Source organism: Eikenella sp. Marseille-P7795, assembly GCF_916618725.1.
Taxonomy (GTDB): Bacteria; Pseudomonadota; Gammaproteobacteria; order Burkholderiales; family Neisseriaceae; genus Eikenella; species Eikenella longinqua.
Genome location: NZ_CAKAJZ010000006.1, coordinates 57,672 through 110,251, shown reverse-complemented (window position 1 = coordinate 110,251; position 52,580 = coordinate 57,672). Strand labels below are relative to the sequence as shown.

The following is a 52,580-nucleotide window of genomic DNA, read 5'->3' as shown; positions in this document are numbered from 1 at the left end:
GCACATGGCCGACGGCCTGCAATTTGCCGCCCGCCGCCTGCCTGCGCCGCTGCACCTGCTCGCCGGCGTGCTGCGCGCGCGCGGCATCGGCTGGGGCGAAAAAACCGCGCTGCTGCGCCAAATGCGCGCTTTGCAGGGCTTGCGGCTGGAAACAGACGTGCCCGTGGCAGGCTGGCTGCGGCAGCGGCGGGTGTCGCACCGTTTGCAGCAGCAGTTTTGGCAGCCGCTGGTGTGGGGCGCGATGAACACGGATTTGGAGCAGGCCTCGCTGCAACGCCTGCAAAACGTGCTGCGCGACGGCGTGTGGGCAGAGCGGGCAGCCAGTGATTTTCTGCTGCCCAAGCAGGATTTGGGGCGGCTGTTTGCCGAGCCGGTGTGCCGCCGTTTGCACAAGCATGGCGCGGAAATCCGCTTGGCAACGCGCGTGCCGCGGCTGGCGCAGGCGCTTTCGGGCAGTCTGTTGATCAACGGCGAGGCGTTCGACGCCGCCGTGCTGGCCGTGGCGCCCTACCATGTGCCCGCGCTGCTGCCCGAGGCCGCGCCGCCCGAGATTGCCGCCGCGCTGGATGCATTGGCCTACCACGCCATCACCACCGTGTATCTGCGCTATGCCAACCCGCCCGCGCTGCCCGCGCCGATTACCGGCTTCGCCGAAGGCACGGCGCAATGGCTGATCAACCGTGACGCGTTGGGCTTCGGGCGCGGCGAGGTGTCGGCCGTGATTTCGCTGTCGGAACGCCTGGGCCGGCTCGGCAGCGAAGAATGGGTGGCACGCGTGCACCAAGATTTGCTGCGCCTCTGCCCGCACCAGCCGCGCCCCATATCCGCGCAGGTGATCACCGAAAAACGCGCCACCGCCGCCAGCTGCACGAGCCGCCCCGCCATCCCCACCGCCTGGCTGCGCCACCAGCGCATTTATCTCGCCGGCGACTACCTGCACCCGCGCTACCCCGCCACGCTGGAAGCGGCGGTGCAGAGCGGGCGGCAGGCGGCGGCATTGCTGCTGAAAGATGCGGGCTGGGAACAGGCTCCCTGAAAAGGCTGGTGTGGATTTCAGGTAGCCTTGGGAAGAATGCCAAAAGGCTACCTGAAAAATGTTTGGATTGAATTTCAAGTAGTTCTGGAAGGCAATCGGCGGTAGGTCGGCATGGGCGTGATATGGATTGTCGGGCATGAATGCCCGACCTACCCGAAACATTAAAGGCTACCTGAAAAACCAATTTGATTTTTCAGGTAGCCTCCAATCAGCCACTCGGCAGGCCGCTATTTGCCCGAGCCGATTTTGCTTTCTTTGCCGCTGAGCAGGTTTTGGATATTGCTGCGGTGGCGCAGCAGCACCATCGCGGCAATCACCGCGATGGCCGCCTGCCAGGAAGGCTGCGGCACCAGAAACGCCGCCGCCAGCGGGCTGAGCACCGTGGCCGTGAGCGCCGCCAGCGAAGAGATTTTCAGCCCGAAGGCCATCAGCAGCCACACCGCCGCGCAAATCAGCGCCACCGGCCAAGACAGCGCCAGCAGCACGCCCAGCGCGGTGGCCACGCCCTTGCCTCCCTTGAAGCCGAAAAACAGCGGCCACATGTGCCCCACGAGCACCGCCACCGCCACCGCCGCCACCGTTTCGTCGGCCAGGCCGAAACGCGCTTGCAGCCAGCGGGCAAGCAGCACGGCAAGCAGGCCTTTGAGCGCGTCGCCCAAGAGCGTGAGCGCGGCGGCTTTCTTGCGGCCGGTGCGCAAAACATTGGTGGCGCCCGGGTTGCCCGAGCCGTAGCTGCGCGGGTCGTCAAGCCCGTAACATTTCGACACGATCACGGCAAACGAGAGCGAGCCGATTAGATAAGACGCAGCCACGGCGGCCAGCCCCCAAACAGACAAGATGTCAGCCATAACATTGCTTCACATTCAAACAAACGAGCCGGATTTTATCACGAGGACAAGCGCAACATGGATACTGTTTTTCTGCACGGGCTCAAAGCCCAAACCCTGATCGGCGTTTTCGACTGGGAGCGCCGCCGAGCGCAAACCGTGCTGCTGGATATTGATATTAGAGCGGATTTGCGCGCGGCCGAAGCGAGCGACGATGTGGCGGACACCATCAGCTATGCCGAGGTGGCGGAGCGGGTGGTGTCTTCGCTGGCGGGGCAGCAGTTTTTCCTGCTGGAGGCGCTGGCGGGGCATGTGGCGCAGCTGCTGCTCAGGCAGTTTGCCTGCGAGAGCGTGCGGGTGAAGGCGGTGAAGCCGGGGATTTTGCCGGGCGTGGTCGAGGTGGGCGTGGTGGTGGAGCGGGGCAGGGAGGCTACCTGAAAATATTTGCGCCGGGCGCGGGAGGGTTTCAGGTAGCCCCTGCGCCCGTTGAGCCGTGGTGGAAAAGGCCGTTTGCGGGGGCAAACGGCCTTTGGTTATTTCATGAAGTTGCGCAGCAGCAGGGAGGCAATGTCGTCTAAGCCGAAGCCGTCGGCATCTTGGGCGCTGCCGTTGGGGGTGGCTTTGTCTACCAGGTCGGGCAGGATTTTGGCCAGCATGTCGCTTGCCTGCGAGGCATCAACGCCGAATTTTTGGGCGAGCTGGTTTACGGTGTCGCTGCCGAGGGCTTGTTGCAGCTGGCTGCCGGACACGGGCAGGTTGCCGGCTTGGTTGGATACCCAGCTGCTCAGGGCGTCGCCCAGGCCGCCTTGCTGTAATTGGTTGATGAGGTTGCCCACACCGCCTTGCTGTTTGACCAAGTCCATCGCCATGTCGCTCAGCGAGCCGGCGCCGTTGCTGTCTTTGCCGCCGAGCATTTGGGTGGCGGCGTTCATCAGGTTGTCCATGAGTGCCATGATGTTTCCTTGTGTGGTGTGAAAAAAGGGGCGCAGTGTAGCGGAGTTTGGCAGGGCTGCCAAATGTTTTGGGTTGGGCGGGGTGTTTTTCAGGTAGCCTTTACTGCGCTTAAACGGTTTGCGGGCTGCCTGCTTTTTTCAGGTAGCCTCTGCTTGGAAAGGCTACCTGAAAAATATTGGGGCTTGGTTTGGCTGTTTCGTGAAAGCCGGTATGTTTGCTGCGTTGCAGTTCACGTTTTAGCTTTGCAGAAACTCGCTTCGCTCGTTTTCAGGTAGCCTGAATGCGCAGGGCTACCTGAAAACCGGTTTGTCGTCCGCCCCAAACAAACAGCCGCTTCAGGCTGGCTGAAACGGCTGCTGTTTGCTTTATCCGCGCGGATTATTTGGCGGCGGAAGCGGCAGAGGCGGCTGAAGCTGCGGCGGCGCCTTCGCCCCAAACGGCGGGGTATTTGTAGCCGACGAAGCGTTTGTGGGCGTAGTCTTTAAACTCTTGGGAGTTGTAGGCGGCGGTTACGTCTTGCACCCATTGCGCGTCTTTATCGGCGGTGCGCACGGCAGACCAGTTGATGTAGGCGAAGCTGGGCTCTTGGAACAGGGCTTCGGCCAGTTTCATGCCGGAAGACATGGCGTAGTTGCCGTTTACGATGGCGAAGTCCACGTCTTGGCGGCTGCGCGGCAGGTTGGCGGCTTCCATTTCCACGAATTCGATGTTTTTGGTGTTTTCGGCGATGTCGGTGCGGGCGGCGCGCAGCGGGTCAACGCCTTCTTTCAGCTTGATCCAGCCCAGGTTGTCGAGCATCACCAGGGCGCGGGCCAGGTTGGAAGGATCATTGGGGATGGAAACGGTGCTGCCGTCTTTCACTTGGTCCAGCGCGGTGAGTTTGCCCGGGTAGATGCCCAGCGGGGCGGTGGGCACTTGGAATACTTCGGTCAGATCGAGGTTGTGCTCGGCTTTGAAGGAATCCAGATAGGGCTTGTGCTGGAAGATGTTGATGTCGATGGCGCCTTCGGCCAGCGCTTGGTTGGGGGTAACGTAGTCGGGGAATTCGGTGAGGGTTACGGTGTAGCCCTGTTTTTCCAGAATCGGCTGGATTTGGTCTTTAATCATGTCGGCAAAGTCGCCCGGGGTGGTGCCGAAGCGGATTTCGCGTTTGGCTTCGGCAGCGGGCTGGCTGCCGGAAGAAGCGGCCGATGCCTGGCCGGCGCCGCTGTCTTGTCCGCCGCAGGCGGCCAGGGTCATGCCCAGCACGGCGGCGAGGGTGAGTTTCCATAAAGCTTTCATTGTGTGTCTCCTTATTAATGGATAAACAGGTTGGGAAGAAATCATAAACTAGCGTTTGTCCAAACGGGCGGCCAGATAGTTGCCAACCGATTGAATGCAGACCACCAAGGCCGAAAGCAGGGCAACTACTGTCCACAGCACGTCGGCCATATAGCGCTGGTGGCCGTAGCGGATGCCGAGGTCGCCCACGCCTCCGCCGCCGATTAAGCCGGCCGCAGCGCTGGTGCCCAGCGTGGCGATAATCAGGATGGCGATGCTGCGCACCAAGCCGGCACGCGCTTCGTTCAGCAGCACTTTGGTGATAATCGTGGAAGGCTTGGCGCCCATCGCCAGCGCGGCTTCCACCACGCCTTTGGGCACTTCGACCAAATTCTGCTCCACCAGCCGCGCAAAGTAAAACATGGCGGCCACGCTGAGCGAAATGGAGGCGGCCACCGGGCCGAAGGTGGTGCCCATAATCATGCGGGTGGGCTTCATCATCACAATCATCAGGATAACGAAGGGGAAGGCGCGGATGAAGTCGATGGTGAAACCGAGAAAGTGGTTCACGCGGCGGTTGGCGAAAATCTGGTTGCGGTTGGTGGTAAACAGCCACACGCCCAGCAGCCCGCCAATCAGTACGCTCACGGGCACGGAAATGCCGAGCATCACCGCCGTTTGCCAGAAGGATTTGTAAAACTCCGGCCGCAGGCGCATCAGGTTTTCCCAAATATCGTATTGCTGCCCCATGCTTAATCCTCCTGTACCAATTCGCGCCCGATGTCGGTGTGCGCCAGAATCTGCTTATCGCGCACGTCGGCCACTTCCAGCAGGTGCCCCTGGTGCAGCAGGGCGGTACGGCTACACAGGCGGCGGATCACGCTCATTTCGTGGGTTACGATCACGATGGTTACGTTGAAGCGGCGGTTGATGTCTTGCAGGCAGTCGAGCACGCTGCGGGTGGTGGCCGGGTCGAGCGCGGAAGTGGGCTCGTCGGCCAGAATCACGCTCGGATTGGGCGCCAGCGCGCGGGCAATGCCCACCCGCTGCTTCTGCCCGCCGGAAAGCTGGGCGGGGTAGTGCTGCGCGCGGTCGGAAAGGCCGACAATCTGCAAGCATTCGCCCACGCGCTCGTTGATTTTGTCTTTGCTCCAGCCGGCGATTTCCAGAGGGAAGGCCACATTGCCGGCCACGGTGCGGTTGGCCAGCAGGTTGAACTGCTGGAACACCATGCCGATGCTCTGCCGCGCGGCGCGCAGCTGGACGGGGTTCATGGCAGTAAGGTCTTGGCCGTCCACCAGCACTTTGCCGCTGTCTGGGCGTTCCAACAGGTTAATCAGGCGCAGCAGGGTGGATTTACCCGCACCGGAATAGCCCATCAGCCCGAACACCTCGCCTTGCTCGATGCTCAGGCTCAAGGGGTGCACGGCCATGAATTGGTTGCTTTTGCCGTGGTGGTAGCTTTTGCAAACGGAATCCAGAATAATCATAATTTATTGAAAACATAAAAGCCCATTGAATCGGCAATGGGCTTAAAACAGATGGTGCGTGTCGCTAGGGGTACGCTTTAGCTGTTTTAACGCCCGCAAGCTGTATCAAATCGGCGTAAAGAAGTGGGGCGTATTTAATGCCCAAACGCGGGTTTTGTCAAGTGCGGGCAGATGCGTTGCCGCGTGTTGCGGCATTGCCGGCGGCGGCTGGCCATGCCCGACTGCCGTTGCGTTTCTAAGGCCATCCGTTTCAGGGTATAATCCCGCCGTTTTGGCGGGTAAGCCGCCGTTTCTTCAGCCAACTAACTTTTGGAGCAGAATGCATGAGCGCCATTATTGATGTTTTCGCCCGCGAGATTCTCGATTCGCGCGGCAATCCCACCGTAGAATGCGATGTGTTGCTGGAAAGCGGCGTGATGGGGCGCGCGGCCGTGCCCAGCGGCGCTTCCACCGGTCAGAAAGAAGCCTTGGAACTGCGCGACGGCGATGCCGGGCGCTATTTGGGCAAAGGCGTGCTCAAGGCGGTGGAGAATGTGAACAACGAAATCGCTCAAGCCATAATCGGCATTGATGCTTCCGAGCAGAGCTATATCGACAGCGTGCTGGTGGAGCTCGACGGCACGGACAACAAAGGCCGCCTCGGCGCTAATGCCACTTTGGCCGTATCCATGGCCGTGGCGCGTGCGGCCGCCGAAGATGCCGGCCTGCCGCTCTACCGCTATTTGGGTGGCGCCGGGCCGATGGCGATGCCGGTGCCGATGATGAATGTGATCAACGGCGGCGAACATGCCAACAACAGCCTGGATATTCAGGAATTCATGATTATGCCGGTGGGCGCGGAGAGCTTCCGCGATGCGTTGCGTTGCGGCGCGGAAGTGTTCCACCACTTGAAGAAAATCTGCCACGACAAGGGCTTCCCCACCACCGTGGGCGACGAAGGCGGCTTCGCCCCCAATTTGGGCAGCCACGCCGAAGCGCTGGATTTGATTCTGGAAGCCGTGAAAGCCGCGGGCTACGAAGCCGGCAAAGACGTGCTGCTGGCGCTCGACTGCGCCTCCAGTGAGTTTTACCGCGAAGGCAAGTACCACCTCTCCGCCGAAGGCAAAGCGCTCACCAATGCCGAATTTGCCGATTACTTGGCCGACCTGGTTTCCCGCTATCCGATTATCTCCATCGAAGACGGCATGGACGAAAACGACCGCGAAGGCTGGAAGCTGCTCACCCAAAAGTTGGGCGGCAAAGTGCAGCTGGTGGGCGACGATTTGTTTGTGACCAATCCGCAGATTCTGGCCGAAGGCATTAAAGACGGTATTGCCAACGCCCTGCTGGTGAAAGTGAACCAAATCGGCACCTTGAGCGAAACCCTGAAAGCCGTGGATTTGGCCAAGCGCAACCGCTACGCCAGCGTGATGAGCCACCGCTCCGGCGAAACCGAAGACAGCACCATCGCCGACCTGGCCGTGGCCACCAACTGCATGCAGATCAAAACCGGCTCGCTCTCCCGCTCCGACCGCATGGCCAAATACAACCAGCTTTTGCGCATCGAAGAAGAGCTGGGCAGCGCCGCCTATTACCCCGGCCAAGCCGCTTTCTACCACCTGGCGCGCTAAAGGCTACCTGAAAAATGAAATGGGTAACCGTGGTGCTGGCCTTGGCGCTGGTGTGGCTGCAACAGGATTTGTGGCTGGCCAAAGGCGGCTGGCGCGATATGTGGCGGCTGGAATCCCAAGCCGAGCGCCGGCGCGAGGCCAACCAAGCCCTGGTGTGGCGCAATCAGGCTTTGAAGGCCGAAGTGGAAAACCTGCGCAACGGCCAAGACGCGATTGCCGAAATCGCCCGCACCGAGCTGGGCTACGTGGGCCCGGGCGAAGTGTATTACCGCATCTTGCCCGCCTCCGAAGCCGCCGCGGCCGAAGGCGAAACGGCTGCCGAATAATATGTTTCAATAGTTTTTCAGGTAGCCTGCTTGCCGCAAGAGGCTACCTGAAAATATTTCCGCAACCCGATTGAAGCCATCATGAGCCACTCCTCCCCGCCTGCCGACCGCCTGGGCTCCGGCTGGATGGTGATTTCCGCCGCCCTGTTTGCCCTGATGGGCGCATTTGCCAAAGCCGCCGGCAGCCGTTTCGGCTTCAGTTTCAACGAGCTGGTGTTTTGGCGCATGCTGTTTGGGCTCGCCGCCATCGGGCTGCCCATCTGGTGGCGCGGGCAGGCCTTCCGCACGCCGCACCTGAAATCCCACTTCAACCGCAGCATTACCGGCACGGTGGCGCTGCTGCTCTCGTTCTACGCGCTCACCCGCCTGCCGCTGGCCACCGCCATCACGCTAAACTACACCTCCTCGCTGTTTTTGGCGCTGCTCTCTTTCTTATTTCTCAAAGAAAAAATCGCGCCGCTGATGTTGGCCGCGCTGCTGATGGGCTTTGGTGGCATCATCATCCTGCTGCAGCCCACTTTTGCTTCCGAGCAGCGAGCCGCCGGCTTGGTCGGGCTGGTTTCCGGCGTGTGCTCCGGCTGGGCGTATTTGCAGGTGCGCGAACTTTCCAAGCTGGGTGAGCCGAGCTGGCGCGTGGTGTTTTACTTCTGCTGCGTGGGCACGGCCATGGCCGGCACTTTGGCTTGCATTCAAGGCTGGCAGCCGCCCAGCGCCCAATCGCTGCCCTATCTGCTCGGCCTGGGCGCCGCCGGCACGCTCGGCCAGCTGGCGATGACCCGCGCCTACCAGGTGGGGCGCAAGCTCACCGTGGCTTCGCTCTCCTACCTCACCGTGGTGTTTTCCACCCTGCTGGGCATTTTCTGGCTCGGCGACAGCATCAGCTGGCACGAAATCGCCGGCATGCTGGTGATTGTGGGCGCCGGCGTGCTCGGCAGTTTCGCCAAAGGCAGGTAAACCAAGCTTGAGGCTACCTGAAAGCGCAAGCTTCAACGAAGTTAAAACGCCAGTTTCAACGCAGCTAAAAATTTATCCACTGTATTTAAAGGGAAAAACATGATCAACAGCATGACCGGCTTTGCCAACGGCAGCGCCGAACACGGCAGCAAACGCCTCTATCTCGAATTGCGCGCGGTCAACCACCGCTACCTCGACATCCAATTCAAAATGCCCGAAGACCTGCGCCACCTCGAAGGTGCGCTGCGCGAAGCCGTGTCCGCCCGCGCCGCACGCGGCAAAATCGAATGCCGCATCCAGCTCCAGCACGGCACGCAGCCGGCCGCCCGCAGCTTGCAGCTGAACAAAAAGCTGGTGTCGCAGTTGGCGAAGATCAACAACAAAATCTACCGCAAACACCCCGACATCAACCGCCTGGGTGTGGCCGACATCCTCGCCTTCCCTGGCGTGCTGGCCGCGCCGGCGGAAGAGGCGGGCGATTTGGACGAAAGCGTGCTGCGCCTGATCAACGAAGTGCTGGAGAGCTTCAATCAGGCGCGCAGCCGCGAAGGCGCCCAGCTTCAGCAGCACTTGTTGCAGCGCTTGCAGCAGATGGAGCAGATTCTGGATGCGCTTTCCGGCCAGTTTCCGCAGCTTTTGCAACAGCATATGGATAAGGTGAGCCAGCGGCTGCGCGAGGCGGTGGGCAATATGGACAACGACCGTTTGCAGCAGGAATTTGCGCTGTTTATGCAGAAGGCGGATGTGGACGAGGAGTTCAGCCGCTTGCGCACGCACATCGCCGAAGTGCGCCGCATTGTGAACACCCAGCCCAAAGGCAGCGTGGGCAAGCGGCTGGACTTCCTGATGCAGGAACTGAACCGCGAGGCGAACACGCTGGGCAGCAAAGCCATCGCGGCGGAATGCACGCAGGCTTCAGTGGAATTGAAGGTGTTGATTGAGCAGATGCGCGAGCAGGTGCAGAACATCGAGTGATGTGTTGAGCAATAGGAAAGGCTACCTGAAAAAATGGTTTCAGGTAGCCTTATATATTTCGCGCCGTCGGGGGCTAGTCCTGACGGTATCTTTGCCAGACAGGCATTATTCACATCATAAGGCTGGACTAGCTCTCTTTGATCAAGCTAACTCAAAGGAGCTTTTTTATGTCTTATCAATTACCTACCTATCCAAATATCACCGCCTACCTAGGCCAGCAATCAGGCGATCTCTTTTGTGAACTCGCCATCAAACTGAACATCGCATCAGATCGCAGTTTCATCCTCTTTGAACACATCATCGAATCAGATCATCTTTCAGCCGACAGCGTTCGCAAATTGCTCGATATCTACGGCAGATTCGTCATTGACGCCATCGAATTACAAATTCCCTTTTTTCGCAACGTATCAGAAACCGAGTTCGAGCAAGTCGTTCCCGGATTCGAAATGGTGGCGTAAATGGCTAAGAAGCATAAAAAACGCGTACCGGATTACTCCGAAATTCGGCAGTTCGAAGAAGCGGCGAAGATGAAGCCGGCTGCGGCGGCGGATGGCCGCCCTGCGGCCGCCGCCGGAGCGGCCGGCGACAATCGCCCCCCTAGGCTAACAGGGGGGGAGCAAAAAACCCAAAGACCATTAGCGGGGGAGCAAAAAATTGACTGGGCGGCCTATCAGGAAAGCGAATACTTTAAAACCTTCGTGACCAACCAGCGCGGCAAGCTCATAGAAAGCCAAAATATCCAAGATGGGCGATAAGAAAGTGAGAAAAGCGCTTTACTATCCGGCTCGGGTGGCTTGTCTAAGATCCAAGCTGTGGCGGCCTTGGTTTGAACAAAAGATAAAACAGGGCAAACATCCAAAGCAAATCTATATCCTGATGATGTGCAAAATCGTCAAATACGCCTATGCCGTGATTAAAACAGGCCAGCCGTTTGACGAGAATCGGCACAAACCAGCGTAAAACAGCAGTCTAAAGTGTTGCAAAAAAGCGGCAGCCGATGGCTACCGCAGCCTTACTGTTGCTTGCGTTTTTAAAAAGTTCTTGACTTTCGATTACGGTATCTTTTGTTGTGCGGGCTATTTTTCAGGTAGCCTGTTTGAAAACAGCTTATTGGGCTTGGCTGGCGGCTTCGGTGCCGGCCGGGGTTTCGGCGGCGGCGGCGGGGGCTTTGAGCCAGGCGGCGATGTCTTGGGAGAGGGTGCCGGTTACGCGGTCGAGCACGGAGCAGGAGCTTTTGAACATGCCGCCCATGCCGCCGAGGGAGCGGCGGCTGAGTTTGGTGCTGGCGGTGGGCTGGCCGTTTTGGTAGCGGGTGAGCTGGAGGTTGATGGATTTGTAGTGGCCGGTGAAGGCGCTGCCGTAGCTGCGGATGTCGGTGATTTGGATGTCGATGCGGTCGGGCTGTTCGGCGAGGCTGCCGGCGGGGGGGGCTTGCAGCTCAATGCCTTGGGCTTTGGCTTGGCTGATGATTTCTTGGCTGAAGGTTTTGCCTAAATCGGTGCATTCGGTGCTGATGCGGTCGGCCACTTTGGCGTCGGGGGCGTAGGGGATGCTGTCGGCGATGAAGGTGGCGGCGTAGGCTTGGCCGGCGAGGCTGAGGGCGAGGAGGGCGGTGAGGCGGCGGAGCATGGCTTGTCCTTTCTGTGTTGGGAGGGAATGGGAAAACGGATGGATTTTAACGTTTGGGCGGTGGCTTTGGAATGGGCGCGGGCAAAAAAGGCTACCTGAAAATTTTCAGGTAGCCTTTGATAATGGCCGGATGATGGTTTGCCGGGCGTTTTATAGCAAGCCGCCTTGGCCGAGCGCGGGGTCGATTTCGCGGGCTTTCACCGCGTCGGCCACGGTCAGCCCCAAGGCTTTTGCCACGCCTTCGCCGTAGGCGGGGTCGCAACGGTGGCAGTTGCGGATGTGGCGGTATTTAATGAAGTTTGGCGCGTCGCCCATGGCGGCGGCAGTGTTGCTAAACAAAGCCTGTTTCTGCGCGTCGTTCATCAGGTTAAACAAGGCGCGCGGTTGGCTGAAGTAGTCGTCATCGTCTTGGCGGTAGTCCCAGTGCGCTGCGTCGCCGTTGATTTTCAGGGGCGGTTCGGCGAAGTTGGGCTGCTGCTGCCATTGGCCGAAGCTGTTGGGTTCGTAGTGCGGCAGGCTGCCATAGTTGCCGTCGGCGCGGCCTTGCCCGTCGCGCTGGTTGCTGTGGACGGGGCAACGCGGGCGGTTTACCGGGATTTGGCGGAAGTTCACCCCCAAGCGGTAGCGTTACGCGTCGGCGTAGTTGAACAAACGGGCTTGCAGCATTTTGTCGGGGCTGGCGCCTATGCCGGGAACGAGGTTGCTCGGTGCGAAGGCGGATTGTTCCACATCGGCGAAGAAGTTTTCGGGATTGCGGTTCAGCTCGAATTCGCCCACTTCAATCAGCGGATAGTCTTTTTTCGGCCAAACTTTGGTCAGGTCGAAAGGATGATACGGCACTTTTTCCGCGTCCGCCTCGGGCATGATTTGGACGTACATCGTCCATTTCGGAAACTCGCCGCGTTCGATGGCTTCGTACAAATCGCGCTGGTGGCTTTCGCGGTCGTTGGCGATGATGTCTGCCGCTTCTTTGTCGGTCAGGTTTTTAATGCCTTGTTGGGTACGGAAGTGGAATTTCACCCAAAAACGCTCGCCCGCTTCGTTCCAGAAGCTGTACGTATGCGAACCGAAGCCGTGCATATGGCGGTAGCTGGCGGGGATGCCGCGGTCGCTCATGACGATGGTAACTTGGTGCAGGGCTTCGGGCAGCAGCGTCCAGAAGTCCCAGTTGTTGGTGGCGGAGCGCATATTGGTGCGCGGGTCGCGTTTGACGGCTTTGTTCAGGTCGGGGAATTTGCGCGGGTCGCGCAGGAAGAACACGGGCGTGTTGTTGCCGACCATATCCCAGTTGCCTTCTTCGGTGTAGAACTTCAACGCAAAGCCGCGGATGTCGCGTTCTGCATCGGCTGCGCCGCGCTCGCCTGCCACGGTGGTGAAGCGGGCGAACATCTCGGTTTTCTTGCCGACTGCGCTGAAGATTTTGGCTCGGGTGTATTTCGTGATGTCGTGCGTTACGGTGAACGTGCCGAACGCGCCCGAACCTTTGGCGTGCATACGGCGTTCGGGGATGACTTCGCGCACGAAGTCGGCGAGTTTTTCATTCAGCCACAAATCCTGCGCCAGCAACGGGCCGCGCGGGCCGGCGGTCAGGCTGTTTTGGTTGTCGGCAACGGGCGCGCCGTTGTTCATGGTGAGGTGGGTAACGGGGCATTTTTGGGTCATGGTTTGCATTCCTTTTGCGATGGTTGGGAGGAAATTCCTCATGTCTTGCTATGGGCTGCACTATATCCAAAAATTTTAACTATCAAAACTATGTTTGCGATTTGTTATATAAATATTCAGGTCAAGTTGATGAATAGGTAGGGAAAGAGAAGGCTACCTGAAAAATGTGCGGCTGGTTACGCGTCGATATTCTGCGCAATCAGGGCGTTGGTTTCGATAAACTCGCGGCGCGGCTCCACTTCGTCGCCCATGAGGGTGACGAATACTTCGTCGGCGGCGATGGCGTCTTCGATGCGCACTTTCAAGAGGCGGCGCACTTCGGGATCCATGGTGGTTTCCCACAGCTGCTCGGCGTTCATTTCGCCCAGCCCTTTGTAGCGCTGGATGGTCATGCCTTTTTGCGCGCCGGCGAGCAGGATGTCGATGGCCTGCTCGAAGCTGTTTACGGGCTGCGGCTCGGCTTCGCCTTTGTAGAGCAGGGCGCCGGGCTGCACCAGGCCTTTGAGCTGCTCGGCGGTGCGGCTGATGGTTTGGTAGGCCTTGCTGTCGATAAACTTCTGATCAAGGTAGGAAACCATCACGTTGCCGTGCAGCTGACGGGTGATTTTCACGAAATGGCCGCCTTCGTGGCCGTCGAGGCGTTCGAGCGCCACTTGCTCGCTGTGCAGCAGGGGGTTGAGCGCGGCGATGGCGGCGTCGGTGCTTTCGGCGCTGGTGAGGTCGATGGGGTCGGTGTCGAGCAGGGTGCGCAGCACGAGGCCGTCGATGATGCGGCTTTCTTGCTCGATGGTGCTGCGGGCGCGCAGGAACTGCTTGGCGGCGCGCTCCAGCTCTTGGCCTTCCAGCGTGCGGCTGCCGGATACGATTTTGGCTTTGTCCACAGCGAGCCCGAGCAGGAATTCGTCTTTTTCCATGTCATCTTTCAGGTAGCGTTCCTGCTTGCCGTATTTGGCTTTATACAGTGGGGGCTGGGCGATGTAGATGTAGCCGCGTTCCACCAGTTCGGGCATTTGGCGGTAGAAGAAGGTGAGCAGCAGGGTGCGGATGTGGGCGCCGTCCACGTCGGCATCGGTCATGATGATGATGCGGTGGTAGCGCAGTTTTTCCAAGTTGAATTCTTCTTTGCCGATGCTGGTGCCCAGCGCGGTAATCAGGGTGGCCACTTCCTGGCTGGCGAGCATTTTCTCAAAGCGGGCTTTTTCCACGTTGAGGATTTTGCCTTTCAGCGGCAGGATGGCTTGGAATTTGCGGTCGCGGCCCTGCTTGGCGGAGCCGCCGGCAGAATCGCCCTCCACCAGATAAAGCTCGGATAACGCAGGGTCTTTTTCTTGGCAGTCGGCCAGTTTACCGGGCAGGCCTAAGCCGTCCATCACGCCTTTGCGGCGGGTGATTTCGCGGGCTTTGCGGGCGGCTTCGCGGGCGCGGGCGGCATCCACGATTTTGCCGCAGATGATTTTGGCGTCTGCCGGGTTTTCTTCCAGAAATTCGTGCAGCGCCTGGCTGAGCACTTCGTTCACCACGGGCGCGATTTCGCTGGAAACGAGCTTATCTTTGGTTTGGGAGGAGAATTTCGGGTCGGGCAGCTTCACGGAAAGCACGCACACCAAGCCTTCGCGCATATCGTCGCCGCTGGTGTCCACCTTGGCTTTTTTGGCGATTTCGTTGGCTTCGATGTATTGGTTAATCGTGCGCGTCATCGCGGCGCGCAGGGCGGTGAGGTGCGTGCCGCCGTCGCGCTGCGGGATGTTGTTGGTGAAGCACTGCACGGATTCCTGATAGCTGTCGTTCCACTGCATGGCGCATTCCACGGTCATGCCGTCTTTTTCGCCGATGGTATAGAAGATTTTGTCGTGCAGCGGTTTTTTGCTGCCGGTGGTGTAGCGCACGAAGCCGGCCACGCCGCCGCTTTCGGCGAAGTTTTCGTGCTTGCCGTCGCGCTTGTCGAAGAGCTCGATTTTCACGCCGTTGTTCAAGAACGATAATTCGCGGATGCGTTTGGCCAGCGTTTCAAATTTGTATTGCACGAGGCCGAAGGTGTCTTCGCTGGCGAGGAATTGCACGCGCGTGCCGTGTTTGTCGGCAGGGCAATCGGCCACGGCTTTGAGCGGGGCCACGGTTTCGCCGCGGCGGAATTCTACGAAGTGCTCTTTGCCTTCGCGCCAAATCGTCAGTTTTAACCAATCAGAAAGCGCGTTCACCACGGATACACCCACGCCGTGCAGGCCGCCGGAGACTTTGTAGCTGTTGTTGTCGAACTTGCCGCCCGCATGCAGGATGGTCATGATGACTTCGGCGGCGGAGCGGCCTTCTTTCGGGTGGATGCCGGTGGGGATGCCGCGGCCGTTGTCTTCGATGGTGATGGATTCGTCGGCGTTGATGGCCACGGTGATGTTGTCGCAATGGCCGGCCAGGGCTTCGTCGATGGCGTTGTCGAGCACTTCGAACACCATGTGGTGCAGGCCGGAGCCGTCTTGGGTGTCGCCGATATACATGCCGGGGCGTTTGCGCACGGCTTCCAATCCTTCGAGGACTTGGATGCTGTCGGCGCCGTATTCTTGCTGGGTTTGTTCTGTCATGATGGTTTTGCTGTGATTAGAATGAGTTGAGGCTACCTGAAAAATGGCAGCGCAAATTAGGAGGTTTAACCGGCAGCCGGTTAGGCCAGCAGGGAGGCTTGGCCGACGATTTCGCCGGCGGGCGTGCCGTGCACCACCACGGCGGTTTCCAGCCTATCCATGAGTGCGGCGAATAATTTGTCTGCTTCCATGCGCGGCAGCCAAAGCCGGCGGAAGGCTTCGGCCTCGATGCCGCCGATGATGGTGATCATCAGGAGTTTGGCCTCTTGGCAGGGCATCAAAAGCTGGCTGGAAACGGCCTGCTGCACTTCGGCCACGAATGCCTCTGCTTCTGCTTCGTTGTTGATATTGCAGGCGATAAACAGGGCGGGGGTTTCTTGGCCGTTTTCGTTTTCCAGGATTTCGTAGCTGATGTCGGCGATTTCGTTTGGCATGGGTGGTGATGAAAGGTATTGTTATATCGGGAAATGATGTGTGTTCAATGCGGTTTCAGGCTACCTGAAATCTAACGCGCGATTATAACACATTACGCCCATGCCGTTTTTGCCGGAAAGAGAAAGGCTTCCGCGCGGGAAGCCTGGTGTTGATTGCATTGCAGCGGGTGCAGATTTTTCAGGTAGCCTGTTCTGCCTTTTCGCGGCGCATGGCTTGGATGCCGTGATACAGCATCACGATAATGCTCGCCCAAATCAGGCTGTGGCTCACCATTGTTACCCAATCCAAATGCTCGCCCAACACAAACACCGAGAGCAAAAACAGCAGCGCCGGCTCCAAATAGCTCAGCATGCCAAACAGCACCACCGGCAAAAGCTCGTTGGCCGTGAGGTTGATCTGCATCGACACCGCGCCGTTGAGCCCCAGCAGCACAACAAACAGCAGCAGGATCGGCTTGGCCTCAATCATGGCCGGGCTGGGCGAATACATCACCAAATACCAAATCACAAAAGGCAGCGCCAAAATCAAATCCATCAGCAGCCCCAAGAGCGGCGGCACGCCCTGCTGGCGGCGCATGATGTAGTAGATCGGGAAAGTGGCGAACACCGCGATGGTTACCCAGGAAAACGTGCCGCTGTGCCAGATTTCCAGCGCCACCGCCGCCGAAGCCAGCAGCACGGCCACCATTTGCAGCCTGTCCAGCCGCTCGCGGAACACCATCACCCCGCCCACCATCATCGAGAGCGGAAACAGGAAATAGCCCATCGACACATCCACACCCTTGCCGTTTACCGGCGCCCACATATACAGCCAAATCTGGCCGATCATAATCGGCGCGGGCAGCAGCACCAGCACCCAGCGGCGCACATTGCCGCCGATTTCGCGTAGGAAGGCGGCCGCATCGTGTTTGGCCGAAGTGAGCATCATCACGGAGAGCGCGCAGGCAAAGGTGCCGATAATACGCCAGGCAAACACATCCGTGCCGGTCATCGGGCGCATCCACGGGCCAAACATAAACAGCGAGCCGAACAAAATATTGGAGACCACGGCCGCAATAATCCCCTTGGCCATTCTCGACATGCCTGTTTGTGACATACACAGCCTTTCGGAATTAAAGATAATTAACATTATAATACTCCCCGCGCCGATTGGCACGTTTTGCCCGTTTGCGCTGAAAATGCCGTAGGAAAAGAGAAACAGCGCAAAGGGTTTGGCGCTTTGTGCTGCGAGCGGGCGGCTGCGTGGAATGGTGTGCGGCTGGTTGTGTGAAGTTGGGTTAATTAAGATGGGAAGGGTTGGGGCGTCGGCGGGGGTGTGTGATGCGGCTGTTGGCATTTTTCAGGTAGCCTTTGGCGTGTGGCAGGGGCTACCTGAAAAAGTTTGGAGGATTGGGATGTTTACAGGATGGGCTTGCGGCCTTCGAATACTTGGATGCTGTAGGCGCATTGCTCGTCGGAGCAGTGGGGCATGGTGAGGGTGAGGGTGTAGTTGCCGCTTTCGCGGGCGTACCAGCCGAACATGGGGGCGTCGTGCGGGTCGGTGTCGGCGGCGATGGTGCGGCCGTCGAGCAGGAGGGTGAGGTCGATATTGGTGCAGTGGCGGTCGCAGTCGGCGAAGAAGGTGTAGTGTTTGCCGGCGCTCAGGGTAACTTGCCTGGGCTGGGCCTGGCCTTGGGAGAGGCGGCCTTGGAAGAGCTTGTGCTGCCGTGCCTGCCGGTCTTCTTTGCGCACGGCTTCGCGGTTCATGCGCTGGGCTTGGTGCAGCCAGCCGCCGGCGTGAGCGGGGATGGCGAGGAGCAGGAGGAGGATGGGCAGGAGTGCGGCTGGGCGGGGCATGGCGGTGTCGGTTGCGCGGGTGGAAATGGGGAGCTAGGCTACCTGAAAGCGGGCGAGGGCGGAATTGAAAATAGCTATGGCGGAGAGTGGGTTTGGCAAAGATTGGGGGAGGGTGGATGCTGCTTGGCAGGAAATGCTAATTTTTGGACTTTCGGTTTGGTTTGCGCGGGGATGTGCGGGGAAATAGGCAAAACCGCCTGCAATGTGGTTGCGGGCGGTTTTGCCGTGCGGGTTATTGTGCGCGGATAAAGGTGTCGTACACGCGGCGGGTGCCTTCGAAGGCGTGGATGGAGGCTTTGCAGCCGTTGCGGTCGTCACAGTTTTTCATGCTGAGCACAACGCGGTAGTTGCCGCTGCGGGTGGCGTGGAAGGTGAACAGCGGGGCGTTGTCGGGCAGGTTGTCGCCGGCCACGCGGGCGCCGTTGGCGGCAATCAGGTTCATGTCTATGTTGTTGCAATTGTTGTCGCAGTCGCCGAAGAAGGTGTAGAACTTGCCGGCACGCAGGCTAACGGGCAGGGTGTAGGTGCGGCCTTGGTGGATGCGGGCGGGGCGCAGCAGCAGTTCGCGGGCGCGGGGGTCGACATTGCTGACGATTTCGCGGTTGGTGTTGTGCTCGTTTTGCAGGTCGTTGGCCAAGGCGGCGGGGGCGGCGATGGCGGCAATCAGGGCGAGGGTGGCAAATTTGTTCATTTGGTGATTCCTTTCGTGTGATGATGGGGATAATGCTCGGCTTGCCTAGAGGCTACCTGAAAATTGGGCTGTGCGGTTTTCAGGTAGCCTTTTGGGAAGGGGCTACCTGAAATTTTTGGCTTCGCAGAAACTTCGCTACGCTCATTTCAGGTAGCCTGTTGGAGCTTATTGGCGGTCGTACACCATTTTGCTGCCTTCGAAGATGTGAATGCTGGCGGCGCAGGTGGTGCTGCTGCATTCTTTCATGGGCAGGGTAACGCTGTAGCGGCCGCTGCGCGGGGCGCGGTAGCTGAACAGGGGCACGCTGTCACCCAATACGTCTTGCTTCACGATGCGGCCGTTGAGGCGCAGGGTGAGGTCGATGTCAGAGCATTGGGCGTCGCAGTCGCCGTAGAAGGTATAGACTTTGCCGGCGGTGAGGTTGAGCTGCTCGGTGTGGCTTTGGCCTTGGGCCAGGCTCAGCGGGCGCAGGAGGAACACGCGGGCTTCAGGGTCGCGGTTGTGCACGGCTTCTATGTTGGTGCGATGGGCGCGCAGCAGGGTGGGATCGGTGTTGCTGCTGCCTTCGAAGACTTGGACGGAATAGGCGCAGGTGTCGGCGTCGCAGTCTTCCATGCTGATTTTGAGCTGGTGGCGGCCGCTTTGCTCAGCTTTGAAGCTGAGTGCGGGCACGTTGTCGCTGTCGGTGTCGGCGGCGATGGCTTTGCCGTTGGCGCTCAGGGCAAGGTCGATGTCTTCGCAGCTTGCGTCGCAGTTGGCGCGGATGTGGTAATACTTGTTGGCGGCAAGTTCGAGATCGATGCTGCGGCTTTGGCCGTCGGCCAGGCTGCCGCTGATGATGGGCAGCTCGCGGCTGTCTTTATCGAGCTCTTGAATTTGCTCGCGGTTGCGTTTTTGAGCGTCGGCCAGGGTGCCGGCGCTGTCGCTGTTGCCCACTTTGCCGCCGGTGAACACTTGCACCATGGAGCGGCAGCGGCTGCGGTTGCAGTCTTTCATTTCGGTGTTGAGCTCCACGCGGCCGTCGCGCTCGGCCTGCCAGGTGTAGCGGGCGCCGTCGCCGCGTGATTTGCGGAACAGGGTGTTGCGGCCTTGGGTAACGCTGAAACTGATGTTGCCGCAGTTGGCGGCGCAGTCGGCAAACACGGTATAAACCTGCCCGGCTTTCACATCGAGCGGGGTGGTGTTGCTCTGGCCTTCTTCAATGCGCACGGTGCGCTCAAACAGTAGGCTGGCGGCAGGGTCTTCTCCTTTGATGGTTTCGCTGTGGCGCGAAGCCTGTTCGGTAAGATAGCCGTCGGCGGCGAAGGCGGGGAGGGAGAGGGCGGCCAAAATCGGCAGCAGGGCGAGTTTGTTCATTGAGAAACCTTTCAAGTAAAGGAAATGTGTGCTTACGCAAAAGCGTGCGATATTATGCCTAATTGCGTTAAGTTTTCCAATGGGTTTTTGCGCAGGAATACGGGCAAACGCTTGGTTTATAGGGCTACCTGAAAAAGTATTTTCAGGTAGCCTTTGTCTTGTGGCGCGGGGGTGCTTCGGCAAGCCGGCACACTTTTGCGCCAAATCAAAACCTATGGCGGCGGCGCTATCGGTTAAGAAGGAAACAATCGCTTGGCCCAACGCCGCCGAAAGCGCCTCAAATCTTGGTTCACACAAAAATCCGGCAAAGGAAACAGTTGCCGGTTTCATCTGATAATCACTCGCATTTTAACTCAAATTAACGGCCGAACCGCTTGCGTTTTCCCGGCCAAAGCACGACAATCCACCACAACATATAGTGTTTGAGAAAAATTTAAGCACTATATGTTGTATTTTTAAGGATAGGTCTATGGAAACGCTGAAATTTACCCGGGAGCAGGTGGTGTGGCAGGAAGTGCCGGGCGAAGTGTCGCTGGCGTTTCTGTTTTCCGGCTGCCCGCTGCGCTGCAAAGGCTGCCACAGCGCTGATAGCTGGAAGGGCGGTTTGGGCACCGAATTAACGCCAGAATACCTGCAAAGCCGCCTGGCGCGCTATCGCGGCCTGATTACCTGCGTATTGTTTATGGGCGGCGAGTGGCTACCTGAAAAACTGCTGCCGCTTTTACAAGCCGTGCGCGAAGCCGGTCTGCACAGCTGTCTCTACACCGGCCTGGAGCAAGACGAGCTGGAGCGCGCCTCCATCGCCATCATCCCGCAGCTCACCTATCTCAAAACCGGCCGCTGGAAGATGGAACTGGGCGGCCTCGACAGCCCCGATACCAACCAGCGCTTTATTGATTTGCGCACGGGCGAAGTGCTCAACCACCTGTTTGTCAACGAGCAGGCCGCGCCTCGCCGCCCCGTTATCCCCTTGGTGCAACGCCCGCCGCTGGCCGCCCAAGGCGCCCATCCCCAGCCGGCCTAGCCGGCAATTTTTCACCCACCCGACCATAAAAACCAGGAGAGTAAACCTATGATCCGGCTGGATACCGAGCAGCTCAACGGCAAACTGCAATTCATGAGCGACTACATCAGCGCACACAACGCGGCCGACGGCTCCAAATTGGACGCCAACGCCAACGTGACGCAGAAAAACATCGCCACGATGGAAGCCGAATTGATGAAAGACTTTTTCGTGCAGATCAATCGCGCCCAGGTGTCGCGCAAAATCGCCGAAGTGTTTGACCAATCCGTGGCCGATGAATATCTGCGCCAAATCGAAGCGCACGAAATCTATGTGCACGACGAAACCAGCCTCAAGCCTTATTGTGTGTCGGTTACGCTGTATCCCTTCCTGCTTGACGGGTTAAGTAAACTTGGCGGCGAATCCAAAGCACCGCAGCATCTGGCATCGTTTTGCGGCTCGTTTATCAACCTCGTGTTTGCCATCAGCGCACAGTTTGCCGGCGCGGTGGCGACGGTGGAATTTCTGACCTATTTCGACTACTTCGCCCGTAAAGACTACGGCGACGACTATTTGGAGACGCACGGCAAAGAAATTGCCAACCATATGCAGCAGGTGGTGTACAGCATCAACCAGCCCGCTGCCGCACGCGGCTATCAGAGCGTATTTTGGAATATTTCCGTTTACGATCAATACTATTTCGATGCGATGTTCGGCGATTTCGTCTTCCCCGATTTCAGCAAACCGGTGTGGGCGAGCGTGGCGAAGCTGCAAAACTTCTTCCTCAAATGGTTCAATCAGGAGCGCACCAAAGCCGTTTTGACCTTCCCCGTCGTTACCGCCGCCATGCTGACCGACGGCGGCAAATGCAAAGACACCGTGTTTGCCGACGAAATGGCAAAAGAGTTGGCGGAGGGCAATTCCTTCTTCGTCTATCTTTCCGATAATCCCGACTCGCTGGCTTCCTGCTGCCGCCTGCGCAACGCCATTGAAGACCGCACTTTCAGCTACACCCTCGGCGCGGGCGGCGTAGCGACCGGTTCCATCAACGTCATCACCATCAACATGAACCGGCTGGAACAAGACGGGCGCGACCTTGCCGCCGAAGTCGCCAAAATCCACAAATACCAATACGCCTACCGCAAACTGATGGAAGAATACCAAGCCGCCGGAATGCTGCCTGTTTACGACGCAGGCTTCATCACGCTGGACAAACAGTTCCTCACCATCGGCATCAACGGCATGGCGGAAGCCGCCGAATCGCAAGGCATCAAAGTCGGCTACAACGACGACTACATCCACTTCGTCCAAGGTCGTCTGAAAACCATATTTGAGGCGAACCAAGCCGCCGGCAAACATTACGGCGTGAAGTTCAACACCGAGTTCGTCCCCGCCGAAAACCTCGGCGTGAAAAACGCCAAATGGGACAAGGCCGACGGCTACAAAGTCAGCCGCGACTGCTACAACTCCTATTTCTACGTCGTCGAAGACGAAGAAACCAACGCGCTCGACAAATTCCTGCTGCACGGCAAAGAACTGGTGGACTGGCTCGACGGCGGCTCCGCGCTGCACCTGAACCTCGACGAAGCCCTGCCCGAATCCGGCTACCGCTCGCTCTTGGACATCGCCGCACAAACCGGCTGCAACTACTTCTGCGTGAACGTACGCATCACCATCTGCAATGAATGCGGCCACATCGACAAACGCACCCTGCACGCCTGTTCCGCCTGCGGCAGCCACGACATCGACTACGGCACCCGCGTCATCGGCTACCTGAAACGCGTATCCGCATTCAGTAGCGGTCGTCGCAAAGAACACGCGCTCAGGCATTACCACCGCGAAGCGCAACAGAAGCAGAAATGGCGCAAAGTGGCCTAGGCCAAGAGTTTGGCCGGGTGGCGGGCACAGCCTCCGCCTGCCGCCTGGCCGACGTTTTCAGGTAGCCTTTTCCCTCCCTTCGGGCTAGCTGAAATCATCATCAATCACGCCGGATTTTTCCGGCGTGTTTTTTTGCGCCAGTTGGGCAGGGAGGCCAGCCGGATGAGGCTACCTGAAAAAGTTTTCCGGCTTGGGGCGGATTTTGATTTTCAGGTAGCCTTCATTGGGAGGTTGCGTATTTGACGCGTTTTTGCCGGCGGCGTTATAGTGCCCGGCAACATAACGGCTTGGATGAAAGGGGAGAATATGGACAAGCTCACAGCCAAATCCTTTATGATGAACCTGCTCAACGGCTCGGCCTTGGGCATTGTGGTGGCGTTGGTGCCCGGTGCGCTGTTGGGAGAGCTGGTGAAGGCGCTCGCGCCGTATTACGAGCCGCTTTCAGTGCTCACGCAGATGATAGGCGCCACCAATGCCATGGTCGGCATTGCCGTGGGCGTGGCCATCGGCTATTTGTTTAAGTTCACGCCGATTGAGTCGATTTCGGTGGGGCTGGCGGTGATGATTGCCGGCGGGGCGGTGCGCTTTGCGGAAAGCGGCATCCAAATCAAGGGCACGGGCGATATTTTCACCATGGTGTTCACCGCGGGCATTGCAGCAGGCTTGATTTTGCTGCTGAGAAGTCGGGTGCGCGGCTATGCGATTTTGGTGATTCCGACGGTGTGTCTGTTTGCGGCGGGCACGCTGGGGCGGCTGGCGTTTCCGTATTTCATGGCTTTTTCGCAGCTCTTGGGCTCGTGGATTGCGCACCTGCTCACGCTGGAGCAAACGCTGATGGCGGTGCTGATTGCGGTGGCGTTTGCCTGCCTGATTGTGTCGCCGGTGTCGTCGGCGGGTGAACTCTTTGGGCACTTGCGCGGCGCATTTTGTGGGCTCTCCCAAGCTTTCCATGCCCAATATCGTGGCCAAGCCCAAGCTTTTGCTGCCGATTATGCTCAATGCGGCGATGGCGGGGGCGCTGGCTTCGTTGTTCCATATTCAGGGCACGGAGTTTAGCGCGGGCTTCGGCATCAGCGGCCTCATCGGCCCGGTGAACCATTTGAAGCTGGCGGGCTGGGGCGCGGGGCAGCTGGCGGTGGCTGTACTGGTGTTTGTGGTGGTGCCGGTGGCCGGGGCGTATGCGGCGGATTGGCTGTTTGTGGGCCGGCTCAAATGGATTGCGCCGGAAGATTACCGGATTGATGTGTAGCAGAAGAGGCTACCTGAAAACGGGAAAACCATTTTCAGGTAGCCTTGGCTATCGGTTTGGATGGAATGCGGGAGGAAGGATGGGCGGCGGTTTCGATATTGCTTATGAATTGCACGATGCGGGCTGGGCCAGCGTGAGCGTGGCGTATAACGGCCAAAGCTTCAAGCAGGCGGTTTCCTACCTGCACGATTCGCTCGGCGATTTGGCTGCTTTGGGCGTGGCGCTGCAAAATGGCGGGCGCATCACCGAGCAGAAAGTGCTGTTTCTCGACGAGCCGGGCGAACTGGCGCTGCTGGCGTATGCGGAAGAAGGCAGCCCCGATGCCGAGCTGCTGCTTTTGCATTCTGCCGATTGGTTTTTCAGCTTCGGCTTCACTGCCCGAGGGCAGGAAACCCTGTGGCGGGGGCGGGTGCCGCGCCATGAGCTGGCCGGGAAAATCCACCGGATTCTGCACCATCTCTACTGCCACATCGGCGAAGCGGAATACCTGCGGCGCTGGGGCGAACACCCGTTTCCGAGCGAAGGCTACCTGAAATTGCACGAGCAGCTGAAGTGGACGCTGGAATAAGCCCTTCGGCCAATAGGCTACCTGAAAATAGTTGGCGATGTTTTCAGGTAGCCTTGATTACTGACATTGAAGATGAAAATGCGAAATAAATTGAAGTTGCATCAATTGTATAGCCAAGTCGTGCGGGAACAATTGCCATATTCCTGTTTAAGCGAATGGGCAGATCGGCAAATCCTGGCGGGCGACACAGATGATGCCATTATTTGTTTATCGCTTGCCGACGGCCGTGAACGGGCATTGGCAGCAGTAAGTAATATTTTGGGAACGGATATTTTGCTGCAAGAGCCTGCATTATTGCCAGAAATGTCGGTTTTTTCCCAAGCGGGCGTATTGGGCGTGTATGAGCAGTGTATAGAATATCAGGCAGGCAACGTGCTGATTTGGTGCCCACATGCCCCAGGCCAGCCCGTGCCCGAAAGAATCGGGCCTGAATGGATGCGGCAAATACAGACGATATGCGCTGCGGCGGATGAGATAAAACAGAGTTTGTTTCAGTATTGTGCACGGGCGTTTCCTGATGTTTGGTCGGCTTATCGGCAGGCCGGATGTGAGGATTATGTTTGGCAGGTGGCCGGTATCCGACTGAATGCTGGTGAAGGGAAAATATTTCTAACAGTGATGGCGAATCTTGATTTTGCTGCCGAAGACTATGATTTGCCGGATTGCTCGGTGAGTACGCTCTATATCGATTTGCGTGATGAGTCGGATAAAATAGCGATTAGCAAAATTAACAGTTAAGGCCTCGCCATGAACACCATCGAATCCGCCCAAAACCCCGCGCTTAAGCATTTGGCCAAACTGCTGCGCAGCGCCCGCGCGCGCCGCGAAAGCCAACAGGCCGTGCTGGAAGGCGCACATTTGCTGGCCGCCTATTTGCAGGCCGGCGGCGAGGTGCGGCAAGCCTATGTGCCGGCGGGCAAAATGCGGCAGCCGGAAACCGCGCGGCTGCTGGCGCAGCTGCCGCCCGAGCGCGTGGTGCAAACCTCGGGCGCGGCCTTGCAGAAAATCACCAGCCTCACCGATGCCGAAGAAATCACCGCGCTCATTGGGCTGCCGCCGAATGCGCCGTTCGATGCCGATGCCGATTGCGTGGTGCTGGAGCGCATCCAAGACCCGGGCAACATCGGCACGATTCTGCGCAGCGCGGCGGCGGCGGGCGTGGGGCAGGTGGTGCTGTCGGCAGATTGCGCCGATGTGTGGTCGCCCAAGGTGCTGCGCGCGGGCATGGGGGCGCATTTTGCGCTGCGCCTACACACGGCGGCGGATTTGACGGCGTGGCGTGCGCAATGCCGCGTGCCGCTCTTGGCTACGGCGCTGCACCGCGATAGCGTGAGCCTTTACGATTGCGATTTGCGCGCGCCCGCCGCCTGGCTGTTTGGCAACGAGGGTGCGGGCGTGAGCGAGGTGATGCTGGCGCAGGCTGAGCGCTGCGTGCATATCCCGATGGCGGCGCAAACCGAATCGCTGAACGTGGCGATGGCGGCAACGGTGTGCCTGTTTGAGCAGATGCGGCAGCGGTTGTGATGTGGTGGGAAGCATCAAAAGGCTACCTGAAAATTTTAGCTTGGCGGAAACGGCTTTCAGGTAGCCTTTTGGTTGCGTGGCGGTGTCAGATTGGGGCGGGTTTGCGCATTTGGCTGTTTTCGGCGGCGGTTTTGTGTCATAATCCGCGCCCTGCCTGGCTGGAAAGCCGGGTATTGAGGAGTTGGCTCGGGTTTCCGGCTCGGCCAGCTTGTCCGCCGCAAGGCATATTTTTTGGAGTTTTATTATGGCACTGACCGTAGAACAAAAAGCGCAAATCATCAAAGATTTCCAGCGCAAAGAAGGCGACACTGGCTCTTCTGAAGTGCAAATCGCCCTTCTGACTTTCCGCATCAACGATTTGGCTCCGCACTTCAAAGCCAACCCGAAAGATTTCCACAGCCGCCGCGGCCTGCTGAAAATGGTGAGCGCCCGCCGCCGCCTGCTGGCCTACCTGCGCAACACCGATGTGGACACCTACCGCGATGTGATTACCCGCCTGAACCTGCGTAAGTAATCTGTTGCCCAAATGAAAGCCGTGCCGCCGGATGTGTTTCCGGCGGCACGGCTTTTGGTTTTCAGGTAGCCTTGATTGGGGCTACCTGAATTTTTTGGCTAATGCTGTTTGCGGGGGAGTTTGATGTGGGGTTTGGCGGGCGGGGGTTCGGGCGTGGGGGCGGGTTTGAGGCCGAGTTCGATTTGTTGGGCTTCGCTGAGAAGGTTGCTCCAGTCGCCGGTTTTATACCAATCGGGGCCGTCGGTTTCGATGGGGTGTTGGATGCGTTCGCAGCCGTTGCCGCATTGCAGGTCGGCGGCGGGGCAGTATTTGTCGCAGCCCCAGCAGATGCGTTCGGGGTGTTTGGGGTGGATGGGGAATTTTTTGGCCATGATGTGGTGTTGTTTGATTATGGAGAAATATTTTTAGCTTCGCAGAAACTCTGTTCCCTGCGGAAATCTCGTTTTAGCGAAATTCGCCCCGCTCATTTTCAGGCAGCCTTCCATGCGGCAGCCATCTTACTGGAAGCCAGGTAAACAAGCCAATCATCTATTTAGTGCAAACCAGAGGCTACCTGAAAATTAGCGAATCAACTTAACTTTCGTTACAGCGTTAGCTCGCCTTGCCGTACTCCTGTACTGTCTGCGGCTCGCTGCTTGGTATCGAAAGCCAATTTGATTCGCTAATAGGATACGGCGGCATTTCTGCGCCACGAAATTTTAACTCCGTTGAAGCTCACGCTTTCAGGTAGCCTCTATTCAATGACGGCTGCAGGCGGCGAACTATCCGGCGCGGCGGCCTTGGGCGGCAGGTTTGCGCTCTTTGCCGCGCGAGTGGCCGGCGGGACGGCCGTAGGATTTGCCGCTGCCGTTGGGCTTGCGGCCGCCTTTGGGTTTCCAGCCGCCGCCTTTGGCTTTGCGCGGGGCTTTGCTGCGTTTGCGGGTGGGCTCCATGCCTTCGATGGCGAATTCGGGCAGTTTGCGGCCGAGGTATTTTTCGATTTTGTGCACGGCCATGTATTCGTTTACTTCGGCAAAGGTGAGGGCGAGGCCGTGGCGGCCGGCGCGGCCGGTGCGGCCGATGCGGTGCACGTAGTCTTCGGCCTGTTTGGGCAAGTCGTAGTTGATCACGTGGGTGATGCTGGGGATGTCGATGCCACGTGCGGCCACGTCGGTGGCCACCAGCACTTTAATGCGGCCTTTGCGCAAATCCATCAAGGTGCAGTTGCGCCAGTTTTGCGGCATGTCGCCGTGCAGGCAGTTGGCGGCGAAACCTTTTTCGTATAGCGCGTCGGCCAGCTGCTCGCTCATGGCTTTGGTGCTGGTGAAGATGATGCACTGGTCGATGTTGGTGTCGCGCAGGATGTGGTCGAGCAGGCGGTTTTTGTGGTTTTTGTCGTCGCAATAAAGCAGCTGCTCGTCAATTTTGCCTTGGTTGTCTTCACGCTCGATTTCGATCACTTCGGGATTGTTGGTGAGCCGGCGGGCAAGTTTGCCCACGGCGCCGTCCCAGGTGGCGGAAAAGAGCAGGGTTTGGCGGCTGGCGGGGGTGGCGGCCACGATGGTTTCGATGTCGTCGATAAAGCCCATGTCGAGCATGCGGTCGGCTTCGTCGAGCACCAGCACTTCGAGGCGGTCGAAATCGATGCGGCCGGAGCGCATGTGGTCCATCAGGCGGCCGGGGGTGGCCACCACCAAATCAATCGGCTTGGCCAGCGATTTGATTTGAAAGCCGAAAGAGGAGCCGCCCACCAGGGTGACAGTGCGCAGCCATTTCATGTTTTGGGCATAGATTTTGGCGTTTTTCTCTACTTGCGCCGCCAGCTCGCGCGTGGGAGTGAGCACGAGGATGCGCGGGCCTTTGCCGGACTTGTCGCTGCGGCGGGTGATGCGCTGGAGGCTGGGCAGCAAGAAGGCGGCGGTTTTGCCGGAGCCGGTTTGCGCCGAGGCCATGATGTCGCGGCCTTCGATGGCAGCGGGCAGGGCCTGGGTTTGGATGGGTGTGGGCTCGGCATAGCCGGCGGAACGCAGGGCGGCGAGCAGGTTTTTATCATGTAGCAGGTCGCTGAATTGGATGGTCATGTGTTTCCAAAAGGGGCAACAATACTTTCCGCCCGCGCAAACGGGCAGCCGTGAAGCAAAGGAATGCGCTAACGGGAAACAGCGGGTTCCATTCGCTTCCGATACCGGCGGGCTAACGCGGCAGCGGAAGTTTGGGCAACCACTATGGGAGTTACGCACAAGATTGTCGCAAGCATGGCGCTTGGGTGGCATCGGCGACAACCTGCGAAGCAGAGAAGGATTGCGCGCGCAAGGCGGCAAACAGACGCAGCCGGAAGGCTGGTGGGCTGAAGACGATGGCTTCGAACAAAAAGAGGCGGCATATTAGGCGTTTGCCCGCAGGCGGTCAAGCAAAATCTTCGGGTTTACACGGCCATACACTTCAGGCTACCTGAAAATGCGCCGGCATCCGTTTGGAGCGCCCCGCCGCTTGGCGATAAAATAGCCCTTTTATTTTTCAGGTAGCCTTCCATGAGCGAAATCACCGCCTTCGCCAACCGCCTCGGCAAAAACGCCAAACACCTCATCAAATGGGCGCGGCGGCATCATATAGAAGCCTGGCGCCTCTACGACCGCGACATCCCGCAATACCCCTTCGCCATCGACATTTACGACGAACACGTTCATTTGCAGGAATACGACACCGGCTGGATCATGCAGGAAGCCGACTACCAAGCCTGGCTTGCCGAAGTAGTCGAAGCCGTGCGCTTCATCACCGGCTTTCCCGCCGAACACATCCACCTCAAACAACGCAGCCGCCAGCGCGGCAGCAGCCAATACGAAAAAACCGGCCGCAGCGGCGAAGACTTCATCGTGCACGAACACGGCCGCGCCTTCTGGGTAAACCTCGACAAATACCTCGACACCGGCCTCTTCCTCGACCACCGCAACACCCGCGCCCTGGTAGGCAGCCAAGCCGCCGGCAAACGCTTCCTCAACCTTTTCGCCTACACCGGCAGCTTCAGCGTGTATGCCGCCACCGGCGGCGCGGCCTCCAGCGAAACCGTCGATCTCTCCAACACCTACCTCGACTGGGCCCGCCGCAACTTCGCCCTCAACAACATCCCCCCCGAACAGCACCAAATCATCCGCGCCGACGTATTTCAATATTTGCAAAACGCCGCCGAAAGCAAGCGCTTCGACCTCATCGTGATGGACCCGCCCAGCTTTTCCAACAGCAAAAAAATGCTCGACATCCTCGACATCCAGCGCGACCACCCCCGTCTCATCCGCGACACCATGCAGCTGCTCGAGCCCGGCGGCACGCTTTATTTCTCCAACAACCTGCGCAGCTTCGAGCTCGAGCCCGCCCTGGCCGAACGCTACGCCATATCGGAAATCAGCCGCCAATCCGTGCCCGAAGACTTCCGCAACCGCAAAATCCACCGCTGCTGGACCATCCAACACCGCTAAAGCAAAGGCTACCTGAAAGCATCCAAACCGTTTTCAGGTAGCCTTTTATATTAAACACCCCATGAACCGACCCACCATCGATCGTGCTGCCGCCATCCTATTCGCCCTGCTCGGCACTGCCCTAATTACCACTTTTTTTACCGACAGCCGCTTTTTCCATTGGGCATTCGCACGGCATCACAATCCCCTGAGCTGGTATATCCGCCCGCTATTCCTCATCCCTTTCTGTCTCGCTGCCTACCGCCGAAGCCACGCCGGTATTTGGGCCACCTTGTTGCTGCTGCTCAGCAGTATGTTTTGGTTTCCCCCACCCGCCACCCCAAACGAACGTATCCGGCCGTTTTTGGCCATGGAGCAAAACTTCCTGCTCGGCAGCTGGAATACGGCCAAAATCTTGGCATCGGGCATGGTTGTCCTGAGCCTAACGCTGATTGCCGCCGCATTCTGGCAGCGCAAACCGCGCCTTGGGCTGCTCTGCTTAGCCGCGGCCGCCGCAGGCAAAATCCTGTGGGGTATCCGTTACAGCCAGGCAGCGGGCTACGCCGTTGTCCTGCCGGCGGCCTTCGGCCTGCTGCTCTGCGCCATCGTTATCGGCATGGTATTGCATAAAATCAAGCAGCGGCCTTAAATGGCAAAGGCTACCTGAAAATCTACAATCCATTTTCAGGTAGCCTCAAATTGTGCCAAATAAGGCTACCTGAAAACCATTCAGGTAGCCTTTGCCGATGCCATCACCGCAAAACCATCTGCACTGTGCCGCTGCCTAATACCTTGCCTCGGCCGGCACGCTGCTCCGCTGCACGGTTTTGCTCAACAGTTCAAACCGCTTCTGCTGCTCCAGCCATTGATACACATAAATGGTTTTAAACTGGGTAACCACATCCTCGCGCCCCGCTATATCGGCATAATGGCAATTTTCGGTGATAAACAGGCGGCTGCCGGCCTGATAGTGGAATATATCCGGCTCCATCGAGCCGTCTGCCCGATAGCAGGCGTTCAAAGGGTGGTCGGTGGACAAGGGCGTGAGCTCATAGATTTTCCCGCTGCGCGCGTCCACCAGCGCTCCATTCAGGCATTGCGTTCCGCAGCCCCACGTCACAGCAACATAGCTTCCGGCAAAACCGATTTTGCCAGACTGGTAGCCTTCCCTAATCCGCGTGCGCATATCGCGCCATTGCTGCGTCAGCTGCACAGGGTGGCGGGCGCCCTGATAAATTGGGCTGGGGTAATCGGCAAACCGATACGCCCGTTCGGCCGGCGCCGCTTGAGCCAAACCGCACGCCAGCACCAACGATACCGCTAGAAATTTCCGCATTTTCTCTCTCCTTAAGTCTATGCAGGCTACCTGAAAACCATTTTTCAGGTAGCCTGCCCTACGCCCGCCGCTCATGCAGGGGCTACCTGAAATTATAACGCCACAATCTCCACCGCCTGCCCCGCCGCCGCGCCCAGCACTTCGTTCAGCACGGCGAAAAAGCCGCTACCGTCTCGGGTGGAGCGCCATTGCCCGTCGCGCAGGGCGAAGTGGTAGCCACCGCTTTTGGCGGCAATCCACAATTCCTGGTTCGGCGTGTGGCGGTTTACGATAATCTGCGTGCCGTCGTCGGCTTCGATGGTGAGCACGTTGCCGTTGTGCTCGCAGTCGAAATCGGCGCCGCACTGGTCGAGCTGGTCTTCGATGTGGGCAAACAGTTGGTCGGAATAGCGCAAAAATTCGGTTTCGGTCATGATGGTTTGTATCTGCCGGCGTTTTTGTTTAAGATTCGCCATCTTGCCACAGCCGCCTGTTTCAGGCAATTTCGAACCATGATGACACGCACCCTTTTCCCCGCCCTCGCCGCCGTGCTGCTTTTGAGCGCCTGCGGCTATAAAGGCGACCTCTACCTGCCCAAAGAAGGCGACCGCGCCCGTTTCGCCCCGGTGCAAACCGGCCTGCAATTCACCCCCATCGCGCCCATGCCCGATGTTGAGCAGCCTCCCCTCCCCCAAAGCAAATAACCATGTCTTTATATTGCGAAAACGTTTCCCTCGACGCGCTGGCCGAACAGTTTGGCACGCCGCTGTATGTGTATAGCCAGGCCGCGCTCACCGAAGCCTACCAAAGCTACACCGCCGCCTTTTCCGGGCTGAACCCCCTGCTGTGCTACGCCGTGAAGGCCAACGGCAACCTGAGCATCCTGCGCCATTTTGCCCGATTGGGCAGCGGCTTCGATATCGTGTCCGGCGGCGAGCTGGCGCGCGTGCTGGCCGCCGGCGGCCGCGCCGACAAAACCATTTTCTCCGGCGTGGGCAAAAGCCGCGCCGAGATGGTGTATGCCTTGGAAGCCGGCATCAAGTGCTTCAACGTGGAAAGCCTGCCCGAGCTCGACCAGCTCAACGAAGCCGCCGCCGGCTTAGGCACGGTGGCGCCCGTGTCGCTGCGCATCAACCCCGATGTGGACGCGCAAACCCACCCCTATATCTCCACCGGCCTCAAAGCCAACAAATTCGGCATCGCCATGGAAGACGCCGAAGCCGCCTACCGCCATGCCGCCTCCCTGCCGCATCTGCGCATCACCGGCATCGACTGCCACATCGGCTCCCAGCTCACCAACCTCGCCCCGCTGGTGGAAGCCTGCGAACGCATGCTCGCCCTGGTAGACCGCCTCGCCGCGCAAGGCATCGAGCTCGAACACATCGACCTCGGCGGCGGCATCAGCATCGTGTATCACGACGAAACCCCGCCCGACCTGCCCGCCTACGCCCAAGCCCTGCGCCAACTGCTCGGCGGCAGAAAGCTCTCGCTCATCCTCGAGCCCGGGCGCAGCCTGGTGGGCAACGCCGGCCTGCTGCTCACCCGCGTGGAGCGCGTCAAACGCAACGGCGACAAACACTTCGTGATCGCCGACGCCGCCATGAACGACCTGATGCGCCCCGCCCTCTATCAGGCCTACCACCACATCGACAACACCAACCCCCAGCCCGGCGCGCCCTTCACCGCCGACATCGTCGGCCCCGTGTGCGAAACCGGCGACTTCCTCGCGCAAAACCGCCGCATCGCCGCCCAAGCCGGCGACCTTTTGGTGGTGCACAGCGCCGGCGCCTACGCCGCCAGCATGGCCAGCAACTACAACACCCGCGCCCGCGCCGCCGAAGTGTTGGTGAACGGCAGCGAATTCCGCCTCGTCCGAGCGCGAGAGCAAATCACCGACATGCTCGCCGGCGAGCTGGCCTGCTTATAGCCGCAGCCGCCGCGCCGCCGAATGCGCGCGGATAAAGGAAACGCCGCCGTTGCTATTCCAAGAAACGGCGGCGTCGGCTTTCGGCACGGCAAAAGGCTACCTGAAAGCGTGAGCTTCAACGAAGTTAAAAATGAGCGCCCCAATACGGCAAACTTTTTCAGGTAGCCTCTTTCCTGCCCGCCAAGCTTGGATAAAACGCCGGTTTGATCAAACGGCAGGCTTGAAATAAGCAAACCAAAAATTTTCAGGTAGCCCATACCGAATACAGGCTACCTGAAAAATATTCCTGCAATACCCGGCCGACTTTATTGCTTCTTCGGTGGCAGGATGCTGCCAGTTTCGGCGGCGCGTTCTTTCCATATGGGCAGCCATTGGGCTACGCGTTCGCGTCGAGTCTCGCAAATTGCTCGAATCGTTGGAAAATCATCATTAATAAAATGTTCTACATATTCAAAATCTAATGCATCTGCCCGAGCAATACAATCACCCAGCCCTTCGTAACCATACATACTGCATGGTTCAGGAAATTCTCCATAGATAGGGTAGTTAGTCAAGAATTCTTTTTCATCCGGATTACTGAAATAACGCTCAACCAAATCCAAACCACGCTTAAAAAAATCATGAATATAAACTTCAGCAACAGGTAAGGTATGCACCAATTTCTGATAAATCATGGCATGATTGTGCGCATCAGGGCTAAGAATAGCCATTCCAGTAGTCCATTTTGGCATATGTATGCCCTGAAAACTTTCTCTAACGATTTTAGTAACAGATTTATTGAAAACAAGCACATGTGGCATGGCTGATAGGTGTAACACCCAACCCGGATCAATCCAAATCTCCGAATGCTTCAATGTCTTATTCTTGAAAATGTTCGCCTTATATTCCCAGCCGGGGTGCTCCTCCGCCAATCGGATACAAAACGCTTTCACATCTGATTTATTCAACATATTTTCCCTTTCGATTTCATCCTATTATCCCTCTGCCCGTTTTCACTTCATTTTCAGGTAGCCTTTCTCCTGCGTGCAGGCTACCTGAAAATTCCGGCTTCAGCGCGGCTAGAAACCCCCTGCCCTAGCTCCCTCCGGACTTCCTGTTTGCCTGCCGATACGCTTCCTGCAAGGGCTTGATCCGCGCCAAGCGGTCGGCAGCGATGGCTTCGGCGATGCGCTGCGGCTGCTCAGCATGGGCGGCGGCAATGGCGGCGGTGTCGGTTTGCTGCGCGGCGGCAAGCAGGGCGAGCCAGTGTTCGCGCTGCGGGTAGGCGGCGTGCTCGAAGCCGAGGCGGCCTTGCGCGTCGGCGCGGCACACGTTGAGCATGGCGGCGAAGCGCTCGCTCCGGCGGTAGGCATCGGTGTGCTGCAAAATTTTGGCGGCGGTTTGCGGCCGCAGCTCGGCCACGCTGTGCAGCCGCCCGTGCCAGCGGCACACCTGCAAGGCCAGCTCGGCGCAGGCTTTGGGCACCTTCCAGCGCCGGTTTACCGCCTGCACCAGCGGCACGCCGGCTTCTTCGTGGCCATAATGCGAGGGCAGGATATGGGGCGGGGTTTTGGCCTTGCCCAAATCGTGCAGCAGCGCGGCGTAGCGTTCGGGCAGGCTCAGGCCGGCATCGGCGGCGCTTTGCAGCACCAGCAGGGCGTGGATGCCGCAGTCGATTTCGGGGTGGTAATCCGCCCGCTGCGGCACGCCGAACAGGGCGTCCACCTCGGGCAGCAGCACGGCGAGCGCGCCGCATTCGCGCAGAATTTCCATCATGCGCACCGGCCGCGCCTCCATCAGCCCGCGTGCAAATTCCTGCCACACGCGCTCAGCCACCAGCGCGTCGGCCTCGCCGTTTTGCACCATTTCGCGCATCAGCGCCAAGGTTTCGGGGGCTACCTGAAAACCGTAGCGGGCGGCAAAGCGCGCCGTGCGCAAAATCCGCACAGGGTCTTCGGCGAAGGCGGGGGAGACGTGGCGCAGGATGCCGGCGGCCAAATCGGCCTGCCCGCCGAAGGGGTCGATAATCTGCCCGTCGGCGCTTTGTGCGATGGCGTTGATGGTGAGGTCGCGGCGTTGCAGGTCTTGCTCCAGGGTAACGTCCGGCTCGGCGTGGAAAGTGAAGCCGGCATAGCCGCGGCCGGTTTTACGCTCGGTGCGCGCCAGCGCGTATTCCTCCTGCGTTTCCGGGTGCAGGAACACCGGAAAATCCTTGCCCACCGGCCGGTAGCCCGCCGCCAGCATGGCCGGCGCATCCGCCCCCACCACCACCCAATCGCGGTCTTTCACCGGATTGCCCAACAAAGCATCGCGCACCGCGCCGCCCACCAGATAAATTTCCATCTGCCTTTTTCCTGTTTACCAGTTTCACTCAAACCGGATCATGCCCGATTTGCCCGCATTTGCCAAAGCCGCCGCTTCAGGCTACCTGAAAACGAGTGTAGCGAGTTTCTGCACAGCAAAAACGCGAGCTTCAACGTAAGCTAAAAACCAAACCGCCGGAACGGCTAGACTGTTCCGGCGGTTATCCTATAGTGGATTAACAAAAATCAGGACAAGGCGACGAAGCCGCAGACAGTACAAGTAGTACGGCAAGGCGAGGCAACGCTGTACTGGTTTTTGTTAATCCACTATATTTTCAGGTAGCCCCTCTCTCGCGCCAACGCTCTTGTGCCGCACGGAAATCCGCCACCGGCACGGGATAGCCGTGGGTGTTCACTTCCGCCGCCGAGCGCCACGGCGCGTGGATGTCGCGGCTGTCCAAATGCGCCAGCTGCGGCAGGTGGCGGCGGATAAACTGCCCGCTCGGGTCGAGCTTTTGCGACCACACCACCGGATTGAACGGCTGCGACTGCGCCGGCCGACCGCCCAAGCCCGCCGCCAGCAGCCAGTTGCCCCGGTTCACCGCCGGCTCGAAATCCAGCAGCCGCCGCGCAAACCAATCCGCGCCCCGCTGCCAGTCGCACAGCAACACGCGGCAGAAAAACAGTGCGCACAATCGGCGCAAGCTGGGCGGCAGCCAGCCGGTGTCGTGCAGCAGGCGCATGGAGGCATCTACCAGCGGATAGCCGGTTTCACCGCGCTGCCAGGCGCTGATCAGCCGTTCGCTGTTTTCCCCGGCAGTCTGCTCGTTTTGGCGAAACTCGTTGCACTCGCTTTCAGGTAGCCTCAGCCTTTGCCCTGCTGCGGGATACTGGCGGAAATAGTGCACGAAAAACTCGCGCCGCGCCCATTCCTTCAGCCATGCCGCCGCTTCGGGCAAGTACGCCGCCTCCGACCACGCCCGCCGCGGCGACAGCGTGCCGAAGTGCCAATGCGGGGAAAGCTGCGAGCCGCCGTGCTGCGCCGGCAAATCGCGCAGCACGGCATAGTGCGCCAGCTTGGGCAAAAATTCTGCCCACTGCCGCCGCGCCGCCGTTTCACCGCCGTGAATGGCCAATCGCGCGGCGGGCACAGCGGGCAACGGCGGGGCATGGCGCAGGTTTTCAGGTAGCCTGTTTTGCTGTTCGGCCAAACCCGGCGGCGGCCAGGCGGACGCCTGCCAATGCGCGTATTGTTCGGCGCAGGCTGCCTGCCAGGCTACCTGAAAATGGGCAAAGGCCGCTTCGTCTAAATACGGCGGCAGCGCAAACTGGTGCGGCTGCTGCAACAAGCCGTCGGCCACCGTGTGCAGCGCGCAGCCCTGCGCCGCCAAAGCCGCCGGCAGGGATGGCGGCAAATCGGCATCTGCCGCGCACACCAGCGCCGCCGCCCGGCAACGCGCCGCCAAACCGGCCAGCGCCTGATCCGCCCTGCCCTCCTGCACATACAGCGGTATGCCAACCTCGGCCAGCCGGGCAGCCAAATCCTGCAAGCATTGCCAAATAAAATAGCGCCGCTGCGCCGTGAGCCCTTCTTGCGGCGGCCACACATAGGCGCCCACCAGCGGCCGGCCGGCGCGCGCGGCCAGCTGCAAGGCGGGCTGGTCGTCAGTGCGCAAATCGCGGCGGAACCAAACCAGGGTGGTTTCAGTCATGATCGGGGGTGTCGGCGGAGTGGGATTGGATGGCGCGGCAGCCGGCCTGGTGCACCAAATCGGGCAGGAGTTGGTTGAGGCAGTTGGTGTGGCCGAGCGGGCATTCGCGCTTGAAGCAGGGGCTGCACTCCAGGCGCAGGCTCACCACTTGCGCATGCGGGCTCAGGGGCGGCGTGTGCTCGGGGCTGGACGAGCCATACACGGCGGCCAGCGGGCGATCCAGTGCGGCGGCAAGGTGCATCAGACCGCTGTCGTTGCACACCACGATGTGCGCCAGCGAGAGCAAATCGATTGCTTCCGACAGGCTGGTTTGCCCGCACAAGTTCACGCACAGGCTACCTGAAAGCTGCTGCACTTCTTCGGCAATCGGGAAATCTTTGGCCGAGCCGAACAGCCAAATTTGGCAGCCCTCGGCGGCATAACGTTTGGCCAGCTCGGCAAAGTGGCGCGGCGGCCAGCGCTTGGCCGGGCCGTATTCGGCGCCGGGGCAGAAGGCGGCGATGGGGCGTTCGGCGTTGAGCCCGTGTTTGGCGAGGGCGGCTTGGCGGCTGGCTTTGTCGATGGCAAGGCGGGGGAAATCGGGGCGCGGCTCGAAGGGCTGGTGTTTCGGGTAGGCCAGCGCGGTATAGCGGTCTACCATCAGCGGCAGGGCGGCTTTGTCGAGCTTGCGGATGTCGTTGAGCAGCGGATAGCGGCTCTCACCCACGTAGCCGGTGCGCAGGGGAATGCGGCTGGCGCGGGCGATGAGCGCGGATTTGAAGGAGCCGGGCAGCACGATGACTTGGTCGTAGCCGCGCTGCCCGAGCGCTTTGCCCAGCTGCCAGCGGCGGCGCAGCTGCAGGGCGCCGTGGGCAAACGGGTTTTCCAGGATTTGGCTGATTTCGGGCATCCGCTCAAATACGGCCATCGACCATTTGGGCGCGAACACATCAATCCGGCAGCCGGGATGGAGCTCGTGCAGGCGGCGGTAGAGCGGCTGCGTCATCACGCAGTCGCCGATCCAGGAGGGGGAGATGATGAGGATGGTTTGGGGCATGCGGGCTTCGGCTAGAGAATTTTCAGGTAGCCTTTATGGGCGGGTAAGGCGTGTGCTGCCGGATTAGTGGTGCCCTTTGGCTTCGCCTTGGAGCTGATAGATGCTGCCGCAATAGGGGCATTCGATGCGGCCGTTGTCGGCAATGGGCAGGAACACGCGGGGGTGGCCGTTCCAGGTTTCGTGGTTGGGGCCGCCGCAATGCAGGGGCAGGTCGTGCGGGGTGAGGAGAGTGAGGCGCGGAGATTCTTGACGGGGCATGGTGTTTCCTTGAATGGGCGGCTGGGCCGGATGAAATGTTATGCAGGAATTATACCGAGGGGGAGGGATGAGGTGTAGCAGAGGCTACCTGAAAATTTGGCGCGGCAAAGCCGACGCGTTTAGGCAGAATCAAGCCATCAGCCAGCCCAGTATGCCGCTGCTGGCCACGCCAATCAGCACGGTGGGCAGCATGGGAAGGCGGCTGGCGGCAAGCAGGGTGATGGCAAGGGCAATCAGTTCGTGTGGTTTATTGGAAACGAAGTTGGGGACGATCACGGAAATCAGCACGCAGCCTGGCGCGGCAGTCATCACGCGTTTGGCGCGCGGCGAAAGCACGCGGTTACGGAAGGCGAAAAAGCCGAGCAGGCGGGTGGAATAAGTTACGGCGAGCATGCCCAGGATGGTGAAAAAGGAAGCCCAGCTAATCATTCTACTTCGCCTCCCTGCCCGAACGATGCAGCAAGCAGCCCGGCAAAGGTGCCGAACAAAACATACCAGCCGCTGTGCGGCAGCATCAAATAGCTGGCAGCGGCAACAACCAAGCTCACCAGCCACGGCACGGCAGCCCGCCAGGTTGTCCACATGCTGCGTATTAGCACCAAAAACACGGCAGGGAAGGCCATGCCAAAACCGAGTTTTTCCACATTGCCCAGCAAATAACCAAACCTGGCACCGATAAAACCGCAAGACACCCATAAGGCATAAAGCGGAAGCGCCGTGCCGAAATAATAAGGCAGGCTGAATGCGGGCAGGCCTGCCTTCTGACGTTTCCGGGCGTCAGTCAGGCTCATTGCCCAGCTTTCATCGGTCATCACAAACAAGGCGGGCAAAAGCTGCTTCAACGGCAAGTGCCGGATGAAGGGGATAAAAGCGATGCCCATCAGGATATGCCGGCTGTTAATCAACAGCGTGGTGCCGATAATCAGCAGCACCGGCAAGGGGCTATGCCACAAACCAACTGCCGCAAATTCTGAACCGCCGGCAAAGTTCAAACCCATCATCAAGATGGTTTCCAACCAGCTCATGCCTTTCCGTACTGCCTGTGCCCCCAAGATCAAGGCAAACGGTATCATTCCGATGATGATGGGGGCGGCCTCTTTGATACCGCGTCGGAATTCGGATAAGGTGTGGGGCGTGTTCATGGCATAACTTGTAAAAATTAATAAAGCTGAATTCTATGCAAACACATAAAATTCAGCTTTAAATCACAGCAGGCTTAATGCAGCAGCGTGATATTACTCTGCTGCCACATCAGTGGGAGCCAAATCAGTCAGCTGCACCAAAGCCAGCGGAGCATTGTCGCCTTTGCGGAAGCCGTATTTCAAAATACGAACATAACCACCATTGCGATTGGCAAAACGACCACCCAGCTCGTCAAACAGCTTCACTACCACATCTCTGTCGCGGGTACGATTGAATGCAGTGCGGCGGTTCGCCAGAGAGGGCTTCTTACCCAAAGTAATCAAGGGCTCAACCACTCTTCTCAGCTCTTTGGCTTTCGGCAGAGTAGTCACGATTGACTCATGAGTCAAAAGTGAATTGGCCATATTGCGCAACATTGCCGCACGATGACTGCTGGTACGGTTCAATTTGCGGTTAGCATTACCATGACGCATAACTTTATTATCCTTTATAAACAAATATTACGGCTTATCCAAACCAACCGGTGGCCACACATCCAATTTCGAACCCAAAGTCAACCCTTTGGAAGCCAGAACCTCTTTGATTTCATTCAAAGATTTTCTGCCAAGATTCGGCGTTTTCAACAACTCGGTCTCGGTACGCTGAATCAAATCACCAATATAGTAGATATCTTCGGCTTTCAAGCAATTGGCAGACCGAACCGTTAACTCCAAATCATCAACCGGACGCAACAAGATGGGGTCAATCGGAGGAGCCTCTTCTTTTGATTCTTCAACCGGCGTACCTTGCAAATCCGCAAATACCGACATTTGATCAATCAAGATCCGTGCTGCCCGACGAACTGCCTCTTCCGGCTCAATCGCACCATTGGTCTCAATATCTAAAATCAAGCAATCCAAGTCAGTACGCTGTTCCACACGAGCGGGCTGTACTTCAAAGCTCACTCTACGAACAGGAGAGAAGTTGGCATCCAAATGGATCGCACCAATTTGCTTATGCTCGTCGTGCCTGCTACCAACCGTCTGATAGCCACGACCCCTCTCAACCGTAATGGTTAAATTAATTTTGCCATTATCTGATAAGCGGCAAATTACATGTTCTGGATTAATCACTTCCACATCATGGGGCAATTCCAAGTCGGCAGCCGTAACTTCCCCGCTACCAGCCTTATTCAAGCTGACCTGAACTGAGTCGCGTCCTTCCAGCTTAAAAACCACTCCCTTAATGTTCAACAAGATATCTACCACATCTTCCTGAACACCATCTAATGTAGAATATTCATGCAATGCACCATCAATCGCCACTTCTGTTGGTGCAAAACCATTCATTGACGATAACAATATGCGGCGTAACGCATTGCCTAATGTATAACCAAAACCCCGCTCAAATGGCTCCATAAAAACTTTCGCACGCGTTGCAGATAAAGCATCCACATCAATTTGTCGCGGCTTCAGAAATTCATAGGTGCTGTTTTGCATTTAACTGCCCCTTTTTTGAGCCAATGAAATTATTTCGAATAGAATTCAACCACTAACTGCTCGTTAATATCACTATACAAGTCAGCGCGATCCGGTACATTTCTAAACACGCCTTCCTGCTTATCAACATCTACAGAAACCCAACCCGGCAAACCAATCTGCGTTGCCAATTGCAAGGAGTCCTGAATACGAACCTGTTTCTTGGCTTTCTCGCGAACAGAAACAACATCACCAACCTTAACTTGATAAGAAGGGATATTAACAAGCTGGCCATTCACCAGAATAGACTTGTGAGATACCAATTGTCTAGCTTCAGCACGAGTGGAACCAAACCCCATCCGGTATACCACATTATCCAAGCGTGATTCCAGCAATTGTAGCAAAAGCTCCCCTGTTGCACCTTTACGACGTGAAGCTTCAACAAAATAGCGACGGAATTGTCTCTCTAAAACACCATACAATCTGCGAATTTTTTGCTTTTCACGCAACTGAATGCCGTAATCAGAAAGACGACCTTTTCTTGCACCATGCTGCCCTGGTGCATTTTCCAGCTTACATTTAGACTCAAGTGAGCGACGAGCACTCTTCAAAAAAAGATCAGTGCCTTCACGACGAGCCAACTTACATTTAGGGCCGATGTAACGTGCCATAACTTAATTACTCCAGATTAAATACGACGTTTTTTGGGAGGGCGACATCCATTATGAGGCAATGGAGTAACATCTGTAATGCTTACAATTTTGAAACCCATAGCATTCAGGGAACGAACAGAAGACTCTCGACCAGGTCCCGGCCCCTTAATTTTGACTTCTAAATTTTTGACGCCATACTCTTGAGCAGCCTTGCCCGCAGCCTCAGCTGCGACTTGGGCAGCAAACGGGGTGCTTTTTCTGGATCCTTTAAATCCAGCGCCACCAGAGGTAGCCCAAGATAAAACATTACCCTGACGATCAGTAATTGTAATGATTGTATTGTTGAAAGATGCATGCACATGAACAATGCCATCACTTACAACTTTTCGTACTTTTTTACGCACACGCGTAGATGTAGATGCTTTAGCCATTCAAATTTCTCCTAGCCTTTCTTACCCGCAATTGCCTTACGTGGACCTTTTCTTGTACGAGCATTAGTTCTAGTCCGCTGCCCACGGCACGGAAGCCCGCGACGATGACGAAATCCACGATAGCAGCCCATATCAATTAACCGTTTGATACTCATCGTAACTTCTCGACGCAAATCACCTTCAACCTCATACTGCGCCACTTGTTCACGCAAAGCATCCAACTGACCTTCCGTTAAATCCTTTACTTTTGTAGTAGGCACTACCTGTGCATTATCACAAATTAATTTTGCACGACTTGCACCAATCCCATAGATCGCTTGTAAGCCAATCACCACATGGGCGTTATTAGGAATATTTACCCCTGCAACACGAGCCATTCTTTAGTTTCCTTTAAGACCAAAAGCTAGTTAAAGTAGCATATTTTCCATTTTGAAGCAAATTAACCTTGCCGCTGTTTATGACGAGGATCGGTACAAATCACTCGCACAACACGATTACGCCGAATAATTTTGCAATTCCGACAAATTTTCTTCACTGACGGTTGAACACGCATTTAATTTCCTTTTCTAATTAGCGAGCCCGAAAAACAATACGGGCACGAGATAAATCATAAGGGGTCATTTCTACAGTCACTTTATCTCCTGGTGAGATCCGGATGTAATGCATTCTCATCTTCCCAGAGATATGCCCAAGAACCTCATGACCATTTTCGAGTTTAACTTTAAACGTTGCATTAGGTAAAGTTTCCAACACCTCACCCTGCAGCTGTATAGTATCTTCTTTAGCCATAATTATTCACTGCGACAAAGACTTTCTAGAGGAGTTTTTTTTCATTAAATGCTCATACTGTTGATTCATCCGATATGATGCAACTTGAGTACCAAAATCCATAGTTACAACCACCAAAATTAACAGCGATGTACCTCCAAGGTGAAACGGTATTCCCAGCACTCCAGTAACAAACTCAGGGATCAAGCATATGATAGTAATGTACAAAGTTCCAAATAATGTTAACCTCATCACCACTTTTTCTAAATAATTAGATGTCTGCTCCCCTGGGCGAATACCTGGTACAAAGGCGCCACTCTTCTTTAAATTCTCAGCCATTTCACGAGGACTGAATACCAACGCCGTATAAAAATAGCAAAAGAAAACAATTGCTATAGCAAATACTATAGAATACATTGGCTTATTTGGAGATAAATTCGTTACCACGAACTCAATTAATGTATTATTATCGGCACTTTTACCTAGCCACCCGATTATCTGGGAAGGGAATAAAATAATACTAGATGCAAAAATTGGTGGGATCACCCCTGCCATATTAATTTTAAATGGCAAATGAGTTTTTTGACCTTGTACTATTCGATTGCCCAACTGCCGACGAGCATAATGAACCGGAATTTTTCTTTGTGCGCTTTCAATGTACACAACTAGATAAATCAAACCCAGACTTCCCAGCAAAACAAACAACACCATCATTACACTACTGTTATTTTTCGCTAAATCTAGTAATTGACCAATTGCGCTAGGAAGCGCAGCAACGATGCCTGCTGTAATCAGCAATGAAATTCCATTACCAATTCCTCTCTCCGTCATTTGCTCCCCTAGCCACATCAAAAACATAGTACCTGTGACTAAACAAACAACTGCAGAAATAACAAACTCAAGTCGGCCAACTGTGACAATAGAAGGCTGATAAATAAAAGCAAGGAAAGCTGAAGATTGAACAATTGCCAAAACTAAAGTTGCCCACCTAGTATACTTGGTCAGCGTTCGCCTACCTGCCTCACCTTCCTTTTTTAAAGCCTTCAAAGAAGGTACAACTTCTGCAACCAATTGAATGATAATAGAAGCAGATATATAGGGCATTATCCCTATAGCAAAAATACTAAATCGCTGTAGGGAACCACCAGAGAACAGATTAAACATCCCTATGATTCCAGCCCCTCCTCCTAATGATTCTGCAAGTTTCCCTGCATCAACCCCCGGAACAGGAACATGGGCCCCTATTCGAAAAACAATAAGAGCACCGAGCAAAAATAACAATCTTTTCTTTAAATCCTTCACTTCTGCAACCTTATTGTTTATCTACCACCTAGTTATTTAGCTCAACTTAATGTTAACTTCACTCAACTGAACCGCCAGCAGCCTCTATAGACTGTTTTGCGCCTAATGTCACTTTAACATCTGAACGCACAATAACAGCTTTAGAAAGTGAACCCGTAGCAACTACTTTAACTGCACAAACATTAGAGCCAACCAAGCCACTTTGCTTTAGGAGCAGCAAATTTACTTCCGGGGTAACAACTTTATTCAAGTCAGATAAAGTAATTACCTCAACCCGTTTCATCTGTATAGGCTTAAACCCACGTTTTGGTAAACGTCTCTGCAAAGGCATCTGCCCACCTTCAAATCCTACTTTGTGAAAACCACCAGCTCGACTTTTTTGCCCCTTGTGCCCACGTCCACAGGTTTTCCCCAATCCGCTACCAATGCCACGACCAACTCGTTGCTTTTTCTTAGTAGAACCGATAGCCGGTTGAATAGTATTCAAGAGCATCTTCAATCTCCAACTTTTAAAAGATAACTTATTTTATTAATCATTCCACGATTCTCTGGAGTATCAAGAACCTCTACCGAATGCTGCCTATATCGCAAGCCCAACCCTTGAGCACATTTACGATGTGCTTCAATAGTGCCAATTAAGCTTCTTTCTAACGTCACAGTAATTTTTTTTTGTTCTGCCATACTTAAACTCCCAAATCTTCTACAGTTATACCTCTTTTTGCTGCAATTTCAGCAGGAGTATATAACTTTGCTAACCCATCTAAAGTAGCACGCACAATATTATAAGGGTTAGTAGAGCCATGCACTTTGGCAGAGATATTATGGATCCCCATCGCTTCAAATATTAAACGCATAGGCCCACCAGCTTTCACCCCACTACCTTCTTTTGCTGGCTGCATAAAAACTTTTGTCGCCCCATGCTTTCCAATGACTTCATGATAAATCGTTCCATTATTTAGAGAAACCTTTATCATAGAGCGACGGGCCTGATCCATGGCTTTCTGCACAGCAACAGGTACTTCTTTGGATTTTCCCTTCCCCATGCCAATACGTCCATCACCATCACCAACCACAGTCAATGCAGAAAATGCCATAATCCGTCCACCCTTCACTACCTTGGTGACACGATTCACTGCAACCATCTTTTCAATCAGGCCATCTCCACGCTCTTCTATATCGTGCTTTGCCATTATTTCTAATCCTTAATGAATTGATTTACTTATGAGTTAAATTTCTGAGATTAGAAATTCAACCCATGTTCACGTGCAGCATTAGCCAATGCTTTTACGCGTCCATGATATTGAAAACCAGAGCGGTCAAAAGCAACCCTTTCTATACCAAGCGCTTTAGCCTTTTCAGCAATTACTTTGCCAACCTCTAATGCTGCCTGAATATTACTTCCCGCTTGGATTTTCTCTCGAATTTCTTTGTCCAATGTCGAAGCTTGAGATAGTACGCGAGATCCGCTAGCATCAATTATTTGCGCATAAATATGGTTATTGCTGCGGAAAACACATAATCTAGCCATTCCTAGCTGCCTAATACGAGCCCGCGTTTTATATGCACGACGAACTCTCCTAGTATATTTATCCATTATTAGCAATTCCTTAATTATTTTTTCTTGGCTTCTTTAAGAAGAACCACCTCATCCAAGTAGCGAACTCCTTTACCTTTATAAGGCTCAGGCGGCCTAAAGGCACGAATCTCTGCAGCCACTTGCCCAACCATTTGCTTATCAACTCCTCTCAAGACAATCTCTGTTGGCGATGGAGTTTGAACCACAATACCTTCCGGCATTGAATACACAACAGGATGTGAAAATCCAAGTGACAAATTCAAAACTTGCCCTTGAGCTTGAGCACGATAACCAACGCCAACTAACTGCAGTTTTTTTTCAAAGCCTTCCAGCACACCTTTTACCATGTTCGCAGCAGTCGCCCGGACGGTACCAGATAATGCATTAGATTCTTTCCTATCATCTACTGCAGCAAAGACAAGGTGATTATCAATAAATTGAACAGAAACTCCTTGAGGCACATCCAAGACTAACTGGTTTTCTTTACTCTTTACAATCAACTTGCCAGCATCAACAATGACATCAACACCAGTAGGAATTACCACTGGGCTTTTTGCTATCCTAGACATTTTAAAATGCTCCTCCGACCCACCTTAAGCCACAATACACAACAACTCGCCGCCTACACCAGAGGCACGAGCCTTATGGCCAGTCATTACACCCTTTGATGTACTAACAATAGCAATGCCCAAACCATTCATTACATTAGGAATAGCATCTGCTGCCTTGTACACTCTCAAACCAGGCCTAGAAACCCGTTGAATTTTTTCTATAACTGGCTTACCCAAGTAATACTTCAAACGAATTTCTAGCGTAGGTTTTCCCTCCACCAAAATCGCGAAATCCTCTATATACCCCTCTTCTTTCAATACCTGAGCGAGTGCTTTTTTCAGCTTAGAAGAAGGCATAAGAACAGACGTTTTCCTTGCTTGCTGCGCATTACGGATACGCGTCAGCATATCAGAAATAGGATCATGCATACTCATTTTGTTATCTATCCTCTACTTTACCAACTAGCCTTAATAACACCAGGAATTTCGCCACGCATAGCTATCTCTCTGATCTTTGTACGCCCTAATCCAAATTTACGGAATGTTCCACGCGGACGCCCCGTTAATGCACATCGCCTTCTCTGCCTTACAGGAGCAGCATTACGCGGAATAGATTGAAGCTTTAACCTAGCCTCAAACTTCTCTTGATCTGTAGCAGCAGAATCATGAATCACTGAAAAAATCTCTGCCCTTTTTGCTGAGTATTTACGAGCGAGCGCAACGCGTTTAGCCTCTCGATTAATAAGCGCCTTTTTCGCCATGATCATCCTTTAAATGGAAATTTAAAAAGGGAAAGCAAAGCCTTTGCTTCCTCATCTGTCTTAGCTGTAGTCGTAATAGTGATATTCAAGCCCCTTAGAGCATCAATTTTATCATACTCTATCTCGGGGAAAATGATCTGTTCTCGAACACCCATATTATAGTTACCACGCCCATCAAAAGATTTTCCATTTACTCCACGGAAATCTCTTACTCGCGGCAAAGCAATAGTAATTAAGCGATCCAGAAATTCAAACATTCTCTCTTTTCGCAAAGTAACTTTACAGCCTACAGGATAATTATCTCGTATTTTAAAACCGGCAATAGATTTTCTTGCCAAAGTCACAATAGGCTTCTGACCAGAAATCCTTTCCAAATCAGCAAGCGCATACTCCATCACCTTCTTATCTGCAACAGCTTCCCCAACCCCCATATTCAGGGTAATTTTCTCAATCCGTGGTACCTCCATAATTGACTTATATTCAAACTGCTTAATTAAGGCAGGAACCACAGTATCGATGTAGTACTCTTTCAAACGTGCCATCTCAAATTATCCTCTTAATTGCCTTTACGCAACATCAGAACCCGTTGACTTAAACACCCGGACTCGCTTGACCTGACCACCAGTCTCAACAATCTTAATAGTCACACGGTCAGCCTTCTGCGTTTCTTTATTTAAAAGCGCCACCTTAGCAATATGGATCGGCATACTCTTCACGATCACACCACCTTCCACACCACGCAACGGATTCGGTTTTTGGTGGCGCTTAACCAAGCTTACCCCATCAACAATTACCTTATCCCCAATAACTTTGAGCACTTGACCCTTTTTCCCCTTATCCTTGCCAGAAATAACAACGACTTGGTCGCCTTTAATAATTTTATTCATCACCACACCTCTTGGATTACTGATTTCTAAATAACCTCAGGAGCCAAAGACACAATTTTCATAAACCTTTCCGTACGCAATTCACGCGTAACGGGGCCAAAAATACGCGTACCCATAGGCTCCAACTTAGCATTCAATAGAACAGCTGCATTATTATCAAACTTAATCAATGCACCATCAGGGCGACGAATACCCTTTGCCGTGCGCACTACAACAGCATTATACACATCGCCTTTTTTTACCCTTCCACGAGGCGCAGCATCTTTTACGGACACTTTAATAATGTCGCCCACGCTAGCATAGCGACGCTTGGATCCACCCAACACCTTAATACACATTACTCGGCGCGCACCAGAGTTGTCAGCAACATCCAAAATTGTCTGCATCTGAATCATTTTTAACTTACCTTTATCAACTAACCAACTTAATCTATTTATCTGATAACCATAAATAAATCAGTATTGGCCCCGCTTAGGGAGAGACTTCTAAAGAAAAATAGAAGTGAAGAGAGCGGGAGTATACAGTCTTACAAAAAACGCTGCAAGTCCCGCTCGCTAAAAATACATCAAATTTACAACTAAATTATCTGGGATTTTTCAATCACGCGCTCAACTACCCAAGCTTTTGTCTTTGAAAGAGGACGGTGCTCAGCAATCACAACTATATCTCCTACCTTGCACTCGTTATACTCATCATGCACATGAATTTTCGTAGAACGCTGGATAATTTTTCCGTATAGCGGGTGTTTCACGCGACGCTCAACCAAAACAGTCACTGTTCTGTCCATCTTATCGCTGACAACTTTACCCTGCAACGTCCGAACAATTCTCGCGTTACTCATGACTCTGAACTCCCTTTCTCAGCCAATTTAGTTTTAATTCGTGCAATATCCCGACGAATTCTTTTTAGCTCACTATTCTTATTCAGTTGGCCTGTTGCATGTTGCATACGCAAGCTAAACTGCGTCTTCAACAAATCAATCAAATCAGCTTCCAGTTGGCTTCGCGATTTATCTTTTAGCTCAAGCATCTTCATTATTTACCTACCTGCCGAGACACAAAAGTTGTACGAATAGGCAATTTTGCAGCAGCTAACGCAAATGCCTCCCTAGCCAAAGCTTCAGACACTCCATCCATTTCATAGAGTACTTTACCAGGCTTAATTTCGGCTACGTAATATTCAACAGAACCCTTTCCCCCGCCCATACGAACCTGAATCGGCTTTTCAGTAATAGGTTTATCAGGGAAAACTCGAATCCAAATACGACCACCTCGCTTAATATGACGAGTCATGGCACGGCGAGCAGCTTCAATTTGACGAGCAGTTAATCGTCCTCGCCCAATAGCCTTCAATCCAAAGTTACCAAAACTTACATCATATCCATTAGTAGCAATACCTGTATTACGGCCTTTATGCTGCTTACGGTATTTCATTCTAACCGGCTGTAGCATGACGACCACCTCCTTTTCTGCGTTTATGTTCTTGGTCGGAATTTTCTACTACTTGACCAGCTTCACCTTTATACACCCATACCTTCAATCCAATTACACCATAAGTGGTATGAGCTTCACTGGTAGCATAGTCAACTTCCGCACGCAGAGTATGCAATGGCACGCGACCTTCTCGATACCATTCACTACGCGCAATATCAGCACCATTCAACCGACCAGAGGTCATTATTTTGATACCTTTGGCTCCAGTCCTCATAGCATTTTGCATTGCACGCTTCATGGCTCGACGAAATTGCACACGTTTCTCTAGTTGCTGTGCAATACCATCTGCAATTACTTGAGCATCCAATTCAGGCTTGCGAATTTCTTCGATATTCACATGCACAGGAACGCCCATCAAACCTTGCAAATCGCGCTTTAATATTTCAATATCCTCCCCCTTCTTACCAATAACCACACCCGGTCGAGCAGTATGAATAGTAATACGGGCAGACTTAGCAGGGCGTTCAATCACCACACGCCCTACCATGGCATTAGCTAACCGCTTCCGCAGATACTCACGTACCTCAATATCCTGCTTCAAAACAGCAGAAAACTCCGTGCTCTTAGCAAACCACTTGGATGACCAATCTTTAGTTACAGCCAAGCGAAAGCCAGTTGGATTAATTTTTTGTCCCATAGCTTTTCCTTAGTTTCCCACCGTCACGTTAATATGACATGTTTGTTTCTCAATACGATTACCGCGACCTTTTGCTCTTGCACGGAACCGTTTCAGACTAGGCCCTTTATCAACGAAAATAGTAACAACCTTGAGCTCATCAATGTCAGCACCTTCGTTGTGTTCGGCATTTGCAATAGCTGACTCTAACACTTTTCTGATCAACTCAGCACCTTTTTTAGTGCTAAAAGTCAGAATATTCAAGGCTTGCTCTATGTCTTTACCACGGACCAAATCAGCTACTAACCGTGCTTTTTGAGCAGAAATACGGGCATTTTTGTGTTGTGCAGATACTCTCATGATTCACCTTATTTCTGGGCTTTTTTATCAGCCAAATGTCCCTTAAAGGTACGAGTCAATGCAAACTCACCCAGCTTATGTCCTACCATATTATCGCTGATAAATACAGGGACATGCGTACGCCCATTGTGTACAGCAATCGTCAACCCAATAAAATCAGGCAAAATTGTAGAACGGCGCGACCATGTTTTAATCGGACGCTTATCATTGCTTGAACGAGCAGCATCCACCTTTTTGAGTAAATGCAGGTCTACATATGGGCCTTTTTTCAATGAACGAGCCATATCAATTAACCTTTATTTGAGTAGCGACGGCGGACAATCATATTATCCGTACGCTTATTATTACGAGTCCGGTAACCTTTAGCAGGCGTACCCCACGGGCTAACAGGTTCGCGAGCTTCACCAGTACGACCTTCACCACCACCATGCGGATGGTCAACAGGGTTCATCACCACACCACGAACCGTCGGGCGAATGCCTCGCCAACGATTAGCACCGGCTTTACCAATTTTTTTCAGGCTTTGCTCTTCATTGCCAACTTCGCCAATGGTAGCCCGACAATCGATATGGATCTTACGAACCTCACCAGAACGCAGGCGAACTTGAGCATAAATCCCTTCTTTAGCCAGCAAAACAGCCGAAGCCCCAGCAGAACGTGCAATCTGTGCACCTTTACCCGGTTTCATTTCGATGCAATGTACAGTAGTACCTACCGGAATATTACGGATGGGCAAAGCATTACCTGCTTTAATCGGCGCCTCCGAACCAGAAACCAATACTGCACCTGCTTCCACATTACGTGGCGCAATAATATAACGGCGCTCACCATCTGCATAGCAGAGCAAAGCAATGAACGCAGTTCGATTAGGATCATATTCGATACGCTCAACCTTAGCAGGGATACCATCTTTATCACGCTTAAAATCCACGATACGATAATGATGCTTATGGCCACCACCCTTATGGCGAGTAGTGATGTGTCCATTGTTATTACGGCCAGCAATAGAATTTTTCTTTTCTAGCAAGGGCGCATAAGGTGCACCCTTATGCAGACCTTCTGCAACAACGCGCACCATACCGCGGCGACCTGCAGAAGTCGGCTTCATTTTTACAATAGCCATAGTATTTATTCCTTATCTGCAGCTGCTGCAACGGCTTCCAAATCCAGCTCCTGTCCGGCAGCCAAGCCAACATAAGCCTTCTTAACGTTACTGCGCCGACCCAAAGAGCGGCCAAAACGTTTCACTTTGCCTTTGATTGCAACAGTGGTTACAGAGGCTACCTGAACACCAAACAACAACTCTACAGCTGCTTTAATTTCAGCTTTAGTAGCATCAGGCAGTACCTTAAAAGTCATCTGATTACGTTTTTCGGCCAGCAGATTGCTCTTTTCAGATACAACAGGAGCCAAAATTACTTTCATCAAGCGTTGTTGATTCATACCCATTGCTCCTCAAGTTGCGCAACTGCCTCTTTGGTAATCACCACTTTTTTGTAACGCAGCAAGCTATACGGATCAATCTGTTGAGCTTCTAAAACCAGCACATTAGGCAGGTTGCGAGAAGACAAGTACACATTCTCATCCAATTGCTTGGTAACAAACAATACCTGTTCCATACCCAAATTCTTTACCTGCTCGGCAAAAGCTTTGGTTTTCGGCGTAGCAGCAGACAGCTCTTCAATAACGTACAAACGTTCATCCCGAACCAGCTGAGACAAGATCGTTGCAATACCTGCACGATACATCTTACGGTTTACCTTCTGAGTAAAATTCTCTTCAGGCTTATTCGGGAATATACGACCACCCCCTCTCCACAAAGGAGAAGAAGTCATACCGGCACGAGCACGGCCAGTCCCTTTTTGACGCCACGGTTTCTTAGTAGAGTGCTTCACTTCAGCACGAGTCAACTGTGCGCGATTGCCGGAACGGGCATTTGCCAAAAACGCAGTAACCAGCTGATGAACCAAAGCCTCATTATACTCACGCGCAAACAGGGCATCGGAAGCAGCAAGGCTACCTGAAACTTGGCCTTTACTATCAATTACTTTCAATTCCATTATGCACCTACTTTCACGCTAGGGCACACAACCACATCACCATTGACAGCACCAGGCACAGAACCCTTAACCAACAGCAGGTTGCGCTCCGCATCCACACGAACCACCTCTAAGCACTGCACAGTCGAAGTAGTGTTACCATACTGACCAGCCATGCGCTTACCAGGGAACACTCGACCCGGATCTTGGTTCATACCAATAGAACCAGG

Annotated in this window: 72 protein-coding genes and 2 pseudogenes (2 of these 74 cut by a window edge); 22 read left to right on the top strand and 52 right to left on the bottom strand. The window is 55.2% G+C overall.

Translation table 11 applies throughout. The annotated features are described in order from the left end of the window. Positions 1-1,036, top strand: the 3' portion of a protein-coding gene (gene hpnE, locus LG371_RS09630; RefSeq protein ID WP_225748363.1) for a hydroxysqualene dehydroxylase HpnE. The gene continues 269 nt to the left of window position 1, outside the view; the window shows 1,036 of its 1,305 coding nt (coding positions 270-1,305); its start codon lies off the left edge, out of view; it ends in the stop codon at positions 1,034-1,036. A 227-nt stretch (positions 1,037-1,263) separates the two neighbouring features. Here the strand turns inward: hpnE and plsY are convergent, their stop codons facing one another. After that, positions 1,264-1,884 carry a glycerol-3-phosphate 1-O-acyltransferase PlsY gene (gene plsY, locus LG371_RS09625; RefSeq protein ID WP_067594920.1) on the bottom strand — a complete coding sequence of 207 codons (621 nt, stop codon included), beginning with the start codon at positions 1,882-1,884 and terminating at the stop codon, positions 1,264-1,266. 57 nt (positions 1,885-1,941) lie between these two features. On the opposite strand from plsY, the gene LG371_RS09620 reads away from it, so the two are divergent. Then, complete coding sequence (locus LG371_RS09620; RefSeq protein ID WP_067594917.1) at positions 1,942-2,301, top strand: dihydroneopterin aldolase; 360 nt, start codon at positions 1,942-1,944, stop codon at positions 2,299-2,301. 95 nt (positions 2,302-2,396) lie between these two features. Here LG371_RS09620 and LG371_RS09615 read toward each other — a convergent pair whose 3' ends face one another. The 4 genes from LG371_RS09615 to LG371_RS09600 all read right to left on the bottom strand — a co-directional run bounded on the left by LG371_RS09615 (position 2,397) and on the right by LG371_RS09600 (position 5,567). Then, a complete protein-coding gene (locus LG371_RS09615) occupies positions 2,397-2,816 on the bottom strand; it encodes a YidB family protein (RefSeq protein ID WP_225748362.1) in 420 nt (139 codons plus the stop codon). Positions 2,817-3,195: 379 nt separating this feature from the next. Further along, a complete protein-coding gene (locus LG371_RS09610) occupies positions 3,196-4,098 on the bottom strand; it encodes a MetQ/NlpA family ABC transporter substrate-binding protein (protein ID WP_225748361.1) in 903 nt (300 codons plus the stop codon). A gap of 48 nt (positions 4,099-4,146) precedes the next feature. After that, positions 4,147-4,827: a methionine ABC transporter permease gene (locus tag LG371_RS09605; RefSeq protein ID WP_225748360.1), complete on the bottom strand. Its 681-nt coding sequence runs from the start codon at positions 4,825-4,827 to the stop codon at positions 4,147-4,149. A 2-nt stretch (positions 4,828-4,829) separates the two neighbouring features. Beyond that, positions 4,830-5,567, bottom strand: coding sequence for a methionine ABC transporter ATP-binding protein (locus LG371_RS09600; protein ID WP_067594908.1), 738 nt, complete (start codon positions 5,565-5,567; stop codon positions 4,830-4,832). A 323-nt stretch (positions 5,568-5,890) separates the two neighbouring features. Here LG371_RS09600 and eno point away from each other — a divergent pair, with 323 nt between their 5' ends. From eno to LG371_RS09565, 7 genes are all read left to right on the top strand, one after another. Further along, the gene (gene eno, locus LG371_RS09595; RefSeq protein WP_225748359.1) at positions 5,891-7,177 is read left to right on the top strand and encodes a phosphopyruvate hydratase; all 1,287 of its coding nucleotides are present in this window, start codon (positions 5,891-5,893) and stop codon (positions 7,175-7,177) included. A 14-nt stretch (positions 7,178-7,191) separates the two neighbouring features. After that, a complete protein-coding gene (ftsB, locus tag LG371_RS09590; protein ID WP_067594901.1) occupies positions 7,192-7,503 on the top strand; it encodes a cell division protein FtsB in 312 nt (103 codons plus the stop codon). 81 nt (positions 7,504-7,584) lie between these two features. After that, positions 7,585-8,457 carry a DMT family transporter gene (locus LG371_RS09585; RefSeq protein ID WP_067594898.1) on the top strand — a complete coding sequence of 291 codons (873 nt, stop codon included), beginning with the start codon at positions 7,585-7,587 and terminating at the stop codon, positions 8,455-8,457. A gap of 99 nt (positions 8,458-8,556) precedes the next feature. Then, entirely contained in the window at positions 8,557-9,432 is an 876-nt protein-coding gene (locus LG371_RS09580) for a YicC/YloC family endoribonuclease (RefSeq protein WP_225748358.1), read from the top strand. 167 nt (positions 9,433-9,599) lie between these two features. Next, positions 9,600-9,890 carry a hypothetical protein gene (locus LG371_RS09575; RefSeq protein WP_225748309.1) on the top strand — a complete coding sequence of 97 codons (291 nt, stop codon included), beginning with the start codon at positions 9,600-9,602 and terminating at the stop codon, positions 9,888-9,890. Next, entirely contained in the window at positions 9,891-10,187 is a 297-nt protein-coding gene (locus LG371_RS09570) for a hypothetical protein (RefSeq protein ID WP_225748357.1), read from the top strand. Beyond that, positions 10,177-10,392, top strand: a complete 216-nt coding sequence (locus LG371_RS09565) for a hypothetical protein (protein ID WP_225748356.1) — start codon at positions 10,177-10,179, stop codon at positions 10,390-10,392. The genes LG371_RS09570 and LG371_RS09565 overlap by 11 nt, the downstream gene beginning before the upstream one ends. 147 nt (positions 10,393-10,539) lie before the next feature. On the opposite strand, the gene LG371_RS09560 is transcribed toward LG371_RS09565, so the two are convergent. The 8 genes and pseudogenes from LG371_RS09560 to LG371_RS09525 all read right to left on the bottom strand — a co-directional run bounded on the left by LG371_RS09560 (position 10,540) and on the right by LG371_RS09525 (position 19,616). Further along, a complete protein-coding gene (locus LG371_RS09560; RefSeq protein ID WP_225748355.1) occupies positions 10,540-11,061 on the bottom strand; it encodes a hypothetical protein in 522 nt (173 codons plus the stop codon). Between the two features lie 150 nt (positions 11,062-11,211). Then, a pseudogene (katA, locus tag LG371_RS09555) lies at positions 11,212-12,723 on the bottom strand (catalase KatA). Positions 12,724-12,899: 176 nt separating this feature from the next. Further along, the gene (gene gyrB, locus LG371_RS09550) at positions 12,900-15,299 is read right to left on the bottom strand and encodes a DNA topoisomerase (ATP-hydrolyzing) subunit B (RefSeq protein WP_067594889.1); all 2,400 of its coding nucleotides are present in this window, start codon (positions 15,297-15,299) and stop codon (positions 12,900-12,902) included. A gap of 80 nt (positions 15,300-15,379) precedes the next feature. Next, positions 15,380-15,733, bottom strand: coding sequence for a hypothetical protein (locus tag LG371_RS09545; RefSeq protein ID WP_067594886.1), 354 nt, complete (start codon positions 15,731-15,733; stop codon positions 15,380-15,382). 178 nt (positions 15,734-15,911) lie between these two features. After that, a complete protein-coding gene (gene rarD / locus LG371_RS09540) occupies positions 15,912-16,829 on the bottom strand; it encodes an EamA family transporter RarD (RefSeq protein WP_225748354.1) in 918 nt (305 codons plus the stop codon). A 302-nt stretch (positions 16,830-17,131) separates the two neighbouring features. Then, a complete protein-coding gene (locus tag LG371_RS09535; RefSeq protein WP_067594880.1) occupies positions 17,132-17,569 on the bottom strand; it encodes a hypothetical protein in 438 nt (145 codons plus the stop codon). A 232-nt stretch (positions 17,570-17,801) separates the two neighbouring features. Further along, positions 17,802-18,260, bottom strand: coding sequence for a hypothetical protein (locus LG371_RS09530; RefSeq protein WP_067594877.1), 459 nt, complete (start codon positions 18,258-18,260; stop codon positions 17,802-17,804). A 165-nt stretch (positions 18,261-18,425) separates the two neighbouring features. After that, positions 18,426-19,616, bottom strand: coding sequence for a hypothetical protein (locus LG371_RS09525; RefSeq protein WP_225748353.1), 1,191 nt, complete (start codon positions 19,614-19,616; stop codon positions 18,426-18,428). 28 nt (positions 19,617-19,644) lie between these two features. Between LG371_RS09525 and LG371_RS09520 the strand changes: the two genes are divergently transcribed. The 8 genes and pseudogenes from LG371_RS09520 to rpsO all read left to right on the top strand — a co-directional run bounded on the left by LG371_RS09520 (position 19,645) and on the right by rpsO (position 26,352). After that, complete coding sequence (locus LG371_RS09520; RefSeq protein ID WP_225748352.1) at positions 19,645-19,950, top strand: hypothetical protein; 306 nt, start codon at positions 19,645-19,647, stop codon at positions 19,948-19,950. Between the two features lie 135 nt (positions 19,951-20,085). Then, positions 20,086-20,640 carry an anaerobic ribonucleoside-triphosphate reductase activating protein gene (gene nrdG, locus LG371_RS09515; protein WP_067594871.1) on the top strand — a complete coding sequence of 185 codons (555 nt, stop codon included), beginning with the start codon at positions 20,086-20,088 and terminating at the stop codon, positions 20,638-20,640. A 6-nt stretch (positions 20,641-20,646) separates the two neighbouring features. Further along, entirely contained in the window at positions 20,647-22,497 is a 1,851-nt protein-coding gene (gene nrdD / locus LG371_RS09510) for an anaerobic ribonucleoside-triphosphate reductase (RefSeq protein WP_225748378.1), read from the top strand. A 291-nt stretch (positions 22,498-22,788) separates the two neighbouring features. After that, positions 22,789-23,746, top strand: a pseudogene (locus LG371_RS09505) (PTS sugar transporter subunit IIC). Beyond that, positions 23,739-24,314, top strand: coding sequence for a hypothetical protein (locus tag LG371_RS09495; protein WP_225748349.1), 576 nt, complete (start codon positions 23,739-23,741; stop codon positions 24,312-24,314). The pseudogene LG371_RS09505 and the gene LG371_RS09495 overlap by 8 nt, the downstream one beginning before the upstream one ends. 78 nt (positions 24,315-24,392) lie before the next feature. Then, a complete protein-coding gene (locus LG371_RS09490; RefSeq protein WP_225748348.1) occupies positions 24,393-25,052 on the top strand; it encodes a hypothetical protein in 660 nt (219 codons plus the stop codon). A 9-nt stretch (positions 25,053-25,061) separates the two neighbouring features. Further along, a complete protein-coding gene (locus tag LG371_RS09485) occupies positions 25,062-25,838 on the top strand; it encodes an RNA methyltransferase (RefSeq protein ID WP_067594857.1) in 777 nt (258 codons plus the stop codon). A gap of 244 nt (positions 25,839-26,082) precedes the next feature. Beyond that, complete coding sequence (gene rpsO, locus LG371_RS09480) at positions 26,083-26,352, top strand: 30S ribosomal protein S15 (protein ID WP_003823508.1); 270 nt, start codon at positions 26,083-26,085, stop codon at positions 26,350-26,352. A 98-nt stretch (positions 26,353-26,450) separates the two neighbouring features. On the opposite strand, the gene LG371_RS09475 is transcribed toward rpsO, so the two are convergent. After that, positions 26,451-26,723: a DUF3079 domain-containing protein gene (locus LG371_RS09475; protein ID WP_067594854.1), complete on the bottom strand. Its 273-nt coding sequence runs from the start codon at positions 26,721-26,723 to the stop codon at positions 26,451-26,453. Positions 26,724-27,113: 390 nt separating this feature from the next. Further along, positions 27,114-28,412 carry a DEAD/DEAH box helicase gene (locus LG371_RS09470; protein ID WP_225748347.1) on the bottom strand — a complete coding sequence of 433 codons (1,299 nt, stop codon included), beginning with the start codon at positions 28,410-28,412 and terminating at the stop codon, positions 27,114-27,116. Positions 28,413-28,575: 163 nt separating this feature from the next. Between LG371_RS09470 and LG371_RS09465 the strand changes: the two genes are divergently transcribed. From LG371_RS09465 to LG371_RS09455, 3 genes are all read left to right on the top strand, one after another. Beyond that, positions 28,576-28,719: a hypothetical protein gene (locus LG371_RS09465; RefSeq protein ID WP_156503583.1), complete on the top strand. Its 144-nt coding sequence runs from the start codon at positions 28,576-28,578 to the stop codon at positions 28,717-28,719. A 143-nt stretch (positions 28,720-28,862) separates the two neighbouring features. Beyond that, entirely contained in the window at positions 28,863-29,804 is a 942-nt protein-coding gene (locus LG371_RS09460; protein ID WP_067594848.1) for a class I SAM-dependent methyltransferase, read from the top strand. A 61-nt stretch (positions 29,805-29,865) separates the two neighbouring features. Beyond that, the gene (locus tag LG371_RS09455; RefSeq protein WP_225748346.1) at positions 29,866-30,432 is read left to right on the top strand and encodes a hypothetical protein; all 567 of its coding nucleotides are present in this window, start codon (positions 29,866-29,868) and stop codon (positions 30,430-30,432) included. Between the two features lie 135 nt (positions 30,433-30,567). Here LG371_RS09455 and LG371_RS09450 read toward each other — a convergent pair whose 3' ends face one another. Further along, entirely contained in the window at positions 30,568-31,119 is a 552-nt protein-coding gene (locus LG371_RS09450; protein ID WP_156503581.1) for a hypothetical protein, read from the bottom strand. Between the two features lie 92 nt (positions 31,120-31,211). Continuing rightward, the gene (gene cyaY / locus LG371_RS09445) at positions 31,212-31,535 is read right to left on the bottom strand and encodes an iron donor protein CyaY (RefSeq protein WP_067595248.1); all 324 of its coding nucleotides are present in this window, start codon (positions 31,533-31,535) and stop codon (positions 31,212-31,214) included. A 75-nt stretch (positions 31,536-31,610) separates the two neighbouring features. Between cyaY and LG371_RS09440 the strand changes: the two genes are divergently transcribed. Continuing rightward, a complete protein-coding gene (locus LG371_RS09440) occupies positions 31,611-31,802 on the top strand; it encodes a lipoprotein (protein ID WP_370632680.1) in 192 nt (63 codons plus the stop codon). 2 nt (positions 31,803-31,804) lie between these two features. After that, entirely contained in the window at positions 31,805-33,025 is a 1,221-nt protein-coding gene (gene lysA, locus LG371_RS09435; RefSeq protein ID WP_067594842.1) for a diaminopimelate decarboxylase, read from the top strand. Positions 33,026-33,330: 305 nt separating this feature from the next. Here the strand turns inward: lysA and LG371_RS09430 are convergent, their stop codons facing one another. The 35 genes from LG371_RS09430 to rplC form a co-directional block, all read right to left on the bottom strand. Next, a complete protein-coding gene (locus LG371_RS09430) occupies positions 33,331-33,975 on the bottom strand; it encodes a hypothetical protein (RefSeq protein WP_225748345.1) in 645 nt (214 codons plus the stop codon). 124 nt (positions 33,976-34,099) lie between these two features. Then, positions 34,100-35,347 (bottom strand): multifunctional CCA addition/repair protein, encoded by a 1,248-nt coding sequence (locus tag LG371_RS09425; protein ID WP_067594836.1) that lies wholly within the window; start codon positions 35,345-35,347, stop codon positions 34,100-34,102. A 295-nt stretch (positions 35,348-35,642) separates the two neighbouring features. Continuing rightward, positions 35,643-37,019, bottom strand: a complete 1,377-nt coding sequence (locus LG371_RS09420) for a deoxyribodipyrimidine photo-lyase (protein ID WP_225748344.1) — start codon at positions 37,017-37,019, stop codon at positions 35,643-35,645. Then, complete coding sequence (waaF, locus tag LG371_RS09415) at positions 37,012-38,055, bottom strand: lipopolysaccharide heptosyltransferase II (RefSeq protein WP_067594831.1); 1,044 nt, start codon at positions 38,053-38,055, stop codon at positions 37,012-37,014. The genes LG371_RS09420 and waaF overlap by 8 nt, the downstream gene beginning before the upstream one ends. A gap of 63 nt (positions 38,056-38,118) precedes the next feature. Beyond that, positions 38,119-38,313 carry a zinc-finger domain-containing protein gene (locus LG371_RS09410; protein ID WP_225748343.1) on the bottom strand — a complete coding sequence of 65 codons (195 nt, stop codon included), beginning with the start codon at positions 38,311-38,313 and terminating at the stop codon, positions 38,119-38,121. Positions 38,314-38,442: 129 nt separating this feature from the next. Continuing rightward, entirely contained in the window at positions 38,443-38,742 is a 300-nt protein-coding gene (locus LG371_RS09405; RefSeq protein WP_225748342.1) for an AzlD family protein, read from the bottom strand. After that, the gene (locus LG371_RS09400; protein WP_225748341.1) at positions 38,739-39,455 is read right to left on the bottom strand and encodes an AzlC family ABC transporter permease; all 717 of its coding nucleotides are present in this window, start codon (positions 39,453-39,455) and stop codon (positions 38,739-38,741) included. Before LG371_RS09400 ends, LG371_RS09405 begins: the two co-directional genes overlap by 4 nt. Positions 39,456-39,548: 93 nt before the next feature. Further along, positions 39,549-39,929, bottom strand: a complete 381-nt coding sequence (rplQ, locus tag LG371_RS09395) for a 50S ribosomal protein L17 (protein ID WP_067594818.1) — start codon at positions 39,927-39,929, stop codon at positions 39,549-39,551. 27 nt (positions 39,930-39,956) lie between these two features. Beyond that, positions 39,957-40,934, bottom strand: coding sequence for a DNA-directed RNA polymerase subunit alpha (gene rpoA / locus LG371_RS09390; RefSeq protein ID WP_067594817.1), 978 nt, complete (start codon positions 40,932-40,934; stop codon positions 39,957-39,959). Positions 40,935-40,963: 29 nt separating this feature from the next. Beyond that, positions 40,964-41,584, bottom strand: coding sequence for a 30S ribosomal protein S4 (gene rpsD / locus LG371_RS09385; protein ID WP_225748340.1), 621 nt, complete (start codon positions 41,582-41,584; stop codon positions 40,964-40,966). Between the two features lie 17 nt (positions 41,585-41,601). Next, positions 41,602-41,997, bottom strand: a complete 396-nt coding sequence (gene rpsK, locus LG371_RS09380; protein ID WP_067594809.1) for a 30S ribosomal protein S11 — start codon at positions 41,995-41,997, stop codon at positions 41,602-41,604. A gap of 11 nt (positions 41,998-42,008) precedes the next feature. Next, the gene (gene rpsM / locus LG371_RS09375) at positions 42,009-42,374 is read right to left on the bottom strand and encodes a 30S ribosomal protein S13 (protein WP_067594806.1); all 366 of its coding nucleotides are present in this window, start codon (positions 42,372-42,374) and stop codon (positions 42,009-42,011) included. A gap of 62 nt (positions 42,375-42,436) precedes the next feature. Continuing rightward, a complete protein-coding gene (gene rpmJ / locus LG371_RS09370; RefSeq protein WP_003697674.1) occupies positions 42,437-42,550 on the bottom strand; it encodes a 50S ribosomal protein L36 in 114 nt (37 codons plus the stop codon). A gap of 17 nt (positions 42,551-42,567) precedes the next feature. Then, positions 42,568-42,786, bottom strand: coding sequence for a translation initiation factor IF-1 (infA, locus tag LG371_RS09365; protein WP_082890800.1), 219 nt, complete (start codon positions 42,784-42,786; stop codon positions 42,568-42,570). Positions 42,787-42,792: 6 nt separating this feature from the next. After that, complete coding sequence (gene secY, locus LG371_RS09360; RefSeq protein WP_225748339.1) at positions 42,793-44,067, bottom strand: preprotein translocase subunit SecY; 1,275 nt, start codon at positions 44,065-44,067, stop codon at positions 42,793-42,795. 58 nt (positions 44,068-44,125) lie between these two features. After that, on the bottom strand, positions 44,126-44,560 hold the full coding sequence (gene rplO / locus LG371_RS09355) for a 50S ribosomal protein L15 (protein WP_225748338.1): 435 nt from the start codon (positions 44,558-44,560) through the stop codon (positions 44,126-44,128). Between the two features lie 2 nt (positions 44,561-44,562). Beyond that, the gene (gene rpmD, locus LG371_RS09350) at positions 44,563-44,748 is read right to left on the bottom strand and encodes a 50S ribosomal protein L30 (RefSeq protein ID WP_082890799.1); all 186 of its coding nucleotides are present in this window, start codon (positions 44,746-44,748) and stop codon (positions 44,563-44,565) included. A gap of 2 nt (positions 44,749-44,750) precedes the next feature. Then, entirely contained in the window at positions 44,751-45,257 is a 507-nt protein-coding gene (rpsE, locus tag LG371_RS09345; protein ID WP_067594797.1) for a 30S ribosomal protein S5, read from the bottom strand. A 50-nt stretch (positions 45,258-45,307) separates the two neighbouring features. Then, on the bottom strand, positions 45,308-45,661 hold the full coding sequence (rplR, locus tag LG371_RS09340; RefSeq protein WP_067594794.1) for a 50S ribosomal protein L18: 354 nt from the start codon (positions 45,659-45,661) through the stop codon (positions 45,308-45,310). 17 nt (positions 45,662-45,678) lie between these two features. Beyond that, entirely contained in the window at positions 45,679-46,212 is a 534-nt protein-coding gene (gene rplF, locus LG371_RS09335; RefSeq protein WP_067594790.1) for a 50S ribosomal protein L6, read from the bottom strand. 24 nt (positions 46,213-46,236) lie between these two features. Beyond that, positions 46,237-46,629 (bottom strand): 30S ribosomal protein S8, encoded by a 393-nt coding sequence (gene rpsH, locus LG371_RS09330; RefSeq protein WP_067594787.1) that lies wholly within the window; start codon positions 46,627-46,629, stop codon positions 46,237-46,239. Positions 46,630-46,649: 20 nt separating this feature from the next. Further along, on the bottom strand, positions 46,650-46,955 hold the full coding sequence (rpsN, locus tag LG371_RS09325) for a 30S ribosomal protein S14 (protein ID WP_082890798.1): 306 nt from the start codon (positions 46,953-46,955) through the stop codon (positions 46,650-46,652). A 2-nt stretch (positions 46,956-46,957) separates the two neighbouring features. Beyond that, on the bottom strand, positions 46,958-47,497 hold the full coding sequence (rplE, locus tag LG371_RS09320) for a 50S ribosomal protein L5 (protein ID WP_067594784.1): 540 nt from the start codon (positions 47,495-47,497) through the stop codon (positions 46,958-46,960). Positions 47,498-47,521: 24 nt separating this feature from the next. Beyond that, entirely contained in the window at positions 47,522-47,842 is a 321-nt protein-coding gene (gene rplX / locus LG371_RS09315) for a 50S ribosomal protein L24 (protein WP_067594781.1), read from the bottom strand. A 26-nt stretch (positions 47,843-47,868) separates the two neighbouring features. After that, positions 47,869-48,237 (bottom strand): 50S ribosomal protein L14, encoded by a 369-nt coding sequence (gene rplN / locus LG371_RS09310; protein WP_067594778.1) that lies wholly within the window; start codon positions 48,235-48,237, stop codon positions 47,869-47,871. A gap of 182 nt (positions 48,238-48,419) precedes the next feature. Next, entirely contained in the window at positions 48,420-48,683 is a 264-nt protein-coding gene (gene rpsQ / locus LG371_RS09305) for a 30S ribosomal protein S17 (protein WP_225748337.1), read from the bottom strand. After that, positions 48,680-48,877, bottom strand: a complete 198-nt coding sequence (rpmC, locus tag LG371_RS09300) for a 50S ribosomal protein L29 (RefSeq protein ID WP_067594772.1) — start codon at positions 48,875-48,877, stop codon at positions 48,680-48,682. Before rpmC ends, rpsQ begins: the two co-directional genes overlap by 4 nt. Next, the gene (rplP, locus tag LG371_RS09295; RefSeq protein WP_067594769.1) at positions 48,877-49,293 is read right to left on the bottom strand and encodes a 50S ribosomal protein L16; all 417 of its coding nucleotides are present in this window, start codon (positions 49,291-49,293) and stop codon (positions 48,877-48,879) included. Before rplP ends, rpmC begins: the two co-directional genes overlap by 1 nt. Further along, positions 49,277-49,972: a 30S ribosomal protein S3 gene (rpsC, locus tag LG371_RS09290; RefSeq protein ID WP_067594766.1), complete on the bottom strand. Its 696-nt coding sequence runs from the start codon at positions 49,970-49,972 to the stop codon at positions 49,277-49,279. The genes rplP and rpsC overlap by 17 nt, the downstream gene beginning before the upstream one ends. Positions 49,973-49,981: 9 nt before the next feature. Next, a complete protein-coding gene (gene rplV / locus LG371_RS09285) occupies positions 49,982-50,311 on the bottom strand; it encodes a 50S ribosomal protein L22 (protein ID WP_225748336.1) in 330 nt (109 codons plus the stop codon). 8 nt (positions 50,312-50,319) lie between these two features. Continuing rightward, entirely contained in the window at positions 50,320-50,595 is a 276-nt protein-coding gene (rpsS, locus tag LG371_RS09280) for a 30S ribosomal protein S19 (RefSeq protein ID WP_082890797.1), read from the bottom strand. Positions 50,596-50,600: 5 nt separating this feature from the next. Next, positions 50,601-51,434 carry a 50S ribosomal protein L2 gene (gene rplB / locus LG371_RS09275; protein WP_082890796.1) on the bottom strand — a complete coding sequence of 278 codons (834 nt, stop codon included), beginning with the start codon at positions 51,432-51,434 and terminating at the stop codon, positions 50,601-50,603. A 5-nt stretch (positions 51,435-51,439) separates the two neighbouring features. Further along, positions 51,440-51,754, bottom strand: a complete 315-nt coding sequence (gene rplW / locus LG371_RS09270) for a 50S ribosomal protein L23 (RefSeq protein ID WP_197903895.1) — start codon at positions 51,752-51,754, stop codon at positions 51,440-51,442. Next, a complete protein-coding gene (rplD, locus tag LG371_RS09265; RefSeq protein WP_067594753.1) occupies positions 51,751-52,371 on the bottom strand; it encodes a 50S ribosomal protein L4 in 621 nt (206 codons plus the stop codon). Before rplD ends, rplW begins: the two co-directional genes overlap by 4 nt. Beyond that, positions 52,371-52,580 carry the 3' end of a 50S ribosomal protein L3 gene (gene rplC / locus LG371_RS09260; protein WP_225748335.1) on the bottom strand. Its footprint extends 435 nt past the window's final position, so the window shows 210 of its 645 coding nt (coding positions 436-645); the start codon falls outside the window, past its right edge — the gene reads right to left on this strand; it ends in the stop codon at positions 52,371-52,373. The genes rplD and rplC overlap by 1 nt, the downstream gene beginning before the upstream one ends.

Bases quoted from the DNA above. Each gene is read 5' to 3' on its own strand.
- plsY (WP_067594920.1), bottom strand. From the start codon at position 1,884: ATGGCTGACATCTTGTCTGTTTGGGGGCTGGCCGCCGTGGCTGCGTCT.
- LG371_RS09620 (WP_067594917.1), top strand. From the start codon at position 1,942: ATGGATACTGTTTTTCTGCACGGGCTCAAAGCCCAAACCCTGATCGGC.
- LG371_RS09615 (WP_225748362.1), bottom strand. From the start codon at position 2,816: ATGGCACTCATGGACAACCTGATGAACGCCGCCACCCAAATGCTCGGC.
- LG371_RS09610 (WP_225748361.1), bottom strand. From the start codon at position 4,098: ATGAAAGCTTTATGGAAACTCACCCTCGCCGCCGTGCTGGGCATGACC.
- LG371_RS09605 (WP_225748360.1), bottom strand. From the start codon at position 4,827: ATGGGGCAGCAATACGATATTTGGGAAAACCTGATGCGCCTGCGGCCG.
- LG371_RS09600 (WP_067594908.1), bottom strand. From the start codon at position 5,567: ATGATTATTCTGGATTCCGTTTGCAAAAGCTACCACCACGGCAAAAGC.
- eno (WP_225748359.1), top strand. From the start codon at position 5,891: ATGAGCGCCATTATTGATGTTTTCGCCCGCGAGATTCTCGATTCGCGC.
- ftsB (WP_067594901.1), top strand. From the start codon at position 7,192: ATGAAATGGGTAACCGTGGTGCTGGCCTTGGCGCTGGTGTGGCTGCAA.
- LG371_RS09585 (WP_067594898.1), top strand. From the start codon at position 7,585: ATGAGCCACTCCTCCCCGCCTGCCGACCGCCTGGGCTCCGGCTGGATG.
- LG371_RS09580 (WP_225748358.1), top strand. From the start codon at position 8,557: ATGATCAACAGCATGACCGGCTTTGCCAACGGCAGCGCCGAACACGGC.
- LG371_RS09575 (WP_225748309.1), top strand. From the start codon at position 9,600: ATGTCTTATCAATTACCTACCTATCCAAATATCACCGCCTACCTAGGC.
- LG371_RS09570 (WP_225748357.1), top strand. From the start codon at position 9,891: ATGGCTAAGAAGCATAAAAAACGCGTACCGGATTACTCCGAAATTCGG.
- LG371_RS09565 (WP_225748356.1), top strand. From the start codon at position 10,177: ATGGGCGATAAGAAAGTGAGAAAAGCGCTTTACTATCCGGCTCGGGTG.
- LG371_RS09560 (WP_225748355.1), bottom strand. From the start codon at position 11,061: ATGCTCCGCCGCCTCACCGCCCTCCTCGCCCTCAGCCTCGCCGGCCAA.
- gyrB (WP_067594889.1), bottom strand. From the start codon at position 15,299: ATGACAGAACAAACCCAGCAAGAATACGGCGCCGACAGCATCCAAGTC.
- LG371_RS09545 (WP_067594886.1), bottom strand. From the start codon at position 15,733: ATGCCAAACGAAATCGCCGACATCAGCTACGAAATCCTGGAAAACGAA.
- rarD (WP_225748354.1), bottom strand. From the start codon at position 16,829: ATGTCACAAACAGGCATGTCGAGAATGGCCAAGGGGATTATTGCGGCC.
- LG371_RS09535 (WP_067594880.1), bottom strand. From the start codon at position 17,569: ATGCCCCGCCCAGCCGCACTCCTGCCCATCCTCCTCCTGCTCCTCGCC.
- LG371_RS09530 (WP_067594877.1), bottom strand. From the start codon at position 18,260: ATGAACAAATTTGCCACCCTCGCCCTGATTGCCGCCATCGCCGCCCCC.
- LG371_RS09525 (WP_225748353.1), bottom strand. From the start codon at position 19,616: ATGAACAAACTCGCCCTGCTGCCGATTTTGGCCGCCCTCTCCCTCCCC.
- nrdG (WP_067594871.1), top strand. From the start codon at position 20,086: ATGGAAACGCTGAAATTTACCCGGGAGCAGGTGGTGTGGCAGGAAGTG.
- LG371_RS09495 (WP_225748349.1), top strand. From the start codon at position 23,739: ATGTGTAGCAGAAGAGGCTACCTGAAAACGGGAAAACCATTTTCAGGT.
- LG371_RS09490 (WP_225748348.1), top strand. From the start codon at position 24,393: ATGCGAAATAAATTGAAGTTGCATCAATTGTATAGCCAAGTCGTGCGG.
- LG371_RS09485 (WP_067594857.1), top strand. From the start codon at position 25,062: ATGAACACCATCGAATCCGCCCAAAACCCCGCGCTTAAGCATTTGGCC.
- rpsO (WP_003823508.1), top strand. From the start codon at position 26,083: ATGGCACTGACCGTAGAACAAAAAGCGCAAATCATCAAAGATTTCCAG.
- LG371_RS09475 (WP_067594854.1), bottom strand. From the start codon at position 26,723: ATGGCCAAAAAATTCCCCATCCACCCCAAACACCCCGAACGCATCTGC.
- LG371_RS09470 (WP_225748347.1), bottom strand. From the start codon at position 28,412: ATGACCATCCAATTCAGCGACCTGCTACATGATAAAAACCTGCTCGCC.
- LG371_RS09460 (WP_067594848.1), top strand. From the start codon at position 28,863: ATGAGCGAAATCACCGCCTTCGCCAACCGCCTCGGCAAAAACGCCAAA.
- LG371_RS09455 (WP_225748346.1), top strand. From the start codon at position 29,866: ATGAACCGACCCACCATCGATCGTGCTGCCGCCATCCTATTCGCCCTG.
- LG371_RS09450 (WP_156503581.1), bottom strand. From the start codon at position 31,119: ATGCGGAAATTTCTAGCGGTATCGTTGGTGCTGGCGTGCGGTTTGGCT.
- LG371_RS09440 (WP_370632680.1), top strand. From the start codon at position 31,611: ATGATGACACGCACCCTTTTCCCCGCCCTCGCCGCCGTGCTGCTTTTG.
- lysA (WP_067594842.1), top strand. From the start codon at position 31,805: ATGTCTTTATATTGCGAAAACGTTTCCCTCGACGCGCTGGCCGAACAG.
- LG371_RS09430 (WP_225748345.1), bottom strand. From the start codon at position 33,975: ATGTTGAATAAATCAGATGTGAAAGCGTTTTGTATCCGATTGGCGGAG.
- LG371_RS09425 (WP_067594836.1), bottom strand. From the start codon at position 35,347: ATGGAAATTTATCTGGTGGGCGGCGCGGTGCGCGATGCTTTGTTGGGC.
- LG371_RS09420 (WP_225748344.1), bottom strand. From the start codon at position 37,019: ATGACTGAAACCACCCTGGTTTGGTTCCGCCGCGATTTGCGCACTGAC.
- waaF (WP_067594831.1), bottom strand. From the start codon at position 38,055: ATGCCCCAAACCATCCTCATCATCTCCCCCTCCTGGATCGGCGACTGC.
- LG371_RS09410 (WP_225748343.1), bottom strand. From the start codon at position 38,313: ATGCCCCGTCAAGAATCTCCGCGCCTCACTCTCCTCACCCCGCACGAC.
- LG371_RS09405 (WP_225748342.1), bottom strand. From the start codon at position 38,742: ATGATTAGCTGGGCTTCCTTTTTCACCATCCTGGGCATGCTCGCCGTA.
- LG371_RS09400 (WP_225748341.1), bottom strand. From the start codon at position 39,455: ATGAACACGCCCCACACCTTATCCGAATTCCGACGCGGTATCAAAGAG.
- rplQ (WP_067594818.1), bottom strand. From the start codon at position 39,929: ATGCGTCATGGTAATGCTAACCGCAAATTGAACCGTACCAGCAGTCAT.
- rpoA (WP_067594817.1), bottom strand. From the start codon at position 40,934: ATGCAAAACAGCACCTATGAATTTCTGAAGCCGCGACAAATTGATGTG.
- rpsD (WP_225748340.1), bottom strand. From the start codon at position 41,584: ATGGCACGTTACATCGGCCCTAAATGTAAGTTGGCTCGTCGTGAAGGC.
- rpsK (WP_067594809.1), bottom strand. From the start codon at position 41,997: ATGGCTAAAGCATCTACATCTACGCGTGTGCGTAAAAAAGTACGAAAA.
- rpsM (WP_067594806.1), bottom strand. From the start codon at position 42,374: ATGGCTCGTGTTGCAGGGGTAAATATTCCTAATAACGCCCATGTGGTG.
- rpmJ (WP_003697674.1), bottom strand. From the start codon at position 42,550: ATGCGTGTTCAACCGTCAGTGAAGAAAATTTGTCGGAATTGCAAAATT.
- infA (WP_082890800.1), bottom strand. From the start codon at position 42,786: ATGGCTAAAGAAGATACTATACAGCTGCAGGGTGAGGTGTTGGAAACT.
- rplO (WP_225748338.1), bottom strand. From the start codon at position 44,560: ATGCTCTTGAATACTATTCAACCGGCTATCGGTTCTACTAAGAAAAAG.
- rpmD (WP_082890799.1), bottom strand. From the start codon at position 44,748: ATGGCAGAACAAAAAAAAATTACTGTGACGTTAGAAAGAAGCTTAATT.
- rpsE (WP_067594797.1), bottom strand. From the start codon at position 45,257: ATGGCAAAGCACGATATAGAAGAGCGTGGAGATGGCCTGATTGAAAAG.
- rplR (WP_067594794.1), bottom strand. From the start codon at position 45,661: ATGGATAAATATACTAGGAGAGTTCGTCGTGCATATAAAACGCGGGCT.
- rplF (WP_067594790.1), bottom strand. From the start codon at position 46,212: ATGTCTAGGATAGCAAAAAGCCCAGTGGTAATTCCTACTGGTGTTGAT.
- rpsH (WP_067594787.1), bottom strand. From the start codon at position 46,629: ATGAGTATGCATGATCCTATTTCTGATATGCTGACGCGTATCCGTAAT.
- rpsN (WP_082890798.1), bottom strand. From the start codon at position 46,955: ATGGCGAAAAAGGCGCTTATTAATCGAGAGGCTAAACGCGTTGCGCTC.
- rplE (WP_067594784.1), bottom strand. From the start codon at position 47,497: ATGGCACGTTTGAAAGAGTACTACATCGATACTGTGGTTCCTGCCTTA.
- rplX (WP_067594781.1), bottom strand. From the start codon at position 47,842: ATGAATAAAATTATTAAAGGCGACCAAGTCGTTGTTATTTCTGGCAAG.
- rplN (WP_067594778.1), bottom strand. From the start codon at position 48,237: ATGATTCAGATGCAGACAATTTTGGATGTTGCTGACAACTCTGGTGCG.
- rpsQ (WP_225748337.1), bottom strand. From the start codon at position 48,683: ATGAGTAACGCGAGAATTGTTCGGACGTTGCAGGGTAAAGTTGTCAGC.
- rpmC (WP_067594772.1), bottom strand. From the start codon at position 48,877: ATGAAGATGCTTGAGCTAAAAGATAAATCGCGAAGCCAACTGGAAGCT.
- rplP (WP_067594769.1), bottom strand. From the start codon at position 49,293: ATGCTACAGCCGGTTAGAATGAAATACCGTAAGCAGCATAAAGGCCGT.
- rpsC (WP_067594766.1), bottom strand. From the start codon at position 49,972: ATGGGACAAAAAATTAATCCAACTGGCTTTCGCTTGGCTGTAACTAAA.
- rplV (WP_225748336.1), bottom strand. From the start codon at position 50,311: ATGAGAGTATCTGCACAACACAAAAATGCCCGTATTTCTGCTCAAAAA.
- rpsS (WP_082890797.1), bottom strand. From the start codon at position 50,595: ATGGCTCGTTCATTGAAAAAAGGCCCATATGTAGACCTGCATTTACTC.
- rplB (WP_082890796.1), bottom strand. From the start codon at position 51,434: ATGGCTATTGTAAAAATGAAGCCGACTTCTGCAGGTCGCCGCGGTATG.
- rplW (WP_197903895.1), bottom strand. From the start codon at position 51,754: ATGAATCAACAACGCTTGATGAAAGTAATTTTGGCTCCTGTTGTATCT.
- rplD (WP_067594753.1), bottom strand. From the start codon at position 52,371: ATGGAATTGAAAGTAATTGATAGTAAAGGCCAAGTTTCAGGTAGCCTT.